A 57671-nucleotide genomic window follows, 5' to 3' on the forward strand; every position below is an offset into this window, starting at 1 on the left:
TTCCTGGCCTGGCTGCCGGTCTTCGCCGCGCTGGCGTTTTCGACTGTCCGGCATAAGTTTTGGCTCATCCCGATCGGGTTGGTGTGGCTTGCCTTCTTACCCAACGCACCGTATCTCGTCACCGACCTGGTGCACCTGATCGACGGCATCGCGTTCTGGCGTCATGTGCTGCAATACGGCGTCGCCGCCTGGACCGGAATCATCCTGGGCGTCGTGTCGCTGCGGTTGGTACACCGGCGAATTCAGCGCGACTTCGGCGTGGTCACCGGGTGGATCGTCGTGGTCATCTCCGTTGGCCTGTGCGCCGTGGGAGTGGTGATCGGACGCTTCCAGCGCTGGAACTCCTGGGACCTGATCCACCGGCCGGGCGCCGTCGCCGCGAGCACCCTGGAGTGGGTGAGCTCTCCGTTCTCCTTTGTGGCTCACACCGGTGTGGCAGCGGCCGTCGCCGCGTTCTTCGGGCTGGCATATCTGACCGTGTGGTCGCTATCGCCCCCCGATGATCGACTGTCGCGAGCAGACGTCAAGTACCAGCAAAACAACGCAATTCAGGGTATTTAGCGCACCCGCAACATCCCTACCGTGCCAGAGCGCCGACGCGTTCGGCCAGCTCGGCCACCGGAAGCCGGCCATCCAATTCCACCGTGGCACTCCGGCGCAGCAGCGGCTCCACTTCTTCGGTGTACCGCGCGATCGCGGCCCGCTCGGTGTCTGTCCGGCCGTACGGGTTGTTGGTGCGAGAACTCACGCGGGCGATGGCCACCTCCAACGGCACGCTGAGCAGCACCACGTGGCCAAACCTGTCGTAGAAGTCCACCTGGTTGTCCACCGTGCCGGACACGATGACCTCCGAACGCTGGTCTAACAGCTCCGCCATTCGGGCCGCATCCCAGCGGCCGTCCGCCAGCGTCCAGCCGTCGTAGTCGGTGTCGACGGTGGGATACCCACGACGCGCCAGCTCCTCGAGCAGCGTGGTCTTCCCTGTTCCCGACATGCCCGTCACCAGCACCCGCCCCACATCTGAACCATATGCGGTGGCGCGTCGTTGAAAGCAGGAGAAGAGTGAACCCCAACGGAGGTGACGATGGAGCAGGCAGCACGACGGATCATCGCGGGTCTTATCGCCGCGGCGGCCGCGCTGGCGGTCGGACAGCTGACTGCCGCCGCTGTCGCCCCGGATTCCGCGCCGTTCTACGCAGTCGGGAACACTGTCGTCGATCACACCCCGGCAACCGTGCGCGAATGGGTCATCGGGATTTTCGGCACCTCCGACAAGGCAGTGTTGTTCGCGTGCCTGTCCGCGATCATCGCCCTGCTCGCCGCGACAGCCGGTCTCGTCGAGCGCGAGCGGCGATACGGCTCGGTCCTGATCGCGGCGCTCGGTGTTGCCGGCGCACTGGCCGCCGCAACCCGGCCGACGGGAGAGTTCAGCTGGATCTGGCCCTCGGTGGTCGCCGCCGCGGCCGGAGTGCTGGTCCTACACGTGCTGGTCGGCCGCGCTGACAGCCGGGATTCCCCGGACCGGCGCAAATTCTTTGGAGCAGCAGCGGCTTTCGCGGCCGGATCGGCGGGCGCCTACTGGCTCGGCAGCCGCTGGAGCAAGGGCGCCGTCGTCGCCGAAGAACGTCGAGAGGCCACCCTGCCCGCACCCGTCGCACCCGCGCCGCCGCTGCCCGCGGGAATCGACGTCAAGGGAGCGGTGCCCTACATCACGAGCAATACGGGCTTCTACCGCATCGACACTGCCCTGCGCGTGCCCCAGCTGACCACTGCCGAATGGCAACTCAACATTCACGGCATGGTCGACCGACCCCGCACGATCACGTGGGCAGAGCTCACCGCGATGGCGGCCACCGAGCGTGCGGTGACCCTGACATGCGTCTCCAACGAGATCGGCGGGGACTTGATCGGCAACGCGATGTGGACTGGCTTTCCGATCAAACCGATACTGGAATCGGTTGGAGTCCATGGCGATGCGGACATGCTGTTGTCGAAGAGCGCCGACGGCTGGACGGCCGGGACACCGCTGGACGTGCTCACCGACGGCCGCGACTCGATTCTCGCCATCGCGATGAACGGGACACCTCTGCCCGTCGAGCACGGATATCCGGTGCGACAGGTGGTGCCCGGGTTGTACGGCTATGTGTCCGCGACCAAGTGGGTTGTCGACTGGGAGATCACTCGATTCGATACCGCCCGTGCCTACTGGACCGTCCGCGGTTGGTCGGCGCGCGGTCCCATCAAGACGGGCTGCCGCATCGATACGCCCCGAACCGGCGGTCGCCTGGGCACGGGCACTCAGATCGTGGCCGGGACGGCATGGGCCCAGCACCGGGGCATCACCAAGGTAGAAGTACAGATCGACGACGGGCCTTGGCGGCCCGCAACGCTCGCGCCCGAGTACTCGATCGACACCTGGCGGCAATGGTGGTTCGGCTGGCAAGCGACGCCGGGTGAGCACATCATCACGGCGCGGGCCACCGACGGCACCGGAGCGGTGCAGACCGATCAGATCGCGTCCCCGGTGCCCGATGGGGCGACGGGATATCCGAAACGACTCGTGACCGTCGGGGCCTGACTAACCGAACTCCACAATACTGCGAATATTCTTGCCCTGCTTCATGTCTCGATAACCTTGCGCGATGTCGTCCAGTGCATAGGTGCGCGTCACCATCTCGTCCGTCTTGAGTTCCCCGCTGGCATACAGCGCCACCATGGTGGGTACCGCCTCAAACGGGCTCCAGTTCCCGTAGATGACGCCCTTGATGGTCTTCTGCATCAGCGTCACCATGCTCAGGTCCAGTGATACTTCCTCGGGACGGAACGCGCCCATGCTGGTCATGGCCACCGTGCCGCCCTTACGGATGGAGGCCACGGCGTCCGTGAGATCGCCCGGCTCCATTCGGCCCACCGTGATCATGGTGGCATCCGCGCCCTGCCCGTTGGTGTAGGAGCGGGCCCGTTCGGCTGCCTCGTCCATCGTCGCGAATACCTCGGTGGCCCCGAATGTTTTTGCGGCCTCACGCTTGTACGCCACCGGGTCGACCAGCAGGACGTTCGCCGCTCCGGAATGCGCGGCGCCTTGAACCGCGGCGGCACCGACTCCGCCCAGACCCATGACGATCACCGTCTGCCCGGGCTTGACCGCGGCGGCATTGACGGCAGTACCCCACCCCGTGCCCATCGCACACCCCAACAGGCACAACCGATTCAACGGCAGCTCCTTGGGAACCTTGTACGCGGATTGCACCGAGACGGTGGTGTACTCGCTGAACGCCGAGAGTCCCAGCTGCTGACCGCAGGGCTGCCCGTCGAGGCGCAATCGGTAACTGGTGGGGTCGTCGAACCTGGATCCGGTGAGCGCATAGGCGCCGGCATCGCAGAGCTGCTGCATTCCGCGTGCACACCACAGGCAACGTCCGCAGGCCGGCAGGAACGTCAGCACCACATGGTCCCCGACGTCGAATTGTGTTGTGCCGTCGCCGACCTTCTCCACCACACCGGCGCCCTCGTGACCTCCACACATAGGCAGCATTGCCACCGGGAAATCGCCGGTGGCAATGTGGTCGTCAGAGTGACATAGACCGACCGCCGCCATCCGGACCATGATCTCGCCGGGCCGCGGGTCTTCCACCTCCACCACACAGGGCTCGAATTCCCCTGGCACGCTCCGGATCACCGAAGCGTGCGAACGTCGATAGGCCACCGTCAATTGCCCCTGCGGCTGCGACGCACAGCGGATGGCTCGCCCTTGTCATGCGCCGCGAAGTCGGTCAGCTCACGGCCGCGCATCCTGTTGATCACCCGCTGGTGCTCGCGGGCATGGTAGGCAAGCGGCGAATAGGTGACACGCTCCGGTAGCACCCGGTAAGCGGCGCGATACACCGCGAAGAATCTGCGGAGAAGACGCTCGTCGCGCTCGGACCATGCGACACCGAGAACGTCGCGCACCCGCTGATCCATGGCACCAAAGGTCAGGACGAAGAAGACGCGGGAAATCGGCGCCAATACCGGCTTCAACGCCGCGACCATGAGACCCAAGGGCACCCAGCGCGGGATCCGCCGGGCCAGCGGTGCGTCCTCGATACCACTCAAAGGGTCGACCAGCTTCCCCAAATTCTCCGCAACCGCAGGATGATTGATGAGAACCTGCTCGACCATGCGGTCGTAGTACTCCCAAAACTCCACGCGTGATGTGGGATATCCGCGCTCGGGGACCTGCGTGATGCGGGCCAGCAGGCGATTGTCCTGAAAGAGCCTCTCGTCTTCCTCGTCGGTCAGGTCCCGTCCCAGGAACCGCGGAGTCACGCGACGGCCTGCCACATACGACGTCGCGATCACCCACGCATACGCCTCCGGGTCGAGTGCGCTGATGTGCTTGTCCTGCCTACTGCCGGTCTCGCCCTGCATCTGCAACGGCTGATGCATCGTGCGCAGCCAGTAGCCCTGCTCAATTGCGGCCTTACCCCCGAAAATCCACTGCTGCACCGCGTCGAAGGAGCGGATCGCACGGCCCGCCGGATCCCGGTCTGCCACCGAGTACCGATCGGTCACATCACCAATCACCGGATGCATGCCCTGCATGATGAATGCCGCGCCCACTGCGGGCAGGTACAGCCACTGCCCCCCAAGGGTGGCGGTCAGGCCGAGCGGATCGAACAGCTCGGGCACCGGCTGAGCCCAATCACTCGATACCGAATCCTGCGTTGCCGGGGACTCCACCAGTGCAGTCACAACGAAACCTCCTTGTGTCGTTGCACGAAAAGCTAACGTGAACACCAGGTCGCATATAAGTCTCATCTGGGGGACGCCATGGCATCGAATAACCGCAGTTCACGGCTGCGCAAAGCGCCACAGCAACACCGATCCCGGGAATTGGTCGCAAAAATCGTGACGGCGACAGGCAAGCTGCTGCTCACCGACGGCCCCGAGGCGATCACCACCAACCGCATCGCTGCCATCACCGGGATCAGTAAGGGGTCGATCTATCAGTACTTCCATACCAAGGACGACATCATCATGGCGGCGATCCGGGATGCCGCCGAGCGACAACTTCCGGGGGTCCGCTCAGCGCTGGCGGCTAACGCACTCGCGCCGCCACACCAGATGATCGACTCCGCGATCGACATGTTGATCGCGTTCACCACGGACAACGCCCCCACCCTGCGCTATCTCAATGAGAATCCGGAGTTCGCCCGCGAGGTCGAGGCCAGCTCGAACATGCCGGTCCTGATGCAAACCATGATGACCCTGCATGTTCAGCAGTACCGCGATCAATACCACGCCGATCTCGAACCGGAGACCATCGCGTGGCTCTTCATCAACTCGGCGATCACCACCACGCTGATGTTCTTCCAAACCGACCGGAGTCCGATCGATCTCCAACAACTGCGGATGGGGCTGAAACGGATGGCGTACGGTCTGCTCACTTCGTAGCCGATCCCGTCATGGCGGGACCCAAGAAAGTAGGTGGCCTCGCGCCGCCGTCGGGTCGGGGGGTCGGACGGTGGCGCGAGGCTACCCATGTATCGACACCTACTCGGAGAGCGTTACACCCTCCCCGAAAAAACTTGAAACTTTTTTTGACGATGCCCCAGGAAAGCCAAAACCCCCGGTCACGGGCGGTGCCCATGACCGGGGGTCTCGAGTGGTTAAGCCACTCAGGCTTCGAGGATGGCCGTCACGCCCTGTCCGCCCGCGGCGCAGACCGAAATGAGTCCACGCACCGGCTTACCGGTCTCGGCCTTCTTCTCGGCGAGCTGCTTGGCCAGCTGGGCCACGATGCGGCCACCGGTGGCCGCGAACGGGTGCCCGGCCGCCAGCGAGGAGCCGTTGACGTTGAGCTTGGACCGGTCGATCGCACCCAGAGGCTTATCAAGGCCCAGGCGCTCCTTGCAGTAATCCGCCGACTCCCACGCTTGCAGCGTCGCGAGCACCACCGAGGCGAAGGCCTCGTGGATCTCGTAGAAGTCGAAGTCCTGCAGAGTCAGGCCGTTGCGGGCCAGCAGACGCGGCACCGCGTAGGTCGGAGCCATCAGCAGACCGTCGGGGCCGTTGATGTAATCCACCGCGGCGGTTTCGCCGTCGACGAAGTAGGCCAGCACGGGGATGCCGCGCTCGGCGGCCCACTCCTCGCTGGACAGCAGCGCCACCGAGGCACCGTCGGTCAACGGGGTGGAGTTACCCGCGGTCATGGTGGCGTCGCCGTGCTTCACGCCGAACACCGGCTTCAACGTCGCCAGCTTCTCCACGCTCGAGTTCGGGCGCAGGTTGTCGTCGCGGTACAGACCCAGGAACGGGCTGATCAGGTCGTCGAAGAAGCCGCGGTCGTACGCGGCGGCCATCTTCTGGTGGCTGGCCGCGGCCAGGGCGTCCTGGTCGGTGCGTTTGACGCCCACCTGCTTGGCGGTGATGGCGGCATGCTCACCCATGGACAGCCCCGTACGCGGCTCACCGTTCTGGGGGATGTCGACACCGAGGGCGGCGGGCAGCTTGCCCAGCAGCTTGAGCCGGGTCACGTTGTCCTTGGCGCGACGGATTGCCAGCAGGGTGTGGCGAAGATCATCACCGAAGTTGATGGGTGCATCGGAGGTGGTGTCCACGCCACCGGCCAGCACCGACTCGTAACGGCCGAGCGCGATGCCGTCGGCACCGACAATGGCCGCCTGCAGTCCCGTGCCGCAGGCCTGCTGAAGGTCGAAGGCCTGGGTGTACGGGGACAACGGGCTGCCGAGCACCGACTCGCGGGTGAGATTGAAATCACGGCTCAGCTTGAGCACCGCGCCGGCGATGACGGCGCCCAGGCGCTCGCCCTTGAGGTTGAAACGGTCGGACGCGCCGGTGATGGCGGCGGTCAACATGTCCTGGTTGGAGGCGTTCGCGTAGGCGCCGTCCGAACGTGCGAAGGGGATGCGGTTACCACCGAGAACCGCGACGCGGCGGCGACCTTGCGAAGCGTCTGACTTGCGTGCCGAGCTAGTTGCCACTTGTCTCTCCACTGTTGAGGGGGCAGGATTACCGAGCATTCTTACTCTGGAGTAAGTTCTTTGTCGAGTTCACCCTAGACCAATAGACCAACCACTTCGGACGACCACTCGCTCAACCACTAAGGAAACGGCACATGTCCCCCAAGCTCACCGACGACCTCTATGCGCTACTGGTCAACTCCGGGCCCGGCAACCTGCTCGCCGGGCGACTGGGTATCCCGCAGCCCGAGAATCTGCGCCGCTACAAGAAGGGCCAGCCCGCGCTGGCCGGGCCCGTGCTGATCGGTGGCGAGGGCCGCCTCGCCGAGCCATTGCGCGCCGCCCTGGCCGATGACTATGACCTGGTCTCCAACAACCTCGGCGGTCGCTGGGCCGACAAGTTCGGTGCCCTGGTCTTCGATGCCACCGGAATCACCACCCCGGTCGAGCTCAAGGGCCTGCACGAGTTCTTCACCCCGCTGCTGCGCAATGTCGGCAAGTCGGGCCGCCTGCTGGTCATCGGCACCACCCCGGACAAGGCCGCCACCACCGATGAGCGCATCGCCCAGCGCGCCCTCGAAGGTTTCACCCGCTCGCTGGCCAAGGAGTTCGGCAACGGCGCCACCGTGCAGCTGGTGTACGTGCACCCCGACGCCAAGACCGCCGCCACCGGCCTGGAGTCCACTGTCCGCTTCATCCTGTCGGCCAAGTCCACCTACGTGGACGGCCAGGTGTTCTACGTGGGCGCCGACGACTCCACCCCGCCCGCCGACTGGGACAAGCCGCTGGCCGGCAAGGTCGCCATCGTCACCGGTGCTGCCCGCGGTATCGGTGAGACCATCGCCGAGGTGTTCGCCCGTGACGGCGCCGCCGTCGTCGCGATCGACATGCCGTCGGACGATCTGACCGCTGTCGCACAGAAGGTTGGCGGAACGTCGTTGGCGCTGGACGTCACCGCGGCCGACGCCGTCGACCAGATCACCGCGCACCTCAAGGAGCACCACGGCGGCAAGGCGGACATCCTGGTCAACAACGCCGGCATCACCCGCGACAAGCTGCTGGCCAACATGGACGACGGCCGCTGGGACTCCGTCATCGCCGTGAACCTGCTTGCACCGCAGCGCCTTACCGAAGGGCTGATCGAGAACGGGACCATTGGAGACGGCGGACGCATCGTCGGTCTGGCCTCCATCGCCGGCATCGCCGGTAACCGCGGCCAGACCAACTACGGCGCCACCAAGGCCGGCATGATCGGTATCACCCAGGCGCTGGCCCCGTCGCTGGCGGAGAAGGGCATCACCATCAACGCCGTCGCGCCGGGCTTCATCGAGACCAAGATGACCGCGGCCATCCCGCTGGCCAACCGTGAGGTGGGCCGCCGCATCAACTCGCTGAACCAGGGTGGCGAGCCGGTGGACGTCGCCGAGACCATCGCCTACTTCGCCAGCCCGGCTTCGAATGCGGTGACCGGCAACGTGGTTCGGGTCTGCGGCCAGTCCTGGCTGGGGGCCTGACATGCCTCAGCCCTCCGGCCTTCGCAACATGGCCATGGCCGCGGTCGGTGCGCTGCCGTTCATCCCACGCCCGACCACCCTGCCCAGCAGGGTGGTCCGGACACACGGCGTGCGGATCGACCCTGCGCACGTCTCCGCCTACGCCAAGGTGACCGGCTTGAGTTTCACCGACAAGGTGCCGGTGACATATCCGTTCGCGCTGCAGTTTCCCTCGGTGATGGAGTTGGTGACGGGATTCGATTTCCCCTTCCCGGCCATCGGCACCGTGCACCTGGAGAACCACATCACCCAGCACCGCGCCATCACAGCGACCGACACCGTCGATATCGAGGTGCGCACGGAGAACCTGCGCGAGCATCGCAAGGGCCTGCTGGTGGATGTGCTGACCGACATCACCATCGGCACCGACACTGTCTGGCAGCAGACCATGACGTTCCTGCGTCAGCAGCGCACCAGCCTGTCCGACGGGGTCAAGCCGGAACCGCCGAAGGCCGTCAAGCTGCCGCCGCCGAACTCGACGCTGCGCATCAGCGGCGGGCAGATCCGTCGGTACGCATCGGTGGGCGGAGACCACAACCCGATCCACACCTCGTCGATCGGCGCCAAGGCGCTGGGCTTCCCGAAGGCCATTGCTCACGGAATGTTCACCGCCGCAGCAGTTCTCGGAAATATTCAGGGCGAGATCCCCGACGCCGTGCGCTACGACGTCAAGTTCGGCAAGCCGATCCTGCTGCCCGCCTCGGTGGGCGTGTGGATCGCGAAGGATGGCAACGGCTGGGATATCGCCGTCCGCAATCCGAAGAAGGGTGACCCGCACCTGAACGGGACCATCACCCCGCTCCGATAGGCACCGCGTAAGGGCCCGCGACCGGCATTCCGGTCGCGGGCCTGTGCATGTCCGGGCGGAAGGACACGGGTAAGTGCCCGGCTATGAGCGACAGACCGAACCCTGACGAATACATTTCGCTTCTATGAGGGCCCACCCGTGCAGTACGCTCACGACGGGTGGCACAGGCGGTTCCTATCAACTTCAGAGGACCTACCGCCCGCCGCCTTCCAAACCTTGGCGCTCGGGGGAGTAAACACGGTGCGATCGACGCTTCGGCTGTTTAAGGCATTCCCTGTCGCATCCCATGCCGGCGAACTCGACCCTGCCCTGGCCAGTCGGACAGTTCCGCGCGGATTTGTCATCGCCCCGGCGGTGTCCGCGGCGTGCAAAGACACTGCATGCCTCATCGCTGACATCGATGCGATGTATGGGCGCAACTCCGATCAACTGAACTCAACGTTTCACAAGTCGTTCGCAAAGGTGCGAGACGCGAACATTCAGCGGCTGATCTTCGAGCAGATCATTCACTACCTGACTACCTACGGCGCAGAAGCAATCGGCGCTTACGACCAAGAATCCGTGTTCATCCCTGCTGAACAGCTAAGTGCTCCCGAGTTGGCCGCAGGCGTCAGACTCGTCACCATCCGCGGAATGACCACGGAGGAGCTCAAGGACGCGCTGCTCCGACTCCTCGGCGCGGGTGTCGCATTATCCAAGGAAACCATCGCCGACGCCATCGACGTCGCCAGGTTCACCGGATTTTCTGCCAAAGACATTGCGGGTACAAGAAATAAGGAAGCTCGGGCAGCCCTGTACGACCAGTTGGGCATAGTTCCCGAGCACCCCGACGAGTTCGTCCGGTTCCTCATCTTTCAATCCACCGAATCCGCACTCGTGATCAAAAGCGCTGAGGTAATAGACGCACTCAGAGGCCGAAACAACGACGATCTAGTCTGCTACTTCGATGAGTACGACAGGGCGGTAGGTCTAGAGAAGCTCGCATCAGTCTTTTATCGTTTCAAGCCAATCTTCTTGGCCCTGCGTACCAATCCCGAGCTGAAGATCCGGGTCAATCGCCTCCGTCGGCTAGCAGTAACGCATCACAAGCCGCTGCCCGAGGACCTGCTCAACTCGGTGACCGCGCACCTTAAGAACGATCGCATGCCGAGTTCCGCGGCATTCTGCGCGGCACTGGACGCCGCAAGCGTGTTTCGAAACATCCGGCTTGCGTACGCCCTGAAGTTTCGCACCACCGATGCCGATTCCGTTTTGTATCGCGTCCGCAACGGGAAGAGCTATGCCACCGAATTCTCCTTCCCCAACAAGGAAGCTGCTCGGTCCGTATACGAACAGGTGCTGGCCAGCATTGTGGAAAGCATCCGACCGAACATCGCCGGCAGATCGTTCTTCATTCCAGAAGACATCAAGTACGGCCTGCCTGCCACCGAAAAACATTTCACCGGAACCATTCCCAGCGGCTCCTACGTAGAACTAGACACCGACATGGTGGCGGGCGTCCATTGGGAAAACCTGCCCGACTATCGCGTGGATTTGGACTTGTCGATCACCGACGCGACGGGCAAGTACGGCTGGGACGGCTCCTACCGTTCAGACGGCCACGATATTCAGTTCTCCGGTGACATCACCGATGCCCCGCCACCGATGGGAGCCACGGAAACTTTTCGCGTCGGGTCAGCCGCACGCGGGGCCTGGCTGATGAATCTGAACTTCTACAACTACGCGGACAGCCTCTCGGTGCCGTTCAAGATCGTCATCGGGCGAGCGGGAATCATCACTGACCACTACACTGTCGACCCTAATAAGGTTGTAGCACAGATCAATTCGAGTATCGACATAAGACAGAAGGCTCTGGGGTTGCTCGTCTGCGACGAGAAACGACGCCGGTTCTACTTCGCGGAGTCCGGATTCCAAAACCGCATCAGCGCGCGTAGCACCCAGGCGACGGAGTACGCGCGCAGATATCTCTTCAACTACTACACAGACTCCATCGTCCTGAACCATGTCCTAGCGGCCGCAGGGGCGCAGTTCGCATGCGTCCCTGAGGATGCGGACGTCGACCTGTCACCAGAACGGATCGACAAGTCCACATTCTTGACACTGCTAGCGACCTGACGTTGTCCGATGAGGGTGCAGCGTGGGTGCTCAGTCTTGAGCGACAAGCGCAGGTAGGCCAGGCGTTGTCGCTCAGAGGCGGGCACTAAGCACACGCCTTGGGAACGTTCCCACTCCACACGATGAGTTGTCGGATGCCGCGAGGTCTCTTCGTCAGAGAGGTAGAGACCCCCTCTGGATATAGGAGCCCATCATGACCGCAGTACTCAGCCCCCTGGAGACCGTCGCCAGCGCCCGCGCCGCCCTGCATGAGGTCGTCAGCCGCCTCACCGCGGCGGACAACGGCAAGCAGACACCCAACGCCAAGTTCACCATCGCCCTACTCACCGAACATCTGCAGAACTCCATCAAGCTGCTCGGCGACGCCGCAGGTGTCGACATCGACATCGCCACCGAGGGTTCCGTGGCCGACCGCATCCTGCCGCCGTCGCAGGCGGCCGTCGACGCCTGGCAACAGCGCGGAACGGACGGAATGGTGACCCTGCCGATCGGCGAGTTTCCCGCCGAGGTCGCCGTGCGCATTCTTGGCTCGGAGTTCCTGGTCCACGCCTGGGATTACGCCGTCTCCACCGGTCAGGAGTTCGACCCGAGGGAAGAACTCACCGACAGCGTGCTGGAATCGGCACGCATGATCATCCAGCCAGAGCGGCGCGACGGCGATTTCTTCGCCGACGAGGTGTCCGTCTCGGACGACGCCCCGAACCTGGTGAAGCTCATCGCCTTCACCGGACGTAATCCCGGATGGTCACCGGCAAGCTAACCGGAGTAATACTCACGCTGATCTCGACGGCTGTACTTCGCCGAATCGATCGTTACGATCGCACGTCACTTGCCTGCAGCAAATTCGAGGAGTACGTCGTGTCAGCGGACGAGGCCCACCAAGAAACACCGCCTGTCGAGTGGCGGGCGCTGCTGCGACAGCTCCCCCTGTTGAACATCCTCGGCGTGGTCGCCGTCCTCGTGGCGGCGACTCTGGTGGTGGTCAAGAATCTCCCCGACCACAGCACTGATCAGCTGCTCAACGTTTCCTACGACCCGACGCGTGAGCTCTACAACGTCCTCGACGGGACCTTCACCAAGCACTACAAGGACAAGACCGGCAAGACGATCGAGATCAAGCGCACCAACGGCGGATCGGGACGGCAGGCCCGCAGTGTCCTGGACGGCAGTCAGCGCGCCGACGTGGTGTCGCTGGCATCCGTCAGCGACGTGGACACGCTGAGCCTGCGCGGACTGATCGCCCCCAACTGGCGTCAACGGCTGCCCAACAACTCCATCCCGTACACCTCGACGATCGTGTTCGTCGTCCGCAAGGGCAACCCGCACGGCATCCACGACTGGCCCGACCTCGCCCAGGAGAACGTCGCCGTCATCACGCCGAACCCCCGCACCTCCGGGAACGGTCAGCTCTCCGTGCTCGCGGCATGGGGCTCGGTGGTGACGCGCGGCGGGACCGAGGCAGACGCGCGCGCCTATCTCGCGTCACTGTTCCGGAACGTCGCCGCGCTCGACAGCGGAGCACGCGGCGCCACCAACACGTTCTCGGTTCAACGACTCGGCGACGTGCATCTGACGTGGGAGAACGAGGCGATCAACGAGGTCGACGCCAACAAGGGTGAACTCGAGATCGTCTATCCGCCGGTGAGCATCCGCGCCGAACCCGCGGTCGCCTGGGTGGACGCCAACCTGAACGACCCCAAGCGGACCGCGATTGCCAAGGCGTACCTGGAGTACCTCTTCACCGACGAGGCGCAGGAAGTCGCCGCACAGCGCGGCTACCGTCCGATCAAGCCCGAAATCCTTGCCCGCCACAGCAATACACTGCCCGAAATCAACCTGTTCCCCATCACCGCGATCGCGTCCAGTTGGGACGACGCACGGCAGAAGTTCTTCTCGGACAACGGAATCTACGAGACCATCCCCCGCACCACCAACCGGGGCACCACCACCTTCGCCTCCGACAGACAAGGACGCTAGATGCCGTCGGCACTGCGAGTATTCGAGAATTACGACGCCATCAAAGCCCGTCGCGACATCATCGCCGGTCTGACGGTGGCGGCGATATCACTGCCCCAGGCCATGGCCTACGCGCTCATCGCCGGGGTCGATCCGAAATACGGTGTCTACTCCGCGATCGTCGTCGCGGCCATCGCATCGATCTTCGGGTCCTCATCGCATCTGATCAATGGACCCACCAGCGCCATCTCACTGCTGGTGTTCAGCTCGCTGGCATTCCTGGATCCGGAGAACCGAACCGGACTGTTCGAGGCACTGTTCCTGCTGGGCGTGCTGGTCGGTGCGATTCAGATCCTCATCGCCGTCTTCAAGCTCGGCGACCTCACCCGGTACATCTCCGAATCCGTCGTCATCGGATTCATGGCAAGCGCCGCACTCCTGCTGGCCATCGGCCAGCTGGCCAACGTTATCGGCGTGCGCGACAAGGGAGATGGGCATATGCAGGTGCTGCAACGCGCCTGGCTCACCCTGTTTCACGGCGATGCCGTGAACTACCGCGCAGTGATCTTGAGCGGCTCGGCGGTGGTGTTGGCCGTACTCCTGCGCCGGTTGGTCCAGCGCTATGGCCTGCCACAGATCGACATGCTGCTGGTGCTTATCGTCACGGCCGTCATCGCCTACGCGTACGGCTGGTCGGTACCGGATGGCACGGGACATACCGACGTGAAGATCTCGGGCAAGATCCCCGCCAGCCTTCCGGAGTTCCACATTCCCGAGGTCCAGGTGAGCACGCTGGGCGAGCTGTCGCACGGCGCGTTGGCCATTGCGTTCATCGGCCTGATCGAGGCGTTGTCGATAGCCAAGGCCATCGCTCATCACACCGGGCAGCAGATCGACTACAACCGCCAGATCCTCGCCGAGGGTCTGGCCAACCTGGCCGGCGGCTTCTTCCAGAGCCTGCCCGGCTCGGGTTCGTTGTCCCGGTCGGCGATCAACTACCAGTCCGGTGCGGCGACAAGGTTCTCCGGAATCGTCAGCGCCGCAACCGTAACCATCGCGCTCTTGCTATTCGCTCCACTACTCCGATACATCCCGCAGGCGGCGCTGGCGGGTCTGCTGCTGGTCACGGCGGTGCGACTGGTGGACTTCCGGCGGCTCGCGTACGCGGTGAAGGCGTCGAGGTATGACGCCGGGCTGGTCATCATCACGGCGGTGGTCGGTGTGGCCGTGGACCTGGATACCGCGGTGCTGGTGGGTGTGGTGCTCTCGATCCTGTTGTTCGTACCGCGTGCGGCCAAGCTCAAGGCCGCCGAGCTCATCGTCACCGACGAGGGTGTCATCCGCGAGCGGACCCCCCAGGACAGCTCAGACGACACCGGCAGTCCGGTCCGCAGGTCTTCCCCCGTCATCTACGACCTCGAAGGGGAGCTGTTCTTCGGTGCGGCACCCGAACTCGACCGCTACCTCGACGCGCTCCACGCGAGGATCCGCGACGAGAATCTGAAGGTCGTGATCCTGAGGCTGAAGCGGGTGCGTCACCCCGACGTGGTCTGCATCGAACGTCTCGAACACTTCATCAAGGAGCAGCAGGGGCTCGGCGTGACCGTCCTACTCGCCGGGGTGCGCCCGGATTCGCTTGCGCTGCTGCAGAACATCGGATTCACCCAATGGCTCCCGGCCGAGCAGGTGTTCCCGGAGGAGGACCGGGAATTCTCGGCGACGCTACGCGCTGTTCGGTACGCGCAGAACCGATTGGATGAAACACCGTCGGCCCCGACGACTCACCAGGACAAGCTCTACTACCTGGTGTGACGGCTAGGCGCGTTTGGCCACCGGCTCATCACGAGGACGGCCACGCAGACCACGCCAACCGAGGTTGAGCAGCGTGTCCTTCGCGCTCTCGACCTTGATATCGCCGGTCGCCACCCGGGACGCTACGGCCTCGCCACCGCCGACGAGAGCGACGGCCATGGCGTCGTAGTCGGTCTCGGGGTCGATCTCCGGCGAAGCAGCCTTGATCAGACGCGCCACCAGTTCGATGATCCGGTCACGCCCCTCGCGTACCTGTTTGGCGAACAGCTGCGTGCTGGTGGCCTGTCCGTAAATCACGATCCAGGACGCCCGGTGGGTGTCGACGTAGTTGAGAAACGATACGACGGTGGTGCTCAACACGTCTCGTGGCGATTTCGTCAGGTCGATATCGCCGCGCACCGCCTCGACGAACCTGCCGAGTTCGCGGCGAAGACACGCCACGAAGAGGTCTTCCTTGGAGCCGTAGTACAGATAGAGCATCGGCTTGGAAATCTTGGCCGCCGCGGCGATGGCGTCCATCGAGGTGTCCCGGAAGCCGTTGAGCGCGAACTCCTCCACAGCGGCATCCAGCATCTGCTGCTCCCGAACAGCACGGGGCAGCCGCTTGGTACCACCGGCCATGGCTGCCTCCGAGGTTGGGACGTCAACGCGAACTTACTCCAGAGTAAGCTACTGGTTGGTTCGACTATTGCATACCGTCCCGCTACCGCGCGCTGGGACCGCTGAAATGGAGTGTTTTTGTCTCCGCCTCCAGCCTAGCGCGCAAACGCCACCTTCCAGATACCCCCGCCCCGTACCATGCGCGGCGTGGACTTCACCCTTGCGCTGACCCCCGACCTGGTGGCCGTCTTCCTCACTCTGTTCGTGCTGGAAGTGGTGCTGGGCATCGATAACGTCATCTTCATCTCGATCCTCGCCAGCAAGCTGCCCAGCGCCCAGCAGGCCAGGGCACGCAATCTGGGGCTGACCCTCGCGATGGTCATGCGCGTCGGATTGGTGTTCTTGGCCGGCTGGATCATCACCCTCAAAGAGGAGGTTCTCGAACTTTTCGGCAATGGGTTCTCGATCAAGGACTTCATTCTGATCGCCGGTGGACTGTTCCTGGTCTACAAGGCGGTTCACGAGATACATCTCAAACTCGAAGGCACCGGAGAGGAAAGCGAATCATCCTCGGGCGTCACAACATTTAGGTCCGTGCTGGTGCAGATCCTGCTGCTGGATCTGGTGTTCTCGCTTGACTCGGTGATCACCGCCGTGGGCATGACGAGCAACATGCTCGTCATCGTCACCGTGGTCGTTCTTTCCTTCGCGATCATGCTCTTCGCATCCCGCTTCGTCTTCGCGTTCGTCAACCGGCATCCAACGGTCAAGATGCTCGCGCTGTCCTTCCTGCTGCTCATCGGGGTGTTCCTCATCGCCGACGGCTTCGGCATCAAGATCGACAAGGCGATGATCTATGGTCCGATGGCCTTCGCCATCCTCGTCGAGGCCCTCAACCTTGTGGCTGCGGCACGGAAGGCCAGGCAGGACAATACGGCTCATCTGCCCGTTGCCCTGCGGCCCACCTACCCCGGAGTCGACGAGTCGGTGGCGATCGCCGCGGCGACATCGACGAGCCCGGACGCCGGCTCGGTCGGCCTGTCCCGAAAGCCGGTGGACGGCAAGGGTGGCGATATCCGCGCCGGCCTCGGCTAGCGCGGCGCGAGCCGAACTCGAAGCTCCTCCAGACCGCGCAGTGAGCTGTTCGTGGTCCAGCGGGGTGTCCCGTCAATTTCGATCCGATCGACACGGGTGACCAGCTCACGCAAGACCGCCTGCCCCTCCATACGGGCCAACCCCGCACCGAGGCACAGGTGTATCCCCGATCCGAAGGCCACATGCTGACTGACCGGACGGGCAGCGAGGAACCGGTCCGGATCATCGAATGCGCGCGGATCGCGGTTGGCCGCGCCCCACAACAGCGCCACCCTCGCTCCAGCCGGAATCACCATGTCACCGACGACGTAATCCTGTGCGGCCGTGCGATAGAAGTTCTGGATCGGTGACGAATACCGCAACTGTTCCTCCACCGCTCCCGCGATAAGCTGCGGGTCGGATCTGATGAGCTCGAACTGATCCGGGTTTTCCGACATCGTCAAAAACATGGTGCTCAATAGGTTGGTGGTGGTCTCGTTGCCTGCCAGCAAGAGCAGTAGTGCGAAGTAGAACAGCTCGTCGTGGCTGATCTCCCCCTCGCCGGCATCCGCGACAAGCTTGCCCAGCACGGTGTCCGATCCCAACAGATTTCCCTCGCCCAGCTGGGTCAGGAAGTAGTCGTGCAGGTGCCGCACCCCATTGAGAGTCCCCGGAACCTGCCGCAGACCCTTGGCACTGAACTCCACGTTCGCGACGCGTATTGACTCGTTGGACCAGTGCCGAAAGAACGCCTCATCTTCCGGCGGAATGCCCAAGATGTGCGCGATCATCCGCATGGGCAGCGGAACCGCCAGGTGCTCAACGACATCCGCGCCCTGGCTCGCCAACATCCCCGTCAGCAGCTCGGACGTCAATTGACTCACCATCGGCGCCCATCCCTCCAGCGCGCCTCGGGTGAATCCGGGCAGCGCCTTGCGGCGCAGTTCGGTATGCCGGGGACGATCCATGTTCAACAGCACAGGAACGTCGAATCGGGCCCGCACCACACCATCCCGGTTGGACAGCAGCGCGTCGTTGCGCGCTGCTGAGCGCACGTCCTCGTATTGGCACAGGATGAAAATGTTGCGCTTGCGGTTGTAGTGCACCCGGCTACCTGCCAGCAGCTCACGGTATCCCGGGTACGGATCGGCCGCTGTCGACGGATCCATCGGGTCGAAGTCGGTCTCCTGCACTTCTGCGAACCGGCGGCCGGACACCTTTGCCCGAAGCTCGGTCCCCGCATTGGTAAGCAGGGAACGCACCACGGGTTTGGTGGTCGTATAGACCAGCCGGGCATCGTGTTTGAGTGTCATGACGCGCTACTTCAGGTGCCCGACGAGTTCACCCTCGGCACCGAACAACCGGTCCTGCCACTGCGTCATCAGTGCGGTGGTATCGATGTCGTCGGGATGAAATCCCTTGCGCTTGTATGGTTTCATCGCGGAATAGAAACCGCGGAATAGCGGTCCCCTCACCATTCGCGCCGTCTCGCGGAGCACACGAATCGGCCGGCGCCGGGCCGCCTCGTCGGTTGTCGCAATGGACACCCAGCTGCCCAGCACGATGAACGGCAGCGCGATATTGGACAGCAGGTGCATCATGCCGATGCGCATACGCTCGGAGCCTCCGACGGCCTGGTACACATCGAACGCCACTGATTTGTGTTCAAGCTCCTCGATCGCATGCCAGTTCAGCAGGTTCTTGATCTCCGGGTCCGACATCATGATCTGCAGCTCGGGACGGCCCAGCACATGCTCGGCAAGCACTGCGGTGAAGTGTTCGGCACCGGCGGTAAAAGCCAGTAAGAGATGCCGCACCAGCCGCAGCCGATCGGGGTCCGGAAACTGCGTATCGAGGAAGTCCTCCGTGCGCTCGGTGCTGTCCAGTAAGAAGTCGAACCAGGCTGTGGGATAACCCATCTCGGAAAGCTGCTCGTTGAGCTCGCGGTGGTGCAGTCCGTGCGTCATCTCCTGGCCGATGAAGCCCGCCACCCGCTTCTTGAGGTCCGGATCGGTGATCTTGTCGCGGTACCGGCGCACCGACCGCACGAAGATGTCCTCACCCGGAGGGAACACGGCCGACAGGAAGGCCACGGCATGGCTGAACACCATGTCATCGTTCGCGAAGTACCGCTTCGCGGACTCCGACTCATCGAACCGGAAGGCAATCCGCCGGGTCTTCGGGTAGCTCGTCTGGGCAGTGACGGTCATGGGAATCCTCTCCGTTGACGTTCCAGACTTAAACGTAACGGACATTTCCGTAACGGACAATGGGGTAATCTTTAACCCTGATGGACCTGACGATCGACCAACTGGCACAGCGGGTGGCCATGACCGCGCGCAACATCCGTGAGTGGCAGACGCTTGGGCTGGTGCCCCCGCCGGAAAGACGCGGCCGCGTCGGCATCTACTCCGATGACCACATAGCGATCATCAACCACGTCAAAAATCTTAAATCCCAGGGCTTTCCACTGGACGTCATCCGTCGGGTCATCGATTCCGGCGGCGGTTCGGAGGACAGCGTCCGCAAGATGGTTACCGAGGCCCTCAGCCCCTTCGCGACGGGCGAGCCGGTGATCCTCCCCCGCGCCGAGCTGGTCCAGCGTCTCGGCGAGGCAGCCGACACCGCACTTGCCGAGGCGGGACTGCTCACCGACGTCGATACCCAGACGGTCTCGGTGCGAGACGCCGAGACCCTCGATGCGATCCAGCTCCTGGTGACCGCCGGCATGTCCCTGACTCGCATATCGGAGACTCTCCGCGAGGTCGATCGGCTCCAGCACCAGATCGCCCAATTACTCCTGGGCGCCTACGTGGCGGACGTGTGGCAACCGTTCGCGGAATCCGGCTATACCTCCACCGATTGGGCAACCATCGCCGACAATGCCTCGCGGGCAAAGCAATTGACTGTCACGCTGGCCTCCCGGCTGCTGGCCCGCGCCCTGGACGACACCGTCGATCCCATTCTCTTGCAGCAGGCGGACGAAGCCGAAGCGGTGCTAAGGAGTACCCGCCCGGCCTCGTCGGCCTGATCTCAGTCGACCTCGCCGCAGCCCCGGTCCAGACCACGTACCTCGATGGGACACCACACCGCGCGGGACACCTCTGCGGCCCACTGCTGGGCCTCGGCCAGAGTTGGCACGTCGATGATGCTGAAGCCGCCGAGCTGTTCCTTGGTCTCGGTGTAGGGACCGTCGGTGGCGGTATGCCCGGAGGCGTTGGCGGTCACCATGGTCGCGGTATCTGCGGGCCGCAGTCCGGCCGCGAACAGCCACACCCCCGCCTCCTGCATGCGCCGGGTGACTGCCTGCACGTCGGCGCCGATGGTTTCCAGCGCGGCGTCGTCCGGCCGCACCGCCTCAGGCGGGTAGACGATCGAGAGCAGATAGCGGCTCATCTCACGCCTCCTCATCCTGGAAGGGGCGCACCTCGACGGGCTCCTCGCACGCCGCCGACCCCTCGGCCGCCCACCTCAGCGCCGCGTCGAGGTCGGGCGCGTTGATGATCCAGAAGCCGCCGAGGTGTTCCTTGGTTTCCAGGTAGGGGCCGTCGGTGGTGGTGACCTTGCCCTCCACACTGCGGACCACCGTCGCATCCGATGGTTCGGTCAGCCCATTGGCGAAGACCCAGACACCGGCCTCCTTCATCTTCTCGTTGAGCACGCCGGTCTGCGCGTAGAGCCGCTGCACATCCTCGTCACTCCAATCGGCCGCGTTCTCCGCGTAACTGTGAACCGAGAGTAAGTACTGCTTCATGGCCGTCTCTTCCTATCCGTGTGTGGCGATCGGGCGCCCGTCCGGCTTCCCTTCAACCACACCACGAATAGACCTCCCCCGAATCGACACCTCATCGAAAAATCGGCAAGAAATCGCGAGAGATCGTGCTTCGAGCCCCCGCCCTAGGAGGTGCGCGTTCCGAGTTTGTTGTCGAGGTACTCCTGGCGGCAGGCCCGGCGCGCGATCTTTCCGCTGCTGGTGCGTGGGACCGCGCCGGCCTGAACCAGTTGCACGTCGGTGACCGGCAGTGTGTGCCGGCGGGAGACCGCGGCCCGGATCGCATCGACGATGGGGCCAGGTTCAGCCCGTCCGGCTCCAGGGGCCCGTTCGGCGACGATGACCAATCTCTCGCCGGTGCCATCACCCGCATCGATGCCCACGGGCAGTTCGTTGGCGGGCACCGAGAACGCAGCCACGAAGCCACGTCGCACCCCCGACGAAGACTCTTCGACGGTGGCCTCGATGTCGTGCGGGTAGTGATTGCGGCCGTCCACGATCACCAGATCTTTGACCCGCCCGGTGATGTACAGCTCACCATCGACATAGACGCCAAGATCCCCGGTGCGGAACCAGAGGGTGTCCGGTTCGGTACCGGCGGCGTGGCTGCCCTCATCCAGGCGTGCCTGCAACGTGTTACGGAACGAGTGGCTGGTCTCCTCGGGCCGGCCCCAGTACCCACGACCGATGTTGTTGCCGTGTAACCAGATCTCACCGACCTGCCCGTCGGGCAGTTCCGCCTCGGCGCCGGGGTTGACGACGACCGCCCACTGGCTGCGGGCGATCTGCCCACAGGACACCTGTGGCACCGCGTTCTCATGAGTGGCATCCACCCGGGTCGCGTGCCCGGCGCCCAGCTGCTCACGATCCATGTAGATGACAGAAGGCTCTGCCTCCGGGGCGATGGAGGAGACGAACAGCGTCGCCTCGGCCATGCCGTAGGAGGGCTTGATTGCGTTGGACGGCAGACCATACGGACCGAAGGCCGCGTTGAACTTCCGGATCGAGGCGATGCTGACCGGCTCGGAACCATTGATCAGCCCCGCCACCTTGCTCAGGTCCAGAGCTTCGCCGTCCTTCGGCAGGCCGCGCTCGGCGGCGAGCTCGAAGGCGAAGTTGGGGGCTGCACCAAAGGTGCGACCCACGTGAGATGCGGCCGCGAGTTCTTTGATCCAGCGGCCGGGCCGACGCACGAACGACATCGGGGACATCAGCGTCATCCGGCCTCCGCAGAGCGGGAACATGAGCATGAGCAGACCCATGTCGTGATAGAGCGGCAGCCAACTCGCTCCCCGGACATCGACATCCAGGCCCACCGAGATGACCATCTGCAGCACGTTGGTCATCACCGCCCGATGGGTGATCTCCACACCGGCAGGCACTCGCGTCGAACCCGATGTGTACTGCAAGTAAGCGATGTCATCGGTACTCGGAGTCACCCTGGCATAGGTCGCGCCCACTGAATTCGGCACACCGTCCACGGCAAGTACCCGAGGGCGACGCTCGCGCGGCAGTTTCCGGACGAAGCTGCTGACGGATTCGGCGGCCGCTTCGTTGGTCAGTACGACAGTCGGTTGGGCGTCGGCAAGCACCGCGTCGAGCCGTTCGGCGTGTCCGGGAAGTTCCGGGGCGAAGAGGGGCACCGCGATGTTTCCGGCCTCGATGGCGGCGAAGAAGCCGATGACGTAGTCAAGACCCTGGGGCGCCAGGATCGCGACCCGATCTCCCGGCGTGGTCACCTGCTGAAGCCGCGCCGCGACGGCGCGGGAACGCGCACGAAGCTGTGGCCAGTTCAGATCGGACGGTTCGCCGTCCGGGTCGCTGCTGAAGTCCACATAGCGATAGGCAAATGTGTCGTGCTCGCCGTCGACAGCGTTCTCGAGATAATGGTTAACGGTGTAGCCATCCGGTAACGAGATGGCGCCCGTCTCGTCCAGGTACTCCTCGACACGCAACCCTGTCACCAGCGCACTCATCCCAACCTCCGCGTAGCCGTAACCACGACGGCCGGACGACGAGTAGCGATGAATAACCCATCACGCTTTGCTACGGTCCCGACCGAACGTAGATGGTACGTGACGTACCAGTAGCAAACGGTACTCGAAGTCCCACTAGGACGCCGTGTCTAAAAAGACCTGAGAGCTCATTGTTCACTGTGTGCTTTGACACCCCAGTGTAGCGATGTGACGGGTACGACCGACGCAGGGCGGGCCTGGCCTGTCGCCCGCTCTCGAACCCGTGAGAATCCCGAAATTTTTCGGCATTCCCTTCCCGCCGGGCCGCTATTAGACTCGTGACAAATAGCATCCAGCGTTGGAGGCAGATATGCGGGCCAGAAATCGGGTCAAGTACTGGTCGCGGTGGGTGACGATGCACGGCATCAGCCGCGTTGGGCTGCTCACGCAGGTCCGCAAGATGCCCTTGGCGGCACTGTTCCTCAGCCCGGACCGGGCCGACAATCACTACCGGTACATCGAACAGATCCGCTCGGTCGGCCCGATCGCTCCGGCGCGCGCCACCGGCCTGGTCTTCACCGGCCTGGCGCAGACACGCGAAATCTTGCGGGACCACCGATTCATCACGTTGGCGCCCAACAACATTCCCTCGCCCGTTCTCCCCCAGGCGCTCAGCCGGTGGATCTTCGAGAAGACCGAGCCCGGTCTGCCCAACCCGGTGGAGCCCCCCGCCATGCTGGCCGTCGATCCGCCCGAACACACCCGGTTCCGCAAGCTGGTATCCAAGGCGTTCACGCCCCGCGCGGTGAGCAAGTTGGAAGACCGCGTCCGCGAGGTGACACTCGAGCTGCTCGAGAACCTGGAACGCAAAGAGCGCGCCGATCTGCTCGACGACTACGCGTCCCAACTACCGGTGGCGATCATCGCCGAGATGCTCGGCGTGCCGCGCGCCGACGCTCCCTTCCTTCTTCAATGGGGCAATCACGGAGCGGCGCTCTTGGACATCGGCATGACCTGGTCGGCGTACCGAGACGCCACCCAGGCACTCATGGAGATCGACCGCTACTTCGACGCACACCTGATCCGGTTGCGCAGCGAGCTCGCGCAGGACCCCACCCTGGACGGCATCCTGGCCAGCATCGTGCGCGACGGCGATCTGGACGACCGCGAGCTCAAGGCCACCATGGCTCTGCTACTCGGCGCCGGATTCGAGACCACGGTCAACCTCATCGGGAACGGCATCGTGGCACTGCTGCGTCACTCCGAGCAGCTGGACTATCTGCGAGAGAATCCGGAAGGGTGGTCGAACGCCGTCGAGGAGGTCCTACGTTACGACTCCCCCGTGCAGGTCACCGGCCGAGTAGCCACCGAAACCGTCGAATTCGAAGGACACACACTGCCTGCCGGCTCCATGGCGGTACTACTCCTCGGTGGCGCCAACCGCGACCCGGCCGTTTTCGATGAGCCCGATGTTTTCGACGTGAGCCGCGCCAACGCACGCGAGCACGTGGCGTTCGGCAGCGGAATCCATGTCTGCCTGGGTGCGAGCCTGGCCCGGATGGAGGGAGTGGTGGCGTTGCAGTCGCTCTTCGAACGCTTCCCCGAGCTCGCCCTGTCCGCCGATCCCACCCCCGGCAAGCATGTCAACCTGCATGGCTTCGGAAGCCTGCCGGTGAACCTCGGCCGTGCCCGGGTGCGGGCCAGCAGTTAATCTCGAGGCTGCTTGGTGTCCGCTTGGCATCGAGCGGGCCGACACGGGGATCGGACGGATGCACGACCGGATCAAACAACGCACCCATTGGGCCGTGACGCACGGGATAGCCCGTGCGTACTTGAAAGTGCTTGCCCGCCGGGGTGAACCCGTCGCGCAGTTGGGAATCGACACCGCCCAGGCCGCTGGCATCTACGGCATCATCGACACAATCCGTGGCCGCGGAAGGATGTCGCAGTCCGGAGGTGGCTGGATCACCGCGGACGCGCAGATCGTCCGAACAATCTTCCGCGACAACCGGTTCGTCACCTTCAAGCCCGAGCACCGGTCCGCATCGCCCATCATCAAGCGCCTGACCGCATGGAGCGACCCACAACTGCTCAATCCCGCCGAGCCACCATCCATCCTGATCACCGATCCACCGGATCACGGGCGGCTGCGACGTCTTGTCGCCGCCCCGTTCACTCCGCGCGCCATCGAATCTCTCCGCGGACGCATCCAGGAGGTGACCAACGGCCACCTGGATGAGCTGGAACAGCGTCCTCACCCGGATCTGATCGCCGATTTCACCGCGAAAATCCCCATCGCCGTGATCGGTGAGATGATCGCCGTCCCTGCGCAGGACTACTCGCTCCTGTACGTGGCAATGAATCGCGCGATCCAACTGATCGCCACCACTGCACCGTCTTGGCGCCAATACCAGGACGGCACAACGGCTTTACGGGAGATAGATGAGTACCTCGAGAAGCATGTCGCCCGGCTTCGCCGTGAGGGAACCACAAGCGAACTAGCCACAGGCCTTCTCGAGAGTGACCTGAGCCATGTCGAGCTCAAGATGTTCTTCGCGGTGTTCCTGGGCGCGGGATTCGTCACCACCACGCACCTGATGGGTAAGGCGATCGTCACACTGCTGCGCCACCCGGCGCAGCTGGCGGCGCTACACGCCGATCCGAGTCTGTGGCCCAATGCCGTCGAGGAACTCATGCGCTACGACACCTCGAACCAGTGGTCGGCTCGCGTTGCCACCGAGACGGTCGAGATCGAGGGGCACACCATCGAGGCGGGCCAGTCGGCGCTGCTGCTACTCGGCGGGGCGAACCGCGACCCTGCCGCGTTCGAGAATCCGGACATCTTTGACATCACCCGTCCCAATGCACGCGAGAACATGACGCTGGGCACCGGAATTCATGTGTGCCTGGGCCAGGTGCTGGCACGCGTCGAGCTGCACATCGCCTTGCAATCGCTCTTCGAACGCTTCCCGCGGTTGGCGCTGGCCGGCGAACCGGAGTACTTCGACGGGATGGGTATTCACGGGCTGCGCACCCTGCCCGTGACGCTGGGGCATTAGCCGCAGGCGCGAACGCCCTTGAACGCCAGCACCCGGCGCACCGAGGCATTGATCGCGTCACCGTTCAATTCACCTGCGTTGTAGGCCGATTCGAGGCGGTCGAGAACAGAGCCAACCTTTTCGGTGCTCACCCAGAGCGCCCAGTCGATACCCGCCCTGATCGACTTGAGCACCGCCTCCTCGATCGGGAAGCGGTCGGTGATGGCAGCCATCGAGGACAAGTCATCGGTGAAGATCACGCCGTCATAGGCCGGCGCTCCGTAACCGGTTCCCTTGCGCAGCAAGTCGACTGCGGCAGGGCTCAGGCTGGCCGGGTCGTCGCCGGTGAGTCCGGGCACCTGCATGTGGCCGATCATCACGGCGGCACCGCTGGTCACCAGCGTGCGGTACGGCACCAAATCGTTGTCCTGCAGCTGCTCCAGCGGCGGGGTCACCACACCGTTGGTGTGCGAATCGCCCGAGGCGTGGCCATGACCCGGGAAGTGCTTGACCACGGCACCCACGCCGCCGGCCTGATATCCCCGCACGGCGGCCTCGGCGTACTCGGCGACCTTTTGCGGATCGCCGCTGTACGAACGGTCTCCGATGGCGCCATCGGGGTCGCCATCGGTCACATCGGCATCGGGGGCGAAGTCGATGGTGATGCCGAGATCCTTCATCTTCTGAGCGCGTTCCTGGCTGAGCGCCTGCACCTGTTCGGGAGTCTGGGTGGCGGACAGCTCCCGGGCGGACGGAGCCGGACCGATGAGGTCCTTCAGACGCGACACCCGGCCGCCCTCCTCGTCGACGCTCACCGCGGCCGGGATCGGACCGGCGGTGACCACGTCGTGCAGGGAGCCGTCGGTCAGCATCTCTTTCTTGGTCCAGCTGCCGACGAAAATGCCACCGACGTGGTGATCACGCACCAGCGCACGGGCGTCGTCGGAGTCCTTGACGCCCACCATGAGTAGCTGTGCCAACCTGTCGCGGGTGCTCAGACAGGCCAGATCGCCCGCGGGCGCCGCGGTGACGGGCGTCTTCGGTGCGGGCGTAGCGGACTCCTTCGCGGGCTCCGACGCGTTGCCGCCACAGGCAGACAGCGCCACCACAACGAGACCGGTCAGTACTACCCCTGCACGCATTCTCATGAGGCCATGGTGTCATGCGCCGGTATTCACACTCTCCGCCAGCTCATCTGAGGATTCTCGGTGGAGTCACCAGCCTTCACGTAAGTTGTACATACATGCGTATCCAGAATCATGCGTGACTCACCTACAGAAAAGCCCCCGAGAGGCCTTCCATGAGCACAGCGAGAACACCCGTCGTCTTTGTCCACGGCCTGTGGCTGCACTCGACGAGCTGGGAGCTCTGGGCCGATCGTTTCAGTGCGGCGGGATTCGATCCGATACTCGCCGAATGGCCCGGGGTCCCAGCCACTCTCACCGCCGCCCGACAGCAGCCGGAAGCGCAAGCGGGCGTCGGCCTAGCGGAGATATCGGCACATCACGCGGCCCTGATCAAGACTCTGCCGGTCAAACCCATCCTCGTCGGTCACTCAGTGGGCGGTTTCATCGTTCAGCACCTACTCGGCCAGGACCTCGGATCCGCGGCAGTCGCCATCTGCCCAGGGCAAATCAAAGGCGTGAAAGCAATCGGACCGGCACAGGCCCGATCGACCATCGCCTTCCTGAGTGACCCGCGAAACCTGCATCGCGCGGTGTCACTGGACCAGAAACAGTTCCGGTACGCGTTCGCCAATGCGGTATCTCAGGAAGAGTCGGACTCACTGTTCGAGCGTTGGGCGATTCCGAGCCCGGCGCGGCCACTGTTCCAGCTCGCGCTCGGCAACTTCACGCCGAATTCCGCTGCAGCCGTCAACACACGGAACAACCAGCGCGGGCCGCTGCTGCTGATGTCCGGGAAGCTGGACCATACGGTCCCCGATGTCCTGACACGCTCCACGTTCAAGCAGTACCGGAAATCGAGCGCCGATACCGAGTACCTCCCGTACACCGATCGCGGGCATTCACTCATCGTGGACAGCGGAGCAGCACAGCTCATCGATGACTCACTTGCCTGGCTGGACCGTAAGGACATCGCCTAATCCAGCCGGGCCAGGCGGTCACCGAGGTACCCGCGGAACACCTCGTTGTCCGTGAGTGCCAACGCTTTTCGGTAGGCGTCCGCGGCTTCCCGATTTCGACTGAGTCTGGTGAGCAGATCGGCGCGCGCGGCATGCAGCGGGTAGTAGGCATCAAGATCCTGCCGCAGCGGCTCGATGGCATCCAGCCCGGCCTGCGCGCCGTCGCGTTCACCAACGGCCACTCCACGATTGAGGGCGACGACGGCGTGGGGGGTGAACACCGCCAGCTGGTCATACAGCGCGACGATCTGACCCCAATCGGTAAGCGCTGCCGAGGGTGCGTCGTCATGGACGGCATTGATGGCGGCCTGGATCTGATACGGGCCCGGGGCGTTGCGCCGCAGACAGCGTCGCACCAATTGATGTCCCTCGTCGATCATCGCGTGGTTCCACCGAGTGCGGTCCTGATCGGCGAGCAGCACGAGCGCACCGCCGGTATCGGTACGGGCGGGCCGTCGGGCCTCGGTAAGCAGCACCAATGCCAACAGTCCCACTGCCTCGGGTTCATCGGGCATGAGATCGGCGAGCACGCGCGCCAGCCTGATCGCCTCGGTGGACAAATCCGTGCGCGTGAGTGTGGCGCCTGAGGAGGCCGCGTAACCCTCGTTGTAGACGAGGTAGAGCGCGGCCAGCACCGACGACAGCCGATCCGGCAGATCGTGATCCCCGGGCACTCGGTACGGAATGCCCGCCGACGCGATCTTCTTCTTGGCGCGCGTGATGCGCGCGGCCATGGTCGATTCGGAGACCAAATACGCGTTGGCGATCTCGGGCGTGGTGAGTCCGCCGAGCAACCGCAGCGTCAGTGCGACCTGCGCCTCGGGGGACAGCGCCGGGTGGCAGCAGGTGAAGATGAGCCGCAGGCGATCGTCCTGCACCGGACCCACCTCCTGCGGTTCCGGCTGTTCCTCTTCGAGAGCCGTTGCCTCCTGGGACAGTTCGTCGCGCCGCCGGTCGCGCCGCAATTTGTCGATGCCGCGGTTGCGTGCCGTGGTGGTGATCCACGCACCGGGATTGGGCGGTATGCCATCCTGCGGCCATTTCGCGATGGCGACCTCGAAGGCCTCCTGCACGGCCTCCTCGGCGAGATCGATGCTGCCGAAGTAGCGGATCAAAGTCGCCACGGTGCGGCCGTACTCCTCGCGGAAGATCGTGCGTATCTCGTCGTGCGCCACGGGTCAATGGTGCCGCAGCTGCGGTCACCGCACTGTTCCGGTGGCTACGCCGCCGGTGTGGCGTGGGTAGGGGCTAGGCAGTAGATCCAGCTGGGCTGGGGGTAGTCGATGTATTTTTTGACCTCCGGTGGGCATTGGGCTGCGTCGGTGCTGTTCTCGAGGCGCTGGGCGACTTTGTAGCCCGCCGGGTCGGTGCATTCGGTGGTTTCGATGAAGCTGTGTGCGTCGATGGGCAGCCGGTAGCAGTGCCCGGTTACAAGATTGCTTGCCAGGCATAGTTTTTCGGTGGTGCTGTCGTGAAGTGTCCAGGTGTACTCGCTATAGGAGGTGCCGGGGCAGGCCTGGCCTGGCGCGGGTTTGGCGCCGACGGTGTAGCTGATGTCCTTAGCGCAGTCAGTGTGGCTGATGTCGAATTTTTCGCCCTTGGTAGGCCCGAAGGTGACGCAGTCCCCGACGGCGTAGGTGGCGACTTCATGACGGGCATCCGCATCGGCCCGGTGTTCTTGGCGTTTCTCGGCGGTCGCAAGTTTTCCGACGATGAGCAGGATCGCGCCCGCTACCACGATGGCGGTTCGCACTTTCGGGTTGCGCCACCATTTCGGCTTAGGGGCCGTTGTTGGCACCACCGGCGCCGGGGGCGTGCCAGCGGCAGCGGTCGGGGCCGTGTTCTGTTCCTCAGACATCCGGACAAGCCTTTCTAGGGTGGCGAGTTACGAGGTTTCCTTGAACGGGGCGCAGCGATGGCAACCTTTGGCGCGACCCACCGGCATCGCCGGAGAACCATTGATCGTGCGATCTTGAGTCTGCCAACGACGGCATGACCACACATTTATGAGCTTGCCACGATTACCATTAGAAGCAAGATCATCGGGTTCCATCGCGGGCATAGCAAGCAAGGTACACCCTGTCGTTCACATGTGAAAGACGAGTTCACATGGATAATTTGAACTCGACACCAGACACATCAGGGAATATTTCTACTTTGATATAGCGACCTTCTACAACTTCGCTCTGATTAGTCCAGCTCAGATGCGATTGCCGCTAGCGGCGACCACCATGGGGAAACCCTCACGTAACCCGTAAGCAAACACAGACCAGATCGAAAAGACGTGTCGGACGGGTCCGAATCAGACCGTCATCACCGCCGGATGGGTCCAGAACAGGCCTAGCAGGACCACGATCAGCAGGTATCTCCATCGACAGCGCGGGACAATTGCCCCATGGCCTATGACGAGGACCTCGTGGAGCGCATCCGTGAAGTGATCGCGACAAGCAGGGGTGTCACCGAGAAACGGATGTTCGGTGGCCTCGCGTTTCTGGTCGATGGGCACATGACGGTCGCCGCGAAACGCGAGGGCGGGCTGCTGGCCCGCTGCGATCCCCACGACACCGACACCTTGATCGCCAAGAACCATGTGAGCCGGATGGTGATGGGTGGGCGTGAGATGGATGGCTGGTTGAGTATCGATGCCGAGGGTGTGCGCACCAAGCGACAGCTGGAGCCGTGGGTGAAACGGGCCCTGGCCTACGCCGGCTCGCTTCCACCCAAGTAGCCCACGCCAACTAGCTATCCGCCGCGCAGCACCATCAGTTTCTGCATATCGGCAAGGCCCTGCTCCTGCGCCTGGCCCAGGAATGTCGGCAACGGTGCCTGCACCTCGGGCAGCACCTCGTTGTCGATGAGGGCTTGCAGCTCGGCTTCCTTACCGCCCCGACCCGCCTGGTTCTCGATCTCTTGCTGACCGGAAGGTGTTGAATAGTCATAGAATTCGCGATCAGACGGCCGTGCACGGTCGATCTGCATGCCGCCTGACTTCCAGTACGAGTAGGTGGCCAGCTTCGCCTCGGCGGTACGGACAGCGACGATATGACTGGGCGCCGAAGTGGGTATCTCGGTGGGCGCGTTCTCACCCATCACCGCGCGGATCCGCGGATCCTTGAGCAGGGTGGCCATCTCCTCCACCGACATGTCATCGGTGACGTGTGCGATCCATGTGCGGCCTGCCGCGTTGTTTTTGGCGATGCCGGCGATATCAGCGCGCGCGGCCAGGTACGAGAAACGCGGATCAGAGCGCCACCCGTTGCCGCCCGCACCGATGGTCAGCAGCAGGGGCGCAAGGTCGACGCTGGAGGTCAGCTGGGTGCGCGTGTCCCCCGGCTTCGGGGTCAGCACACCGTGCGGATCGCGGATGTAGAGCGGAACCCGGATAGCTTCCTCATACGCCGTGGCTCCCTTGCCGCGTAACCCATGTGAGCCCGCGTACTCACCATGATCGGAGGTGAACACGACGACCGTGTTGCGATCCACCTCCGGGCGCGATGCCAGCTTGTCCAGCACCCGCCCGATCTGAGCATCCACCTGCTGTTGCAGCCACAGGTACATGTCCAGGCAGCGGGCCCATTGCCGGGCCATATCCGGCCCCGAGTAGGTCACCGCACCCGTCATGATCGGCGACATGAAATTGGCGTAGTCGATCTGCAGCTGCGGCTTGCCATGCTGACGCAGCTCATCGGGCGTCTGGAAGTTGACCGGCACAGCATCAAACCAGTGCGGAACTTCCTCCGGGAGAGGATTTTTGGGCCACCAACAGATGTCATGCGGATTCACCAGGGAGACGGTGGTGCACCACGGACCCTTGCCTGCCTCTGCGTCGAACCACCCCGCGTACTGGTCGACGATCCCCGGGTCCTTCTGCAGCCCCTGGTTGGGCGCACCATTGGGCGAGGGGAACGTTCCACCCGAGAAACCATGTGCGTCAAGCCCTTCAGGATTGTTATCACTCCAGTCCCCAAGGTGCCATTTGCCCCACCACCAGGTGCGATAACCCTGCTGCCGCAGCATGGTCCCCCAGGTCGGGAACTGCGGTGCCAGGCTCGATTCACTGGGCCCCTCGCCGGTGAACAGGCAGCCGGTCTGATGCGAGTACAGCCCGGTCGTCATGGCCCCCCGCGACGGGGTGCACATGTTCGATGCGGTGTAGTGCGATGCGAAGGTGACACTGTCCCTTTGCAATCGACTCAGACTTGGTAAGAGGTTGGTGAGTTTCTGGATATCGGGGAACCACTGCGGGGCTCGCATCTGATCCACAATGATCACCAAGATATTCGGCTTGTTCCCGTCGGCCGCCGATGAATCACTGCGCCCGGGCTTGCGGAGCAGTTCATATCCTCCGAAACCAACAGCGGCGGCACCCGCCGCGACTGCCCCAGTAGTCAGTACGGTTCTGCGGTTGAGGTCGGCCATGCGTCCAACGTAACCGCAATTTCTGGCAATGAACCCCGAAGAACCCGGACGGTTTTGAGTACGACGCGCTACGGCTGTGCGGGCGCGCCGGGTGCGGGCGCCGATGCTGGTCCCTCGCCCGCTGGGGGCTGCGTGCCCATGATCTCGATCTCACTCACCGACACCAGACCGTTGAACGCGTCCTGCCGCTGACCGTTCTTGTTCACGATCGACACACCGGGTTCGGTGGCCTCGATGACCATGGTCACCGAATCGGTCACCACATTCACCTTGACGCTTGCCAGCGCACGGCTCACCGGAACCTGCTGCTTGACCGAGCTCCCGTCGCTGAATTCCCAACGCACCCTGGTGATCTTGCGGTTCTGAGCAAAGCGGTCGGATCCGTCGATATCGGTCTTGGCGTATCCGGGCACCAAACCGACGGAGGTGACGAGTGTCGGATGGTCGAACTTGGCCGTGATCGACTGGCCGTCTTGTTCCTTCCACTGGCATCGCCACGCGGTAAGCGGGTCGTTGTCGAATGCCTTGGCGGGGTCGTAGACGTACTTCACCGCATTGCTGTCGGTGCCGTCCTCGGCCTGAACGCAATTGGTGCTCAAGTCCACCGGTTTAATGGGGCTCGACGGCACGGGAGGCAGCGCGGTAGTGGTCGCCGCGGCACTGCTCGTCGCCTTCGGGTCATTCGGCGGCAGCATCCCGTGCGTCTGCTGCTGGGTGGATCCATCGCCGTGCACCGCCATGTATCCGACGTAGCCGAGTCCGACGACCACGAGCAGGCCGGCGAGCATCGCAAAGGCCATGATGACCCCGCGATGCGATCGCGCATTGGGATCGCGCCACGGATCGGAGAACTTCACCTGTGCGGCCAGGTTCGGCGGGCACGCAGGCAGCTGCGCCAGAGCCTCACGCAGATCCGGACGCGTGTGCCACAGTCGCAGCAGTTGATCCTGCGGGAGCGCCGGGTTGTGCGCGGCGGCGAGCTCCGCGTCGTAATCCGGCGCCGGTCCGTAGTTGTATGGACCGGTCATGGGCGGCCATTATTCCGCACGAACAGGCGCCGGTGGCCCCATGTGGCCACCCGCCATGCCGGTCTATTCACGGTTCAACGTGTTCCTCGCCCGCGCCAAGCTCGCCCGAGCCGAGTATCCGCAGGCCCGCAGAGTGCACATCTGCCTGCCCCTCAACCTCGCCAGTGATACCCAGCTAATCGTCGCAGTATCACGACCGGTTGTCCGTCCGGAATTGGTACCAATAGCGGACGTGCTAGTTTGGCCGCTGGTATCTGCATGACCCAGAGGAGCTCCGATGACCAGATTTGTGGTGCCGGCCGCCGCAAGCGTGCTGATCGGCCTGCTGCTGGGCGCCGCCGCCGTATTCGGTGTCACGCTCTCGGTCGAGCAGGACAAGAAGCCGGTTGTGACGGGAATCGATCCGTCGACCGCAATCCTCAATCGTCCCGATTACGGCAACCGGAGCTGACATCTCGCGGCTCCCGACAGCGCCGCGCAGCATTTCCTGAGCCGTGACGCACCGCCTTGACTCTTCTCCGCTGAGCCGACGGTGGCTCGCGGTCGCCTCGGCGTTCGCCCTACTGCTCACCTTCGCCCAATCGCCCGGACAGATCTCCCCGGACACCAAGCTGGATCTGGCGATCAACCCGCTGCGGTTCGCCGCACGGGCCCTGAACCTGTGGAGCAGTGACCTGCCGTTCGGGCAGGCGCAGAACCAGGCATACGGGTACCTCTTCCCGCACGGCGCCTTCTTCTCACTGGGGCATCTCTTGGGGGTGCCGGCCTGGGTGACACAGCGACTGTGGTGGGCCCTGCTGGTGGTGGCCGGGTTCTGGGGCGTCATCCGGGTTGCCGAGGCGCTGGGTATCGGCACCCGCGGCTCCCGGATCATCGCGGCGGTCGCCTTCGCACTGTCCCCTCGGGTGCTGACGACCCTGGGCGCCATCTCCTCCGAAACGCTGCCGATGATGCTGGCCCCGTGGGTGCTGTTGCCGGTCATCCTGACGTTCCAGGGCCGGATATCCCCGCGCCGGGCGGCGGCGTTGTCGGCGGTCGCGGTCGCGTTGATGGGTGCGGTCAATGCCGTCGCCACCGCCCTCGCCTGCGGGGTCGCCGTTATCTGGTGGTTGGCCCACACACCGAACCGGACATGGTGGCGATTCACGGCCTGGTGGATTCCCTGTCTGGCGCTGGCCACCTCATGGTGGATCGCCGCCCTGCTCATCTTCGGCAAGATCAGCCCGCGGTTCCTCGACTTCATTGAATCTTCCGGCGTCACCACGCAATGGACCTCTCTCACCGAGGTGCTGCGCGGGACCGACAGTTGGACGCCGTTCGTTGCCCCGACCGCGACGGCGGGTTCCTCGCTGGTCGAACAGTCGGCCATGGTCATCGCGACCGCGATGATCGCCGCCGCCGGTATGGCAGGGCTGGCGATGCGGGGCATGCCGGCACGCGGACGGCTGGTCGCGGTACTTCTGGTCGGCCTGGTGCTGCTGACAGCCGGATACACCGGCGCACTCGGATCGCCGGTGGGCCAGCAGATTCAATTCTTCTTGGACGACAGCGGCACGCCGCTGCGCAATGTGCACAAGCTCGAGCCGTTGATTCGCCTGCCGCTGATTCTTGGCCTGGCGCATGCGTTGTCCCGCGTACCGCTGCCCGCCAGTGTGACCGTGCGGCAGTGGCTCTCGGCCCTGGCACGCCCGGAACGCAATCGGGCGGTTGCCCTCGGGATCGCACTGCTGGTGGCACTCGCCGCGAGTACATCACTGGCCTGGACGGGCCGACTGGTCCCCCGCGGCGGCTTCGACGCAATCCCCGAATACTGGAGCGATACGGCGCACTGGCTGGCCAACCATGATGACGGCGGGCGCGCACTCGTAGTGCCGGGAGCCCCGTTCGCCATCCAGACCTGGGGCCTCACCCGCGACGAACCGTTGCAGGTGCTGGGCCGAACACCATGGGGAGTGCGCGATTCCATCCCATTGACGCCTCCCGAGACCATCCGCGCCATCGACTCGGTACAGCAACTTTTCGCCGCCGGCCGACCCTCGGACGGGCTGGCCGATACCCTGAAGCAGCAGGGCATCTCGTATCTGGTGGTGCGCAACGACCTCGACCCCGACACCTCCCGTTCCGCGCGGCCGATCCTGGTGCACCACACCATCGAAGGGTCCCCCGGGCTGACCAAGGTCGCCCAGTTCGGCGACCCCGTCGGGGCCGGAACGGTGGAGGGCTTTGTCGCCGACAGCGATCTTCGACCCCAGTACCCGGCGGTCGAGATCTATTCTGTGGGCCAGGAAAAAGGTTATGGGGAAGCGTATTTCGCGGATATCGACAGCATGCCCCGGGTGGCGGGCGGACCCGAGGCCCTGCTGCGGTTGGGTGAGCGCCGACGCCAGCTGAACCAGCCACCGCTGGGCCCGTCCCTCTTGGCCACCGACGCCGCACAGGCGGGTCTGCGTCCCGGACCCGCGATAGTCACCGACAGTCCGCTGGCCCGTGAGACCGACTACGGGCGCGTCGACGATCATTCCTCGGCCATCCGCGCACCCGGTGACAAACGCCGGACCTTCAATCGAGTGCCCGACTACCCGGCCACCGGTGTTCCCCTCGTGAACGGAAGTTGGACGGGCGGAACCATCACCGCGTCCAGCTCCGCCTCCGATTCCACGGCGCTGCCCAACGTGGCACCGGGCACCAGCACGGCCGCGGCCATCGACCGCGATAACGCCACAAGCTGGGTCAGTAGTTCACTGGAAGCTGCTCTTGGGCAATGGATTCGGGTGGACCTGGATCGCCCGATCACCAACGCGATCCTCACCGTGACGCCGAGCGCCACCGCACTGGGAGCTCAGGTGCGGCGGCTGGAGATCGAGACCGACAACGGCACCACGGCGGTCCGATTCGATGAGCCGGGCACGCCTCTGGATGTGGCGCTACGGCCGGGGGAAACCAACTGGGTCAAGGTCACCGCCACCGGCACCGAGGACGGCACCTCCGGCGTGCAGTTCGGCATCACGGAGCTATCCCTCACCCAATACGACGCCGCCGGATACGCCCATTCCGTCGATCTCCGCCATAGCGCAACCCTGCCCGCGCCTCCCGCAGGAGCCGCGGTGCTCGGCTGGGACTTGGGATCTCCGCTGGAGGGTCGGCCCGGCTGCATGCCGTCGCCTGAAAGGCTGCGTTGCGCGGGCACACTCTCGCTCTCCCCCGAGGAACCCGGCACCTTCATCCGGACGCTGACTGTGCCCCGGCCTCTTTCGCTCACACCAACGCTCTGGGTGCGGGCCCGCTCCGGCCCGCAACTGCGCGATCTGATCACGCAGCCCGGAACCACCGCGGCCTCAGGAGGTGCCGACCTCATCGATCTGCGGGGCTCCTCCTATGCGGCCACCGACGGCGATCCGGGCACCGCCTGGACGGCACCCCAGGAGTCGGTACTGCGCCAGCACCTGCCCTCTCTGGTGATCAAACTCCCCAAACCCGTCGCCGTCGGCGGTATCCGGCTCCAGCCCAGCAAGACCGAGGTGCCTACACACCCCAAGCAGGTAGCCATCAACCTGGGCGACGGTCCCCAGGTAAGAGACATCGACCCGAAGTCTCCCGAGACGACACTGGCAGTGCATCCGGCTGTCACCGACACCATCACCGTCACGGTGATGGACTGGACCGACATCATCGACCGCACCGCACTGGGAACCGATCAGAACAAGCCGCCCGGCATCGCCGAGCTCGTCGCGCTGGACACCCAGGGCCGGCCGATCGCCCCCGCCGATGCACGGGCCAACGACAACCGCGTGATCAAGATCGGATGCGCTGACGGCCCAGTGCTCGCGCTTGCCGGACGCTTCATCCCGATGTCCATCACCACCACGGTGCGGGATCTACTGGACGGCAATGCCATCCAGGCGACGCCGTGCGATACCGCGCCCATCGCCACGGGCGCGGGGCCTCAGGACGTCACCGTCAACCCACGCCAGCAGTTCATCGTCGACGGTGTCCAGCTCACCACGCCCGACGCGACGCCGGCCGCCGCCACCGCGACCGCGGCGCCCACGGGCAGATGGGACGCGGCCCGGCGTGAGGTCACCGCGGATCCCGCACCGCGCGACCGGGTGCTGGCGGTGCCGGAAAGCATCAACCCCGGATGGGTGGCCCGCGATGCGCAAGGGCACACGCTCACCCCGGTACGGGTGAACGGATGGCAGCAGGGGTGGGTGCTCCCGGCCGGCACCGGCGGGCCGATCACCCTCACCTTCGGCCTCGACACCTGGTACCGGGCGGGGCTGTTCGGCGGACTGGCGCTGCTTCCCGTCCTCGCACTGTTGGCTCTCATTCCCGTACGCCGGAAAACCACGGTCCCTCAGGTGATCCCATGGCGCTCCGGCCCCGCGACGGGTATCGCGGTGCTGGCGGCGCTCACCGCGATCAGCGGCATCACCGGAGCCATGGTGGGTCTGGCCGCATTGGCGTTCAAGGTGTGGACACGCTGGCCCGTGCGCACGCTCACCGCAGCGGGGGCCTATGTTTCCGGCGGCTCTCTGCTGCTGGCCGGGGCGGCCCTCTCACGGCATCCCTGGCGGTCGGCGAGTGGGTACACCGGGCATTCGTGGTGGATTCAGCTGTTGGCGCTGACCTCCGTGGCCGCCGTCGCCTTGGCCGCGGTACGGCTCCCGTCCCGCGTACCAGCGCGCCGCTTCTGGAAGCGCCGCAACGCCTCCCGTGACGGAGATTCCACCAGCGCATAACTGACAGCGGCCATCGCGAAGCCAAAGATCAACGTCAGAATCAATACCAGCGGGAAGTGACCACTGAACGGGAAGCGCCCGATGACGGTAAAGACCATGTTCAAAGCCGCCAGATGCCAGATGAACAGGCCGTAGGACCAGCGCCCCAGCGTCACCATCAGCGGGCTGCCCAGAATGCGGTGCGGCGTGCCAGGGGCATCCAATGTCAACGGCATCAACAGCGCCCACGCCAGCGCGGCACCCATCGCGATCTTGACGGCGTACTGATGCGGCGGCGCCTGCGTCAGGCCCTCCGGTCCGGCCAGCGGGGAGGCCGCCACCCCGAAGGCGATGAGAGCCACCACGGCAAGCAGCACGCGGCGACGCGCCAGGCGCAGGGTCCAGGCAGGTGGCGCAGAGCTCCATTCGGCCAGCAGCATGCCCGCGACGAACCACGAGAAGAACGCGGGCGGCCACGTCAGCGGATTGACGCCCACGGCCGCGTGAAAGGGGATGAACGACCATCCGAGACTGAGGACACCGAGAGACATGAGCACCGGTGCGCGCCATCGTCCGGGCACCCGCCGCATGCCGACCGCGATCACCGGCAGCGCCACATAGAACGCCACCTCGACCGCCAGGCTCCACATCTGCGTCAGACCCGCCGTCAGAGTTAGCGGGATGTACAGCTGTGTGAGCGTCAGGTTGGCCGCCCAGACCACCCAGCTGGCCCCCATCGCATCCGGCAACAGCAACAGGATGACGAAGACGGCGGCCAGGTAGGCCGGGACGATGCGGACGAACCGCGACGCGAAGTAGCGCCCGGTGGACGCGGGCGCGGGCCCGCCGTGTGCTGCCGCGGCATGTGGCCGCCACAGCAGAAATCCAGATAGCGCGAAAAAAACGGCCACCGCCAGGTCGAAGCGGCCCAGGATGCGTCCGTCGATGCCGCCGTTGTGCCCCGTCTGAAACGCGGTGTGAGTGACCACGACACCCATCGCCGCGCAGGCGCGCATGCCCTCCAATGCAGGTACAAAGCCCCGCGCATGGACAGCCGGAGCCGATGGCCGCACTATCGTCACCCCGCCGAGGGTACGGTTCTAAGTCGATCCGGCGGCATTTGACCAGAACCAGGACCTGGGAATCCGTACGATCGCCGAATGACCACCTGGCGGCCGTGGCTGTTAGGGTCAGACAGATTTGCCCTGGGCATGCCATGTCGTCAAGCACAGGGTTACCGCACGTTAAGGAGGGTTCGGCCACAGTGAACCGCGGGGTCATGATGCGTATCGCAGCGTGCGGGCTGCTGGGGCTCGGTTCGGCGCTCATCATCGCCGCACTGTTGCTCAGCACGTACACCAGCAACCGGCTTGCGAAGATTCCGCTCGACTGGGACGCCACATTGGTGAGCGAGGGCAAGGGCCGTGCCCTGGACCCGGCGTCGTTGTCCGGCCAGAAGTTCGTGGCGGATCCCGACAAGCCAGTGGTGCTGCAGGAGCAGATCACCACCGTCAGCCCGGCCGACGCGACAAAGGTCGGCCTGCAGGCCGGTATCACTGTCAAACGGACCGACAAGCAAGGCGAGGCCGGATTGGTTCTGGCCACCGTCGACACCGTCACCGTGGACCGTCACTCTGCCGAGGCGATCTCCAGCGATGACAACCCGGGTGGCAGTGTGCAGAAGCCGCGCGCCATCGAGGACGAGACACCGCCGACGACGATCGCGCTCAAGCACGAGGGGTTGAGCTACCGGTTCCCCTTCGACACCGAGAAAAAGACCTACCAGTACTTCGATGTGGTCGCCCAGCGCGCCTTCGACGCCAACTACACCGGCGAAGAGGATGTCAACGGCCTCACCGCGTACCACTTCACCCAGAACGTGGGCTACGACGCCAACGGCAAGCTGGTGGAGCCGGTCGCGTATCCCTCGCTGTACGACAAGGACGAAGACTCCAAGGTGACGGCCCGCGCCCAGCAGTGGGGTGTGGAAGCCGAGCGCGAGGACGAAGAGATCACCATGACCCGCTACTACGCGGCACAGCGCGAGTTCTGGGTGGATCCTGTCAGCGGCATCATCGTCAAGAGCAAGCAGCATGCGCTGCACTACTACTCGCGTGACGCCCTCAAGCCCGAGGTCCCGATGGTCGACTACACCGTGCAGTCGAACGACGAGACGGTCGAGAAGCAGGTGAAGGCCGCACGCGATACCCGCGACAGCCTGTCCATCTGGTCGAACATCCTGCCGATCACCTTCGCCGCACTGGGCGTCGTGGCGCTGGTCGGTGGCGGCCTGTTGGGCTCGTTCAGCTTGCGCGCCGAGTCGGCGCTCATCGATCCCGGCCTCGACACGGTCGATCACGGATTCTTCGGCCGCCGCGGTCCAGAGAAACCGCCCGCCAGCGAGGCCGATACCGACAAGTTCCCGTCGCCTCGAAACCACCTCTAGCCGGGACGTCTTGCGCCGCACGCGCGTCATCGCGGCGCCGCTCTACGCTTTGGGCTTGGCGGTGGCCATTGCCGCGCCGCTTGCCGCGCCCGGCTATCTGCTGATCCGCGACGCCGTATCGACCCCGCGGTCCTACCTGACCGACGCGGCACTCGGGGTCGGCGAAGCGGCACCGCGCGCCGTCCCGCAGGACTTCTTTATCGCCGTCGCGACAACGGTTGTCGACGGCGGAATCCTGGTCAAGATCCTTCTGGCGCTGGGCTTGTGGCTCGCCGGGTGGGGGGCGGCGCGCCTGGCCGCCCACCTGGTCCCGGACGCCGGAGTTCCCGGTGAGCTGCTGGCCGCCACCATTGCGATCTGGAATCCCTATGTGGCTGAACGACTTTTGCAGGGACATTGGAGTCTGCTGGTCGGTTACGGCTGCCTACCGTGGGTGGCGCTGACGGCGATTCGGCTGCGCACGGCGACCGGTATCGGCACCTGGTGCACGCTCGCGTTCTGGATCGCCGTGGCCGGATTGACGCCCACCGGAACGGTGCTCGCATTGATCGTGGGGCTTGCCGTGGCATCAGATCTGCGGTCAAGACTTGGCGTACTGACGATCTCGCTGCTGGCCGCAATGCCGTGGCTCGTGGCCTCGGGGTTGGGCACGGCCATACCGGCCGGAGACCAGGCCGGAGTCCACGCCTTCGCGGCCCGGGCCGAGCCGGGGCTGGGCACGCTCGGCAGTCTGGCCTCACTCGGCGGTATGTGGAATGCCTCCGCGGTGCCGGCGTCACGGACGACATTGTTCGCATTGGCCTTCTCGGCGGTCCTGCTCGTGGTGCTGGCGGTGGGCGTGGTGGTGTTGTGGCGCACCCGAACAGCGCCCGGACTACTCGGCATTGCCATTGCGGCCGTGATCATTCCGGCGCTGCTGGCGACGGGCCCGGGGCTGTCGCTGACCACCTGGCTCATCACCGAAGTGCCCGGATTGGGCATTCTGCGCGACGGCCAGAAATGGGTGGCGTTGGCAGTACCGGGGTACGCCGTGGCCGGTGCCGCTGCCGTCACCGCGATACGCGAACGTTCCTCACAGCTAGTGGCAGCCGCAGTGGCCTGCGCGGCACTGATATTGACGCTGCCTGATCTGGCATGGGGAGTCGGCGGCCGAGTCGAGCCGGTCATCTACCCGGCCGGATGGACCACCGTCGCCGCCAGTATCAACGCGCAACCGCATCCGGTGGCCCTGCTACCGCCAGAGACCTTGCGGCAATACCCGTGGGGTCCTTCGTCGATCCAGGTACTAGATCCGTTCCCGCGCTGGATCCGCGGAGACACGGTGAGTAGCGGCGATCTACGCGTCGACGGGCAGGTCGTACAGGGTGACGGCATCCGGGGGCGCCTCGTCGAGGAGCTGTTACGCACCGGGGCTGCACCGCGCGAGCTCGCGGCTCAGGGCATCGGCTGGGTGGTCCTGCAGTCCAAAACTCCTGGTGATCAGGAGTTTCCGTCGACGACGCTGGCACAGCTCGAACCGGTCTACCGTGACGGGGACATCACGCTGTACCGGGTACCCGGGCCGTGGGAACCCATCGGAGCGTCACCGAGTCGTCGCGCCACCGTCATCGCGGCACACGTGATCTGGGTTGCGCTCCTGACGGCCGGCGCGGTAGCCGCAGGTCTGCGACTGACCCGCCGGCGCCGCGACTAGCCGCACGTACCGTCATCGGGTCGCGGGAGCCACCGCACTCGCCGTGAAGCTGTAGTCGTCGAGCTCGACCTCCTGGAGCTGCCCGGCGAACTGAGTGGCGAAACCCGGGAACATGGTGGTGTTCTTGCCGTCCTCGGTCAGGTACCAGCTCTGACACCCGGAGTTCCACGTGGTCTTCTCCAGCCGCTGTTGGATGTCGTCGTTGAAGCTGTCCTGCCGGTCCTTGCGCACATCGAGGGTCAGTAGGCCCCGGCTGCGGATGATGCCGATCGCCCGCACAATGTAGTCGATCTGCGACTCCATGTAGACGAGCGCGGAGTTGTGCCCCGGGCCCGAGTTAGGACCGAAGGTGAAGAAAAGGTTCGGGTAACCCGAAACATTCACGCTCTTGTATGCGTATGCACCGCTTGACCATTCGTCGGCAAGCTTCCTGCCGTCGCGACCGGCGATCGGGAACGGGGTGCCGGCCTTGCACACGTCGAATCCGGTCGCGAAGACGATGCAATCCACATCGTGCTCGATGCCGTCCGCGGTGCGGACACCGTTCGGAGCCAGGGTCGCGATGGGCCAGGTGATCAGCTTGCAGTTGTCCTTCTCGAGGGCTGCGTAGTAGTCGCTGGTCATCAACATGCGTTTGCACCCTGCCCGGAAATCGGGAGTCAGCTGGCGACGAGTCCAGGGGTCCTTGATCTGCCGGCGCAGGTTCGCCTTGGCGATCCATTGGATGACGGAAGTCATCGGGGTGTCCCACACCATCCCCAGCGCTGCCGCCTCATGCGTCCAGTACCACGCCTGCCGAGCAGCACTCTGCAGCGCCGGGGTGCTATCGAAAAGCCTTTGCGCCCATGACGGATGCTCAAAGTTCAACCGCGGCAAGACCCAACCGGGCGTCCGCTGGAACACCTTGACCCGGGCAGCCGTCTTGACCAGTTCCGGGATGATCTGCACGGCACTGGCTCCCGTACCGATCACCGCGACATGCTTACCCGTCATGTCATAGTCATGGTCCCAGCGCGCGCTGTGGATCTTATGACCCGTATAGCTGTCGAGCCCACGGATATCGGGCCAGCTGACATTGGCCAGCGGGCCCGCTGCCATGACGGCGCTGCGGGCGGTGAAGGTGTCGCCCGCCGTCGTGTCGGCGGTCCAGAGTGCGGTGTCCTCGTCGAATGTCAGCGAGGTGACCTCGACACCGAATCTGATGAAGCGCCGCAACTGGTGTTTGTCGACCATGCCCTCGATATAGCGGAGTATCTCGGGACCACCCGAATACGCCGAGGACCATTGCGGGTTCTGTTCGAAGGAATACGAATACAGCAGCGACGGAATATCGCATGCCGCACCGGGATAGGTGTTGTCCCGCCAGGTGCCACCCACGCCGTCACTTCGCTCGAGGATGGTGAAATCCTCGATTCCCTGCTCCAACAGGCGGATCGCGGTACCCAGACCTGCGAATCCCGCACCGATGATCAGTACTTCGCTCATCGCGACACCGGTTCATAGGTGAGTTCCGCCGACCAGGTGGGCGTCTTGCCCAGTACGCGAATCGGGAACAGATCGATTGCCTTGCCCATGGATTCGGAGAGGAACTGGAACGGCTGCGTCTGGTTGATCGCGATGCGCGCATGGTGCTTGATGAGGTGATAGCTGGGCAGTCGGCGGGTGTTCTCGCTGCGCTCACCCACGGTTTCGTATCGCTTGATCGCGTTGTAGAGCTTCTCCTCGGAGAGTCCCATCGCCGAGATGTTGGTGATCATCCGAGTCAGCAGCGGCGAGTAGATCAGTAGCCCAAGGAGCACAGACGGCTTCACGAAGGTACCCACCGTCTCGACCACGAGCTGGCGCATGGAGTTGGCACCCAGCATGTCCAGTACCTGGAAGCCCACGGCAAGGTGCCGGGACTCATCGCTATTTATATGCCGGAAGACCTCATGGCACAGCGGGTCTTCCACTTCGTCCAGCAGGAACTTGACCAGGGCGCCGTCGAGTGCGGTCTCCAGCGAGGGGATAACCGTGCCCAGTGACGCCAGCGACAGGCTGTCGCTGTACCGGTCCAACCATTCGATGACGAGACGGATGTTCTTGTTGGGCACGGGCATTTCGCCCTCTTCGATCATTCCCCAGCGGCGCATGAGGGCCAGCTCGGCATTGGCGTGCCGCTGTTCCTCTGCGTGGAAGTAGGTGTAGATCTGCTTGAGAACCTCGTTCGGCGCCTTCTGCGCCAGGGCCGCGAAGCCGCGCGCCCCCACGTTCTCGATCCAGACCAGGTCCGACATGAAGTCCTTGAGCGAGGGGCGCTGCTCATCGGTGATCCTGTCCGCACCCGGTGCGTCCCAGTCGATATCGGCCAACGCCCACTGCTTGTCCTTGATGGTCGCCAATACGTTGTCGAGTGCGATTGCCACCTTTGTTTCCTTTCTCGTCAGTTCTCGCGCTGGCGGGAGATTCGTTCGGTAAGGCCCAGCGCCTTGGTGTAGGTGTCGGGAGCCAAGCGCTTGGCCTGCCACATGAATCGGGCATCGAGCTGAGGCAGGACGTACAACTGACCCCGGTCGTGCGCATCGAGACAGCCGCGAGCCACTGAATCCGCAGAGACGCCGGTCCATTTCATGGCGGTGGCGGCAAGGCGGGCGGCCGAGTCCTCGATGATTCCGCTCGCGACGATGTTCGTCTTGACGAAGGTCGGGCACAGCACCGTGACGGCAACGCCGGTACCGCTCAGTTCGGCGGCAAGTGTCTCCGAGAGAGCCAGCACCCCGGCCTTGCTGACGTTGTAGGCACCCATGCGCGGTGCGGCCGCGAAGCTCGCCGCCGAGGCGACGTTGATGATGCCTCCGCGCCCCAGCTCCCGCAGACGGGGTGCGAACACGTGGCAGCCGTGGATAACCCCCCACAGGTTCACCCCAAGGGTCTTGTGCCAATCGGGGAGAGGGGCGGCACCGACAACCTGACCACCGGCACCGATGCCCGCGTTGTTGATCACCAGATCAGCCGGGCCCCCGAACCATTCCTCGGCGGTATCAGCCAGCGCTTCGACCTCATCAAACACCGAGACATCACAAGCAGCCTCGACCGCGCGGTCCCCGATCAGGGCCGCGGTTTCCTTGGCTCCCGGCAGGTCGACATCAGCACACACGACCCGGCCTCCGCGCCGCGCCAGTTCGAGAGCGAACGCCCGGCCGATACCACTGGCCGCGCCTGTCACCACCGCATCGACCTTGCGCGTGCGGCGCTCACCACGACCGAAGCCCAAAAAGCTCACCACGAGCAGGCCACAGCACACTCTGGTGGCGTCCGCCATAACTGACTGCACATGCCACCACTTTGACCTACGGTGCGTGCGGCTGTCAACATGGGGCGATGGCGGCATCAGCAGGTCTGTGGGGCGGGCGTACCGCGGCGGAGCGTCGCGCGGAACGTCGGGAACGACTGGTCGCGGCCGCCCAGGAAATCTGGGCCGAGCAGGGGTGGGCCGCGGTCACCATGCGCGGCGTCTGCTCACGAACCTCGTTGAACGACAGGTACTTCTACGACGATTTCGCTGATCGTGACGATCTGCTGGCCGCGGTCTGGGACGGCATGCGCGACGAACTCATTGCGCGGATCTCCGACATCGTCGGGGAGAATCCGGACCGCCCCCCGCTGGACACCCTGCGCAAGACGATCGCCCTTGTCATCGAACGTGTTTCTACCGATCCCGGCTGGGCGCAGATCATATTTGTCCGGCATGCCGGCAGCACGGTGCTCGAAGAGCGACGCACCGATCTTTTGCACCAAGCGACGGCCGTCCTCATGGCCGCGGCCGAGCCCTACCTTGTGAAGAACGTTGATCGGACCGGATTCCGGATGGATACCCTGGTCGGTATCGGAGGATTCAGCGAGCTGGTCAATGCTTGGCGCTCGGGCCTTTTGGACGTGAGCACCGATGAGGTCATCGAACACAGCACCCGCATCGGGGCCACCCTCGCAGCCCGCTATCTCACCGCGGACTGATCCCTAGGTCAGGCGGGAACCTCGACCGGCGGAGCCACGACGGGTTCGTCACCGACAACTCCCGACACCGGGATGCCCAGCACCGCCGCCTTCAGTACGGCCCACACACCGGACGCGCTGCGCTGCCACGACAGGTCGGCACAGCGAGCCCGCGCCGCCTCGCCCATCCGGTAACGAAGATTGTTGTCCGCCAACAGTGTCGCGGTATGCCGGACAAACTCATCCTGGTCGCACGCCAGCAGACCGGTGATGCCGTCGGTGACCGAATCGGTAAGCCCACCGGAAGAGCGGTAACCGATCGTGGGCACGCCATGCTGCGCGGCCTCGGTGACCGCCAGGCCCCAGCCCTCCTTGCGTGACGGCATCAGGTGCACCCAGGCGCGTTGCAGCACCCGGTGCTTGGCTTCCTCACCGAGGTACCCGTGGAATGTCACCGACTCGGAAATGCCTAGCCGTGCAGCATGTCCCACCAGCGGATCCATCCACCAGCCATCTCCGACGACATCAAGATGCACGTCGGGCACATGGTCACGCAGCAGTGCAAGCGTGGTCAGTGCGTGCTCAATCTGCTTATGCGGCACCAAGCGCGAGAGGACGACGGCGCGCGGCGTCTCGCTGCGCGCACCGTCCCGAGTCGTTGCCACCGACAGGGCCGGTATCTGATCGATACCATTGCGCACCACAGCAATCCGCCCGGGCGCCACACCAAGCTCCACCAAGTCGGATGCGGACGGCTGCGAGACCGTCAAGTACTGATTGCGCCGATGCATCCGCGGAGACAGCCGCGACTCCAGCCACCAGCCCAGCCTGCCGATGAGTTGTCCTGCCACCGGCCACTGCTCTCGGTGGCAGTGGTGCACCAGCAGCACCACGGGCGCCGTCACCACGGTGCTGGCAAAAAAGGGAATGCCGTTCTGGGTATCGATGACGACATCGGGCCGCACATCGCGCAGCGCCCCCAGCCCTACGCGACCGGCCAGGAGCGACAGCAGTGCGCGCGGGTACACCGTGAACCGCCCACCCCCCCGCGAGATACGTACCCCGTTCACCACCTCATGGCGGGGCGCGCCCGGATAGGCGGCACATCGCAGCGTCACCTTTACGCCGGATGCGGCCAGCTCGGCGCCGATGCGCTGCAGGTACGTCTCGCTACCGCCGCCCTGCGGATGGTCGGTATCACGCCAGCACAACATGAGGACCTCCCTCGGGAGGTCCGGCTGATCTGACACTTCACTTAACACCGCTAAGCACCCTAGGCCGTTAGGGTGGGCCTCCAGAAATTTCGTGTTCCGTAAAAGAAGACCGAGCAGAACGAGAACCCGTGCCGGATATCACCGATCTGTTTGCGCGACGAGCCACGCTTCGGCGTTCTACCAGCTTGTTATCGTCTTTCCGCTTCGAGCAGAGTGCGCCGGAAAGGTTCTACGGAACGGTGGCGCAGGACACAGTTCACCTGGTCACCGACTTGTGGCTACAGGCAACCGGCACCGGATTGCCGGGCCGCACGGTGCTGGATGTCGGGGGCGGGCCGGGCTACTTCGCCTCGGCCTTCGCCGACGCCGGAGCACAGTACGTCGGGGTTGAACCCGACCCCAGGGAGATGCACGCGGCCGCCGAAGGAACCCAGGGCATCCACGATCCACGTGCCGCATATCTGCGCGCATCCGGAATGGCCTTGCCGTTCGCCGACAACAGCGTCGACATCTGCCTGTCCTCCAACGTCGCCGAGCACGTACCCGAGCCCTGGCGGCTCGGTGACGAAATGCTGAGGGTCACCCGGCCGGGCGGACTGACGGTCTTGTCGTACACCGTGTGGCTCGGCCCATTCGGTGGCCACGAAATGGGTCTGACGCACTACTTCGGCGGTGCCCGCGCCGCCCGGTGGTACACCCGCAAGCATGGCCATCCGCCCAAGAACAACTACGGGTCGTCACTTTTTCCGGTATCGGTGCGCGAGGGACTCCAGTGGGCCCACAGCACGGGTGCCTTGGTGGCCGCATTTCCCCGCTACCACCCAAAATGGGCATGGTGGATCACCAGAGTTCCCGCTGTGCGGGAGGTTCTGGTGAGCAATTTGGTGCTTGTCCTGCGCCCCCACTGAATCCAGAATTGCAACAGGTTCCACTTCCCCTGACTGCCCGGTAGTGTTGCGTACGTCACGCAACGAGGCGGACATGAAACGGAAGTCACGACACTTGACTGAGCAGACAGCGACGCATGAGGACGTTGCACGCCCCGCGGAATCACAACGGGACCCGGAAACCTTGCGCGGCGCACTCACCGAGTGGATCTCCGCCCAGCTGCCGGCCGATGCCGCGCTGAGCGTGGACCACGCGGAGCTGCCCAGCGCCAACGGTATGTCCAGCGAGACAATCCTGGCCGATGCGCAGTGGACCGAGAACGGCGAGCGCGCCGCCCATCGACTGGTGATCAGGACGGCACCTCAGCCCGACTCGAGCCCGGTGTTTTCGACCTATGACATGCGCCGCCAGTTCGACGTGATGGACAAGCTCGGTCGGCACACCAGCGCGGTGGTGCCCCCGGTGCTCTGGTACTGCGATGACCCCTCTGTGCTCGGCGGCGAATTCTTCGTCATGAAGCGTGTCGACGGGGAGGTCCCGCCTGACCGGATGCCCTACACCTTCGGGTCCTGGGTGAGCGAGGCCTCCGATGCCGACCGCCGCAAGATGCAGCGGCTCACCGTCGACCAGATCGCCCGGGTGCACTCGGCGCCCGTGGAGGAGTTCGCGTTCCTCGACGATGCCCAGGAGGGCGAAACGGGTCTGGACGCCCATGTGCGCCGCACCCACGACTTCTATGAGTGGGTACGCGGTGACGGCCCAACCATCCCGTTGATCGACCGCGGCTTTGCGTGGTTGCGCGAGAACTGGCCGACCGAATCGTTACGTACGAAAGATGCTGTCAGCTGGGGTGACTCCCGCCCGGGAAACGTTATTTACCAGGATTTCGAGCCGGTGGCACTGCTCGACTGGGAGATGGCCACCGTGGGGCCCCGCGAGCTCGACCTCGGATGGATCATCTTTCTGCACCGATTCTTCCAGGATCTCGCCGAGACCGCCGGCCTCGCTGGGCTGCCCAGCTTCTGCCGGCGCGAGGATATCGCCGCCGAGTACGCAGCCCTCACCGGGCACCACGCGAGCGATCTGGACTTCTACACCGCTTATGCCGCATTGCAGCACGCCGTGATCATGGTGCGAATTCAGATGCGTGCCATGGCGTTTGGTATGGCGAAAATGCCGAATGACCCCGATGACCTGATCCTGCACAGGGCCACGCTGGAGAAGATGCTGGACGGAAAGTACTGGTCGCAGCTCGGAGAGGAGACCGGCGCGTGAGCCTGTCCCCCTTCGACGATTACCCGATCCATCAGATCGCCGATGTGGTCCGCCATGTCGGCACCTCGGACCGGAACTTCTATGACCGCTACTACTTTGGCTGCCACGGTGGGCGCGCTGACCTGCCGTATCTGATCACCGGACTGGGCGTTTATCCGAATCTGGGTGTCACCGATGCATTCGCGTCGGTGCGCGTCGGCGAGGACATCGTCGTGTTCCGGGCCTCACGCGCACTGGGCGACGACCGCGCCGATCTCACGGTGGGGCCGTACCGCATTGAGGTCCTTGAAGGTCTCAAGAAGGTGCGGCTGATCCTGGAACCCGGCTCCGAATATGGCGCGGACTACGACCTCGCCTTCGACATCACCTACACCGGCGAGATACCGGCCTCCCTCGAGCCCGGCCATTACCAGCGTCAGCTCGGCCGCGTCATGTTCGATACCTCTCGGTTCGCCCAAACTGGCACCTGGACAGGACAATTGACAGTCGGCGGCACTACCCACGAGCTGGATGGGGTCAACTGGTCGGGTAACCGAGATCGATCCTGGGGCATCCGCCCCGTCGGTGAGGGCGAGCCCGCCGGACGGCGTGCCACGTTGGCCGGGGGCTTCTTCTGGCTCTACAACGTGATCTCGTTCCCCGAGTATTCGATCGTGTTCATCAACCAGGAAGACGAGCACGGCAACAAGGTCGTCAGCGGCGCGCGCCGGGTATGGCGCGACCCGGCAAAGGGGATCGACGAGCTCGGACCCATTACACACGACATCACCCTGGTTCCCGGTACCCGCGAAGCGAGTTCGGCGGTCATTACGTTGGGTGACATCACCATCAAGGCGGACATCGTGCTGCCGCACTACTTCGGCTTCGGGACCGGGTACGGCCTGGACGCGGACTGGCGTCACGGCATGTGGCAGGGCGACCTCGTTGTGCAGGGCAAGCGGTACAAGACCGCGGAGTTGGACGCCACGCTCAAACTGTTGTGCCCTGTAGACAATCTCGCCACCTTCACCGCCACCGAAAACGGCGTCGAGACCCACGGCAGTGGACTGTTCGAATTCGGCCCCATCGGCCCCCATAAACCCTCCGGTTTTACCGGGTTCGTTGATACGTATCAAGGAGATTCATGACCAACGGGAACAACTTTGACAAGCTCTTCATCGGTGGCGTCTGGACCGAGCCGGCCACCGACCAGGTGATCGAGGTCATCTCGCCCGCTACCGGCCAGAAGGTGGGCCAGTGTCCGCTGGCCTCCCCCGCTGACGTCGAAGCCGCGGTCAGCGCTGCCCGCAGCGCCTTCGACGACGGCCCCTGGCCCAAGCTGACTCCGCACGAACGGCAGGCGATACTGCAGAAGGCCGTTGCCGGGCTGGAGGCTCGCAAGGACGAGATCTGCAAGGCCATCGCCGACGAGACCGGCGCTCCCCCCATGGTCATCGAAACGCTGCAGTGGCTGGGCGGCTTCGGCGCCATCCAGTACTACGCCAACGCGGCGGACGCGGTGAAGTGGAAGGAACTGCGCAACGGCGCCTACGGCCAGACCGTGGTAACCCGGGAGCCCGCCGGTGTGGTGGCCGCCATCGCGGCCTGGAACGTGCCGCTGTTTCTGGCGCTCAACAAGATCGGCCCGGCGTTCCTCGCGGGCTGCACGGTGGTGCTCAAGCCCGCCGCCGAGACTCCCCTGTCCAGCTTCATCCTGGCCGAGGTGTTCGCCGAGGCGGGCGTGCCCGAGGGTGTGCTGTCCGTGGTGCCCGGTGGAGCCGAAACCGGCCGCGCGCTGACCAATAACCCCGGCATCGATGTGTTCAGCTTCACCGGCAGCACCGTCGTCGGCAAGGAGATCGCCGAGATCGCCGCCGGGAACCTGAAGAAGGTCACGCTCGAGCTGGGCGGTAAGTCGGCGGCCATCGTGCTGGAGGACGCCGACCTGGCGGCGACGTTGCCGATGCTCGTGTTCGCGGGCCTGATGAATGCGGGCCAGGGCTGCGTCAACCAGACCCGGGTGCTGGCACCGCGTTCTCGGTACGACGAGGTAGTTGACGGAATCGTCGGCATGGTCTCGCTGATGGGAGTGGGCCTGCCCGACGATCCGGCCACCCAGGTCGGGCCGCTGATCACCGAGAAGCAGCGTGCCCGGGTCGAGGGCTACATCGCCAAGGGCATCGAGGAGGGTGCGCGGCTGGCGTTCGGCGGTAAGCGCCCCGAGGGACTGGACAGCGGATACTTCGTACAGCCAACGATTTTCGCGGATGTCGACAACTCCATGACCATCGCGCAGGAGGAGATCTTCGGCCCCGTGCTGTCGATCATCGCCTACGACTCGGTGGATGAGGCCATCAAGATCGCCAACGACTCCCATTACGGGCTGGCGGGCAGTGTGTGGACCACCGATGTGCCCAAGGGCCTGGAAATCGCGGCGCAGATCCGCACCGGCACCTATGGCATCAACTGGTACGCCTTCGACCCCAGCTGCCCATTCGGCGGCTACAAGCAGTCCGGCATCGGCCGTGAGAACGGCCCCGAGGGCATCGAGGAGTACTGCGAGCTCAAGAGCGTGCTGCTGCCGATGGGCTACACCCTCGACTCGATCTAGCCATCGAGTGCGAGCCTCACGCGGAAATCTTGCCCGAAATCCGCGTGAGGCTCGCGCTCGACGTTAGGGTTCGGCTGTGTCCACCACCGCCGAGGCCGACGCTGCTCCAACGGGTCTCCGCAAGGTGGTGGCCGCGTCGATGGCGGGCACCGTCGTCGAGTGGTACGAGTTCTTCCTCTACGCCACCGCCGCCACCCTCGTCTTCAACAAAGTCTTCTTTCCCGCTGTGCAGGCCGGGGGAAACGATCTCGACAACATCATCAAGGCCTTCCTCACCTACGCGGTCGGGTTCGTCGCCCGGCCCATCGGCGGAATCGTGTTCGGGCACTTCGGGGATCGCTACGGACGCAAGCACCTCCTGCAGATCGCGATCGTGCTGGTGGGCGTGGCCACCTTCCTCATGGGCTGCCTGCCGACCTTCGCGCAGATTGGCTACGGCGCACCGATCCTGCTGGTAGTGCTGCGATTCCTGCAGGGTTTCGCGGTGGGCGGTGAATGGGGCGGCGCCGTGCTGCTGGTGGCCGAGCATTCCCCCGACTCCCACCGTGGGTTCTGGTCCAGCTGGCCGCAGGCGGCCGTACCACTGGGCAACCTGCTGGCCACTCTGGTGCTGCTCACGTTGTCGTGGACGCTCTCCGATGCCGCGTTCCTGGCCTGGGGCTGGCGCGTCGGCTTCTGGCTGTCGGTCATCATCGTCGCGATCGGCTACTACATCCGCACCCGGATATCCGATGCGCCGATCTTCCAGGAGGCTCGCAAGGAGATCGAAGAGAACAAGGCCAGCTCCTACGGCGTTGTCGAGGTGTTCCGCCGGTATCCGCGTGGGGTGTTCACGGCCATGGGACTGCGCGTGGCAGAAAACATCCTCTACTACATGGTGGTCACCTTCTCGATCACCTATCTCAAGATCGAGTTGCATATGGATACCAAGCGAATTCTCTTGCTGCTCTTGATCGCTCACACAGTCCAGGCGATTGCGCTGCCGATCGTGGGACGGTACACAGACATCGTCGGGCGGCGCGGGCCCTACGCATTGGGAGCCCTGCTGGCCGCGGGGTGGGGCTTCATCGCGTTCCCGATGTTCAACACCCGAGACGAAGGGGTGATCCTGGCGGCCATCGTGATCGGCCTGCTGGTGCACTCACTGATGTTCGCCGGGCAGCCGGCGATCATGGCAGAGATGTTCCCTACCCGGATGCGCTACTCCGGGGTGTCGTTGGGCTACCAGGTGACCTCGATCTTCGCCGGGTCGCTGGCTCCGGTCATCGGCACCGCGCTGCTGAGCAAGTACCACAGCTGGGTGCCCGTGGCGATCTATCTGGCGGCCGTTGCTCCCATCACGCTGATCGCCGTGTGGGCGCTGCCGGAGACCAAGGGCAGCTCGCTACATGAGCTGGATGCCGCCGACAGGGCGCGCGCCTAGCGCTAGGTTGGTCCCATGGCAACCTATGGCTGGATCGGTTTGGGGAACATGGGCGGCCCAATGGCTGCCAATCTGGTGGCGGCCGGGCACACGGTACGCGGTTTCGACCTCTCGGGTGACGCACTGGCCGCGGCGGAAGCGCGCGGCGTCACTGCGGTGGAGGAAATCGCCCAGGTGCTGGCGGGCGCCGAGGTCGTGTTCACCATGCTGCCCAAGGGAGAGCATGTCCGCTCGGTGTTCGAGGGTCCCTACGGAATCTGGGAAAATGCCTCGCCATCAACGCTTCTGGTCGACAGCTCGACCGTCGATATCGAGACCTCCCGGTACTGTCACGCCGAATCGTCACGCCGGGGATTCCGGTTCGTCGACGCTCCGGTGTCCGGCGGGATCAGCGGTGCACAGGCCGGCACGCTGTGCTTCATGCTCGGCGGCGACCTGGAAAATTCCGGTGCGGCAACCGATTACATCAAGCCGATGGCCGGACGTGTGATCCACGCGGGTGATGGTGGCGCCGGGGTGGCCGCGAAGATCTGCAACAACATGATGCTGTTCATCGACATGATGGCCAATTCGGAAGGCTCGCAGCTGGCCGAGCGACTCGGCTTGGATCCGAAGGTGTTCTGGGAGATCTGCACCGTGTCTTCGGCGCGGTCCTGGGCGCAGCAGACCTGGTACCCGGTGCCGGATATCATCGAATCCGCCGCCGCCAATCGCAATTTCGATGCCACCTTCACCGTTGACCTGGCGCACAAGGACGCCCGCCTGGCGCTGGCCGCCGGGGAAGCCACCGGCGTCAAGCTGCCCGCCGCGACCATGGTCACCGAGCAGTTTCAGCAGCTCATCGATGAAGGACTGGGTGGCAAGGACTGCTCACTGATCGTCAAGTACGCCACACCCGACGGGTCGGCACGCGGTTACGCGCCCTGACCCGGCCGCTCTTCATGCAATTGCCGCAAAAACCGGTTGTACGAAGCCAATTCGTCCTCTTGGCGGGCGTCATCGGACTCGCGCGCATCGGTTTCGACCTGTTCCTCTCGCCGCCATCGGATGGCGAAGATCAAGGTGGTCGCGAGCGCGATCGGCTCGCCTAGGACCAGGCCAGCGCGCCGGCCAACGCCTGGTCCTTCACCGGGTCGACGGCCCACCCGGTGGGCGGGTTGGCGAAGATGCCGATCAGCGGCCTCGGCGCCATCATGAGGATGACGCCGATGAATACGTGCAGCGGCATTTCCACGAAGATGTCGAACATCCGACCAAGATTGGTCTGCCGGATGGGCATCGGATCGGTGGACAGGATCGGGATGACGAAGAGCAGACCGCTGACCAAGAAGAAAATCTCTAACCCGCTGTGCCCCAACCATGTAGCAGCGATGGTGTCGAACAGCTGGGATAAGTACAGCCCGTAATAGCTGAACAAGAACAGCGGAATGGTGACGGCGGGATGCAACAACAGTGCGGCGGTGCGACTGCGCAATCCTGCCAGGGCAGCGACCAACACCCACCTGCCGAGCCCGTGGTGCGGCGTCGACCGCAAGAGCAGCCGCCCCGGTGCGCCCAGCACCAACAGGGGAGGCACCAGGATCGACAGCGTCAGCTGCTGGAACATGAACGCGCTGAACAACCGAAATCCGTAGCGCTCTATTGACAGTCCCATCACTGCACCCAGGATCAGGCATCCCGACAGGAAGCTCACCGCCGACCACCACGGCCAGCCGCGGCCCATCCGGTGCAGTCGGACCACGCTCACCACGTACCAGCTCGCCAACAGGACCGCGACAACGGGGAGCACCGGGATGGTCGGCGGGTCCCACCCCAGCAGCGACCACACCGTCGGCGGTTCGGCTGGGATGGTGGTCAGCCCGGTGAGCCACCTCGCCTCGTTCATTGATTACATTATGCGCATATTTGAATGTTCTGGCCATCCGGGGTACCGATCCTGGCGTTCACCCGCAATTCGGATCGCCGCCAGCCAAACAGCGTTGGTTCACAGCTTCGGTAACTAGGGTGCGCGACGGGGCCGGGGAAACACAGCAAGAAAGGTACGAACGATGGCTGTATCCGTGAATCTCGAGAAGGCACTCGACAAGGCCTATGAGAACAAGGACCTCAAGGACATCCTCGACGCACCGCCGTCGGCTCTCGCGGGTCTCACCGAGAAGCATGACGCGGCATTGAAGGAAGCCCTCAACATCTCGACCGTCCGCGAGCTGGGTACCAACAAGTACATCGCGGTCGCTGCGGCGCTGGCCGCACTGGAGAGCAAGACCGGCTAAACCGTTGGCCCAGAATGCATCTACGTAGGTAGATTGTGAGTGAACAACTACGTAGGTGCACTCTGGCCATTAGGAGCGCCGGAGCTGGGCGAGCGGCTCCTTGGGTTAGGACAATTCCAGTGCGCGAGTACGCGGATCTGATCACCGAGGCCAGCACGGTTGACGTGAGCGGTTGGGACTTTTCCTGGTTCACAGGACGGGCCTCAGAAGCACGGCCGGGGTGGGGATACCAAAGGCTGATGGCCGAGCGTCTCGCCATGGCATCCGCATCTCTGGACATCCAGACGGGCGGCGGTGAGGTGCTGGCCGGCGCATCACGCTATCCGCCCACGGCAGTCGCCACAGAAGCCTGGCCGCCCAACGTTATTAAGGCGACACAGCTATTGCATCCGCGTGGGGTCGCCGTTGTCGCGGCAGCCGAGCAACCGCCCTGGCCTTTCGCCGACAGCGCCTTCGACCTCATCACCAGCAGGCATCCCGCGACTGTCTGGTGGGATGAAATCGCCCGGGTACTGCGGCCTGGTGGCATCTACTTCGCCCAACACGTGGGCGCCGAGAGCATGTTCGAGCTGGCCATGCACTTCGTTGAGATTCGCCCGGAGCACCGCCGTGCACGGCGGGCCGACATCGAGGCAGAGCGAGCCCGGGCCGCGGGTCTGCAGATCCTCAGTGTGCACAGCGCGCGCACACGCGTCGAGTTCTACGACATCGCAGCCGTTGTGGTGTTCCTGCGAAAAGTTGTATGGACAGTGCCGGGGTTTGACATCGTCACCCACGACGCTGCGCTACGCACCCTCGATGCTCAGATAAGACGGGACGGGGTGTTCGTCGCCCACTCCACCCGCACCCTCATCGAGGCCCGCCGAACAGGCTGATATCAGCCGCGAAGCGCCTGCGCCAGCGGCTCCAGCACGACCGGGTCATAGGGCGGGGGCAGGTAGATAATGGCCAGATCGAGACCCTCCGCACCCAGCGCGGCAGCCTCGTCGACAACCCTCGCGTAATCGCGATCCGCACCGAGCCGGATATGAGCCGAGAGCGTGATCTCGCGTGGATCCCGTCCGATGTCGGCGCAATGCGCGGCCAGCACGTCGCGCTTACGCGCAAACTCCTCGGGCGGTCCGCCCACGAAGTTCCAGTGCTGCGCGTACTTGGCGGTGATCCGCAACGTCCGCTTCTCGCCGCTACCACCTATACAGATGGGCGGGTGCGGCTTCTGCGGCCCCTTGGGCTCGTTGCGGGCGTCCTTGAGCTGGTAAAACTTGCCGTCAAAGCTCGTCGTCTCCTGGCTCAGCAGACCGGTGAGCACCTCGCAGGCCTCTTCGAACCGATCGAAACGCTCCTTGATGCTGCCCAGCTCGATGCCGTAGGCGCCGGATTCTTCCTCGTTCCAGCCGGCCCCGATACCGAGTTCCAGACGACCACCGGACACGATGTCCAGCGCCGAGGCCATGTTGGCCAGCACGGCCGGATGCCGATAGTGGATACCCGTCACCAGCACCCCGACACGCAGCCGTCGGGTGGCCTGCGCAAGCGCGGTGAGGGTTACCCAGCCTTCCAGGCATGGCCCGGTGGAGTCCGAGAAGATCGGATAGAAGTGGTCAAAGGTCCAGCCGGACTCGAAGACCTCGATCTCGTCGGCCACCTTCCAGATGGCCAGCATGTCGTCCCAGGTGGTGTTCTGCGGAGATGTCTTGAATGCGAAGCGCATTCCACAACCCTATGCAGGATTCACCTGGAGTGTCGACCAGGTACGAACTTATCCCAGCCGCTGTTTGAGGGCGTCGAACTCATCCTTGACGCCCGTGGGCAGCTTGTCGCCGATGAACTCGAACCACTCCTCGATGAGCGGCAGTTCGGCCTGCCACTCCTCGTTGTTCACGGCGAGTGCCTCGGCCACATCGGCCTCCTCGACATCCAGACCGGACAGGTCCAGATCCT

The 57671-nt window shown here is 64.5% G+C and carries 48 protein-coding genes and 3 pseudogenes (2 of these 51 cut by a window edge); 28 read left to right on the plus strand and 23 right to left on the minus strand.

Annotation, left to right across the window (positions count from 1 at the left end):
- Window positions 1-561, plus strand: the 3' portion of a protein-coding gene (locus tag DSM43276_RS21505) for a DUF1361 domain-containing protein (protein ID WP_078328340.1). The gene continues 129 nt to the left of window position 1, outside the view; only the last 561 of its 690 coding nucleotides appear in the window; its start codon lies beyond the left edge, outside the window; it ends in the stop codon at window positions 559-561.
- Between the two features lie 16 nt (window positions 562-577).
- On the opposite strand, the gene DSM43276_RS21510 is transcribed toward DSM43276_RS21505, so the two are convergent.
- On the minus strand, window positions 578-1018 hold the full coding sequence (locus DSM43276_RS21510; protein ID WP_078328341.1) for an AAA family ATPase: 441 nt from the start codon (window positions 1016-1018) through the stop codon (window positions 578-580).
- Window positions 1019-1084: 66 nt separating this feature from the next.
- Here DSM43276_RS21510 and DSM43276_RS21515 point away from each other — a divergent pair, with 66 nt between their 5' ends.
- Entirely contained in the window at window positions 1085-2578 is a 1494-nt protein-coding gene (locus DSM43276_RS21515) for a molybdopterin-dependent oxidoreductase (protein ID WP_078328342.1), read from the plus strand.
- Here the strand turns inward: DSM43276_RS21515 and DSM43276_RS21520 are convergent, their stop codons facing one another.
- On the minus strand, window positions 2579-3706 hold the full coding sequence (locus DSM43276_RS21520) for an NDMA-dependent alcohol dehydrogenase (RefSeq protein WP_109555917.1): 1128 nt from the start codon (window positions 3704-3706) through the stop codon (window positions 2579-2581).
- Between the two features lie 2 nt (window positions 3707-3708).
- Window positions 3709-4734, minus strand: coding sequence for an oxygenase MpaB family protein (locus DSM43276_RS21525; RefSeq protein ID WP_234802954.1), 1026 nt, complete (start codon window positions 4732-4734; stop codon window positions 3709-3711).
- A 78-nt stretch (window positions 4735-4812) separates the two neighbouring features.
- Here DSM43276_RS21525 and DSM43276_RS21530 point away from each other — a divergent pair, with 78 nt between their 5' ends.
- Window positions 4813-5436: a TetR/AcrR family transcriptional regulator gene (locus DSM43276_RS21530; protein WP_234802955.1), complete on the plus strand. Its 624-nt coding sequence runs from the start codon at window positions 4813-4815 to the stop codon at window positions 5434-5436.
- 224 nt (window positions 5437-5660) lie between these two features.
- Here the strand turns inward: DSM43276_RS21530 and DSM43276_RS21535 are convergent, their stop codons facing one another.
- On the minus strand, window positions 5661-6986 hold the full coding sequence (locus DSM43276_RS21535; RefSeq protein ID WP_136629144.1) for an acetyl-CoA C-acetyltransferase: 1326 nt from the start codon (window positions 6984-6986) through the stop codon (window positions 5661-5663).
- Between the two features lie 134 nt (window positions 6987-7120).
- Here DSM43276_RS21535 and DSM43276_RS21540 point away from each other — a divergent pair, with 134 nt between their 5' ends.
- From DSM43276_RS21540 to DSM43276_RS21565, 6 genes are all read left to right on the plus strand, one after another.
- Window positions 7121-8479 carry a 3-oxoacyl-ACP reductase gene (locus DSM43276_RS21540; protein WP_078328358.1) on the plus strand — a complete coding sequence of 453 codons (1359 nt, stop codon included), beginning with the start codon at window positions 7121-7123 and terminating at the stop codon, window positions 8477-8479.
- Window position 8480: 1 nt separating this feature from the next.
- Window positions 8481-9326: a MaoC/PaaZ C-terminal domain-containing protein gene (locus DSM43276_RS21545; RefSeq protein ID WP_078328359.1), complete on the plus strand. Its 846-nt coding sequence runs from the start codon at window positions 8481-8483 to the stop codon at window positions 9324-9326.
- Between the two features lie 240 nt (window positions 9327-9566).
- Entirely contained in the window at window positions 9567-11441 is a 1875-nt protein-coding gene (locus tag DSM43276_RS21550) for a hypothetical protein (protein WP_078328360.1), read from the plus strand.
- A 193-nt stretch (window positions 11442-11634) separates the two neighbouring features.
- Window positions 11635-12201: a TIGR03086 family metal-binding protein gene (locus tag DSM43276_RS21555; protein WP_078328361.1), complete on the plus strand. Its 567-nt coding sequence runs from the start codon at window positions 11635-11637 to the stop codon at window positions 12199-12201.
- Window positions 12202-12299: 98 nt separating this feature from the next.
- The gene (locus DSM43276_RS21560; protein WP_078328576.1) at window positions 12300-13418 is read left to right on the plus strand and encodes a sulfate ABC transporter substrate-binding protein; all 1119 of its coding nucleotides are present in this window, start codon (window positions 12300-12302) and stop codon (window positions 13416-13418) included.
- Entirely contained in the window at window positions 13419-15209 is a 1791-nt protein-coding gene (locus DSM43276_RS21565; protein WP_078328362.1) for a SulP family inorganic anion transporter, read from the plus strand. It begins immediately after the preceding gene.
- 3 nt (window positions 15210-15212) lie between these two features.
- Here the strand turns inward: DSM43276_RS21565 and DSM43276_RS21570 are convergent, their stop codons facing one another.
- Window positions 15213-15830: a TetR/AcrR family transcriptional regulator gene (locus DSM43276_RS21570; protein WP_078328363.1), complete on the minus strand. Its 618-nt coding sequence runs from the start codon at window positions 15828-15830 to the stop codon at window positions 15213-15215.
- A gap of 186 nt (window positions 15831-16016) precedes the next feature.
- Here DSM43276_RS21570 and DSM43276_RS21575 point away from each other — a divergent pair, with 186 nt between their 5' ends.
- Window positions 16017-16904 (plus strand): TerC family protein, encoded by an 888-nt coding sequence (locus tag DSM43276_RS21575; RefSeq protein ID WP_078328577.1) that lies wholly within the window; start codon window positions 16017-16019, stop codon window positions 16902-16904.
- Here DSM43276_RS21575 and DSM43276_RS21580 read toward each other — a convergent pair.
- Both DSM43276_RS21580 and DSM43276_RS21585 read right to left on the minus strand, forming a co-directional pair.
- Window positions 16901-18196: a cytochrome P450 gene (locus DSM43276_RS21580; protein ID WP_234802960.1), complete on the minus strand. Its 1296-nt coding sequence runs from the start codon at window positions 18194-18196 to the stop codon at window positions 16901-16903. The two genes, DSM43276_RS21575 and DSM43276_RS21580, sit on opposite strands and share 4 nt — an antisense overlap.
- 6 nt (window positions 18197-18202) lie before the next feature.
- On the minus strand, window positions 18203-19093 hold the full coding sequence (locus DSM43276_RS21585) for a metal-dependent hydrolase (protein WP_078328364.1): 891 nt from the start codon (window positions 19091-19093) through the stop codon (window positions 18203-18205).
- 80 nt (window positions 19094-19173) lie between these two features.
- On the opposite strand from DSM43276_RS21585, the gene DSM43276_RS21590 reads away from it, so the two are divergent.
- Window positions 19174-19914, plus strand: a complete 741-nt coding sequence (locus DSM43276_RS21590) for a MerR family transcriptional regulator (protein WP_078328365.1) — start codon at window positions 19174-19176, stop codon at window positions 19912-19914.
- A 2-nt stretch (window positions 19915-19916) separates the two neighbouring features.
- Here the strand turns inward: DSM43276_RS21590 and DSM43276_RS21595 are convergent, their stop codons facing one another.
- The 3 genes from DSM43276_RS21595 to DSM43276_RS21605 form a co-directional block, all read right to left on the minus strand.
- Window positions 19917-20279 (minus strand): YciI family protein, encoded by a 363-nt coding sequence (locus tag DSM43276_RS21595; protein ID WP_078328366.1) that lies wholly within the window; start codon window positions 20277-20279, stop codon window positions 19917-19919.
- Between the two features lies 1 nt (window position 20280).
- Window positions 20281-20637 carry a YciI family protein gene (locus tag DSM43276_RS21600; protein WP_078328367.1) on the minus strand — a complete coding sequence of 119 codons (357 nt, stop codon included), beginning with the start codon at window positions 20635-20637 and terminating at the stop codon, window positions 20281-20283.
- Between the two features lie 143 nt (window positions 20638-20780).
- Window positions 20781-22631 (minus strand): fatty acyl-AMP ligase, encoded by a 1851-nt coding sequence (locus DSM43276_RS21605; RefSeq protein WP_078328368.1) that lies wholly within the window; start codon window positions 22629-22631, stop codon window positions 20781-20783.
- Window positions 22632-22980: 349 nt separating this feature from the next.
- On the opposite strand from DSM43276_RS21605, the gene DSM43276_RS21610 reads away from it, so the two are divergent.
- Window positions 22981-24321, plus strand: coding sequence for a cytochrome P450 (locus DSM43276_RS21610; RefSeq protein ID WP_078328369.1), 1341 nt, complete (start codon window positions 22981-22983; stop codon window positions 24319-24321).
- A gap of 58 nt (window positions 24322-24379) precedes the next feature.
- Window positions 24380-25669, plus strand: coding sequence for a cytochrome P450 (locus DSM43276_RS21615; RefSeq protein WP_078328370.1), 1290 nt, complete (start codon window positions 24380-24382; stop codon window positions 25667-25669).
- Here DSM43276_RS21615 and DSM43276_RS21620 read toward each other — a convergent pair.
- A complete protein-coding gene (locus DSM43276_RS21620) occupies window positions 25666-26790 on the minus strand; it encodes a glycoside hydrolase family 3 N-terminal domain-containing protein (protein ID WP_078328371.1) in 1125 nt (374 codons plus the stop codon). The genes DSM43276_RS21615 and DSM43276_RS21620 overlap by 4 nt on opposite strands.
- A 158-nt stretch (window positions 26791-26948) precedes the next feature.
- Between DSM43276_RS21620 and DSM43276_RS21625 the strand changes: the two genes are divergently transcribed.
- Window positions 26949-27752, plus strand: coding sequence for an alpha/beta hydrolase (locus tag DSM43276_RS21625; RefSeq protein WP_078328372.1), 804 nt, complete (start codon window positions 26949-26951; stop codon window positions 27750-27752).
- Here the strand turns inward: DSM43276_RS21625 and DSM43276_RS21630 are convergent.
- Both DSM43276_RS21630 and DSM43276_RS21635 read right to left on the minus strand, forming a co-directional pair.
- Window positions 27749-28966, minus strand: a complete 1218-nt coding sequence (locus DSM43276_RS21630) for an RNA polymerase sigma factor (protein WP_078328373.1) — start codon at window positions 28964-28966, stop codon at window positions 27749-27751. The two genes, DSM43276_RS21625 and DSM43276_RS21630, sit on opposite strands and share 4 nt — an antisense overlap.
- A 44-nt stretch (window positions 28967-29010) precedes the next feature.
- Window positions 29011-29649 (minus strand): LppU/SCO3897 family protein, encoded by a 639-nt coding sequence (locus tag DSM43276_RS21635; protein WP_136629145.1) that lies wholly within the window; start codon window positions 29647-29649, stop codon window positions 29011-29013.
- A gap of 537 nt (window positions 29650-30186) precedes the next feature.
- On the opposite strand from DSM43276_RS21635, the gene DSM43276_RS21640 reads away from it, so the two are divergent.
- Entirely contained in the window at window positions 30187-30519 is a 333-nt protein-coding gene (locus DSM43276_RS21640; RefSeq protein WP_078328375.1) for a TfoX/Sxy family protein, read from the plus strand.
- A gap of 14 nt (window positions 30520-30533) precedes the next feature.
- Here the strand turns inward: DSM43276_RS21640 and DSM43276_RS21645 are convergent, their stop codons facing one another.
- The gene (locus DSM43276_RS21645) at window positions 30534-32210 is read right to left on the minus strand and encodes a sulfatase-like hydrolase/transferase (RefSeq protein ID WP_078328376.1); all 1677 of its coding nucleotides are present in this window, start codon (window positions 32208-32210) and stop codon (window positions 30534-30536) included.
- Between the two features lie 80 nt (window positions 32211-32290).
- Window positions 32291-33238: pseudogene (locus DSM43276_RS21650) on the minus strand (discoidin domain-containing protein); the annotation flags it as partial.
- Between the two features lie 277 nt (window positions 33239-33515).
- Here DSM43276_RS21650 and DSM43276_RS21655 point away from each other — a divergent pair.
- Together DSM43276_RS21655 and DSM43276_RS21660 are read left to right on the plus strand one after the other, a co-directional pair.
- On the plus strand, window positions 33516-33689 hold the full coding sequence (locus tag DSM43276_RS21655; RefSeq protein ID WP_078293036.1) for a DUF2613 domain-containing protein: 174 nt from the start codon (window positions 33516-33518) through the stop codon (window positions 33687-33689).
- A 43-nt stretch (window positions 33690-33732) separates the two neighbouring features.
- Window positions 33733-37977, plus strand: coding sequence for an alpha-(1->3)-arabinofuranosyltransferase domain-containing protein (locus DSM43276_RS21660; RefSeq protein WP_078328377.1), 4245 nt, complete (start codon window positions 33733-33735; stop codon window positions 37975-37977).
- Here the strand turns inward: DSM43276_RS21660 and DSM43276_RS21665 are convergent.
- A pseudogene (locus tag DSM43276_RS21665) lies at window positions 37923-39032 on the minus strand (acyltransferase family protein); the annotation flags it as partial. The gene DSM43276_RS21660 and the pseudogene DSM43276_RS21665 sit on opposite strands and share 55 nt — an antisense overlap.
- A gap of 188 nt (window positions 39033-39220) precedes the next feature.
- Here DSM43276_RS21665 and pgfA point away from each other — a divergent pair.
- Both pgfA and DSM43276_RS21675 read left to right on the plus strand, forming a co-directional pair.
- A complete protein-coding gene (gene pgfA / locus DSM43276_RS21670) occupies window positions 39221-40402 on the plus strand; it encodes a cell envelope lipid trafficking protein PgfA (protein WP_078328378.1) in 1182 nt (393 codons plus the stop codon).
- Between the two features lie 10 nt (window positions 40403-40412).
- Complete coding sequence (locus DSM43276_RS21675) at window positions 40413-42095, plus strand: MmpA family trehalose lipid delivery protein (protein WP_109555925.1); 1683 nt, start codon at window positions 40413-40415, stop codon at window positions 42093-42095.
- A gap of 12 nt (window positions 42096-42107) precedes the next feature.
- Here DSM43276_RS21675 and DSM43276_RS21680 read toward each other — a convergent pair whose 3' ends face one another.
- From DSM43276_RS21680 to DSM43276_RS21690, 3 genes are read right to left on the minus strand one after another with little or no spacing between them, the layout of a single operon-like run.
- Entirely contained in the window at window positions 42108-43580 is a 1473-nt protein-coding gene (locus tag DSM43276_RS21680) for a flavin-containing monooxygenase (protein ID WP_078328379.1), read from the minus strand.
- Window positions 43577-44500 (minus strand): reductase, encoded by a 924-nt coding sequence (locus tag DSM43276_RS21685; RefSeq protein ID WP_078328380.1) that lies wholly within the window; start codon window positions 44498-44500, stop codon window positions 43577-43579. Before DSM43276_RS21685 ends, DSM43276_RS21680 begins: the two co-directional genes overlap by 4 nt.
- A gap of 17 nt (window positions 44501-44517) precedes the next feature.
- A complete protein-coding gene (locus DSM43276_RS21690; RefSeq protein ID WP_169053127.1) occupies window positions 44518-45357 on the minus strand; it encodes an SDR family NAD(P)-dependent oxidoreductase in 840 nt (279 codons plus the stop codon).
- 98 nt (window positions 45358-45455) lie between these two features.
- On the opposite strand from DSM43276_RS21690, the gene DSM43276_RS21695 reads away from it, so the two are divergent.
- Window positions 45456-46088 carry a TetR/AcrR family transcriptional regulator gene (locus DSM43276_RS21695; protein WP_078328382.1) on the plus strand — a complete coding sequence of 211 codons (633 nt, stop codon included), beginning with the start codon at window positions 45456-45458 and terminating at the stop codon, window positions 46086-46088.
- 8 nt (window positions 46089-46096) lie between these two features.
- On the opposite strand, the gene DSM43276_RS21700 is transcribed toward DSM43276_RS21695, so the two are convergent.
- Window positions 46097-47281, minus strand: a complete 1185-nt coding sequence (locus DSM43276_RS21700) for a glycosyltransferase family 4 protein (protein ID WP_078328383.1) — start codon at window positions 47279-47281, stop codon at window positions 46097-46099.
- A gap of 128 nt (window positions 47282-47409) precedes the next feature.
- Here DSM43276_RS21700 and DSM43276_RS21705 point away from each other — a divergent pair, with 128 nt between their 5' ends.
- The 6 genes from DSM43276_RS21705 (at window position 47410) to mmsB (ending at window position 54384) form a co-directional block, all read left to right on the plus strand.
- A complete protein-coding gene (locus tag DSM43276_RS21705) occupies window positions 47410-48189 on the plus strand; it encodes a class I SAM-dependent methyltransferase (protein ID WP_078328384.1) in 780 nt (259 codons plus the stop codon).
- A gap of 43 nt (window positions 48190-48232) precedes the next feature.
- On the plus strand, window positions 48233-49444 hold the full coding sequence (locus tag DSM43276_RS21710; RefSeq protein WP_078328385.1) for a phosphotransferase family protein: 1212 nt from the start codon (window positions 48233-48235) through the stop codon (window positions 49442-49444).
- Complete coding sequence (locus tag DSM43276_RS21715; RefSeq protein WP_078328386.1) at window positions 49441-50571, plus strand: Rv3169 family protein; 1131 nt, start codon at window positions 49441-49443, stop codon at window positions 50569-50571. The genes DSM43276_RS21710 and DSM43276_RS21715 overlap by 4 nt, the downstream gene beginning before the upstream one ends.
- Window positions 50568-52034: an aldehyde dehydrogenase gene (locus DSM43276_RS21720; protein WP_078328387.1), complete on the plus strand. Its 1467-nt coding sequence runs from the start codon at window positions 50568-50570 to the stop codon at window positions 52032-52034. The genes DSM43276_RS21715 and DSM43276_RS21720 overlap by 4 nt, the downstream gene beginning before the upstream one ends.
- Before the next feature lie 76 nt (window positions 52035-52110).
- On the plus strand, window positions 52111-53457 hold the full coding sequence (locus tag DSM43276_RS21725) for an MFS transporter (protein ID WP_078328388.1): 1347 nt from the start codon (window positions 52111-52113) through the stop codon (window positions 53455-53457).
- Between the two features lie 15 nt (window positions 53458-53472).
- Window positions 53473-54384 carry a 3-hydroxyisobutyrate dehydrogenase gene (gene mmsB / locus DSM43276_RS21730; protein WP_078328389.1) on the plus strand — a complete coding sequence of 304 codons (912 nt, stop codon included), beginning with the start codon at window positions 53473-53475 and terminating at the stop codon, window positions 54382-54384.
- Here mmsB and DSM43276_RS21735 read toward each other — a convergent pair.
- Window positions 54372-55342: pseudogene (locus tag DSM43276_RS21735) on the minus strand (cytochrome c oxidase assembly protein). The gene mmsB and the pseudogene DSM43276_RS21735 sit on opposite strands and share 13 nt — an antisense overlap.
- 163 nt (window positions 55343-55505) lie before the next feature.
- Between DSM43276_RS21735 and DSM43276_RS21740 the strand changes: the two are divergent.
- Together DSM43276_RS21740 and DSM43276_RS21745 are read left to right on the plus strand one after the other, a co-directional pair.
- The gene (locus DSM43276_RS21740) at window positions 55506-55730 is read left to right on the plus strand and encodes a hypothetical protein (protein WP_078328390.1); all 225 of its coding nucleotides are present in this window, start codon (window positions 55506-55508) and stop codon (window positions 55728-55730) included.
- Between the two features lie 239 nt (window positions 55731-55969).
- The gene (locus DSM43276_RS21745; protein WP_109555956.1) at window positions 55970-56605 is read left to right on the plus strand and encodes a class I SAM-dependent methyltransferase; all 636 of its coding nucleotides are present in this window, start codon (window positions 55970-55972) and stop codon (window positions 56603-56605) included.
- Between the two features lie 2 nt (window positions 56606-56607).
- Here the strand turns inward: DSM43276_RS21745 and DSM43276_RS21750 are convergent, their stop codons facing one another.
- Both DSM43276_RS21750 and DSM43276_RS21755 read right to left on the minus strand, forming a co-directional pair.
- Window positions 56608-57441 (minus strand): LLM class F420-dependent oxidoreductase, encoded by an 834-nt coding sequence (locus DSM43276_RS21750; protein WP_078328391.1) that lies wholly within the window; start codon window positions 57439-57441, stop codon window positions 56608-56610.
- A gap of 48 nt (window positions 57442-57489) precedes the next feature.
- Window positions 57490-57671: the 3' end of a phosphoenolpyruvate carboxykinase (GTP) gene (locus DSM43276_RS21755; protein ID WP_078328584.1), read on the minus strand. 1639 nt of this gene lie beyond the right edge of the window; the window shows 182 of its 1821 coding nt (coding positions 1640-1821); its start codon lies beyond the right edge, outside the window; it ends in the stop codon at window positions 57490-57492.

The sequence above is a fragment of the Mycobacteroides salmoniphilum genome (assembly GCF_004924335.1).
GTDB classification, from domain to species: domain Bacteria; phylum Actinomycetota; class Actinomycetes; order Mycobacteriales; family Mycobacteriaceae; genus Mycobacterium; species Mycobacterium salmoniphilum.

Bases quoted from the DNA above. Each gene is read 5' to 3' on its own strand.
- DSM43276_RS21515 (WP_078328342.1), top strand. From the start codon at position 1,085: ATGGAGCAGGCAGCACGACGGATCATCGCGGGTCTTATCGCCGCGGCG.
- DSM43276_RS21530 (WP_234802955.1), top strand. From the start codon at position 4,813: ATGGCATCGAATAACCGCAGTTCACGGCTGCGCAAAGCGCCACAGCAA.
- DSM43276_RS21540 (WP_078328358.1), top strand. From the start codon at position 7,121: ATGTCCCCCAAGCTCACCGACGACCTCTATGCGCTACTGGTCAACTCC.
- DSM43276_RS21545 (WP_078328359.1), top strand. From the start codon at position 8,481: ATGCCTCAGCCCTCCGGCCTTCGCAACATGGCCATGGCCGCGGTCGGT.
- DSM43276_RS21555 (WP_078328361.1), top strand. From the start codon at position 11,635: ATGACCGCAGTACTCAGCCCCCTGGAGACCGTCGCCAGCGCCCGCGCC.
- DSM43276_RS21565 (WP_078328362.1), top strand. From the start codon at position 13,419: ATGCCGTCGGCACTGCGAGTATTCGAGAATTACGACGCCATCAAAGCC.
- DSM43276_RS21570 (WP_078328363.1), bottom strand. From the start codon at position 15,830: ATGGCCGGTGGTACCAAGCGGCTGCCCCGTGCTGTTCGGGAGCAGCAG.
- DSM43276_RS21580 (WP_234802960.1), bottom strand. From the start codon at position 18,196: ATGACACTCAAACACGATGCCCGGCTGGTCTATACGACCACCAAACCC.
- DSM43276_RS21585 (WP_078328364.1), bottom strand. From the start codon at position 19,093: ATGACCGTCACTGCCCAGACGAGCTACCCGAAGACCCGGCGGATTGCC.
- DSM43276_RS21590 (WP_078328365.1), top strand. From the start codon at position 19,174: ATGGACCTGACGATCGACCAACTGGCACAGCGGGTGGCCATGACCGCG.
- DSM43276_RS21595 (WP_078328366.1), bottom strand. From the start codon at position 20,279: ATGAGCCGCTATCTGCTCTCGATCGTCTACCCGCCTGAGGCGGTGCGG.
- DSM43276_RS21600 (WP_078328367.1), bottom strand. From the start codon at position 20,637: ATGAAGCAGTACTTACTCTCGGTTCACAGTTACGCGGAGAACGCGGCC.
- DSM43276_RS21605 (WP_078328368.1), bottom strand. From the start codon at position 22,631: ATGAGTGCGCTGGTGACAGGGTTGCGTGTCGAGGAGTACCTGGACGAG.
- DSM43276_RS21610 (WP_078328369.1), top strand. From the start codon at position 22,981: ATGCGGGCCAGAAATCGGGTCAAGTACTGGTCGCGGTGGGTGACGATG.
- DSM43276_RS21615 (WP_078328370.1), top strand. From the start codon at position 24,380: ATGCACGACCGGATCAAACAACGCACCCATTGGGCCGTGACGCACGGG.
- DSM43276_RS21620 (WP_078328371.1), bottom strand. From the start codon at position 26,790: ATGCGTGCAGGGGTAGTACTGACCGGTCTCGTTGTGGTGGCGCTGTCT.
- DSM43276_RS21625 (WP_078328372.1), top strand. From the start codon at position 26,949: ATGAGCACAGCGAGAACACCCGTCGTCTTTGTCCACGGCCTGTGGCTG.
- DSM43276_RS21635 (WP_136629145.1), bottom strand. From the start codon at position 29,649: ATGTCTGAGGAACAGAACACGGCCCCGACCGCTGCCGCTGGCACGCCC.
- DSM43276_RS21640 (WP_078328375.1), top strand. From the start codon at position 30,187: ATGGCCTATGACGAGGACCTCGTGGAGCGCATCCGTGAAGTGATCGCG.
- DSM43276_RS21645 (WP_078328376.1), bottom strand. From the start codon at position 32,210: ATGGCCGACCTCAACCGCAGAACCGTACTGACTACTGGGGCAGTCGCG.
- DSM43276_RS21655 (WP_078293036.1), top strand. From the start codon at position 33,516: ATGACCAGATTTGTGGTGCCGGCCGCCGCAAGCGTGCTGATCGGCCTG.
- DSM43276_RS21680 (WP_078328379.1), bottom strand. From the start codon at position 43,580: ATGAGCGAAGTACTGATCATCGGTGCGGGATTCGCAGGTCTGGGTACC.
- DSM43276_RS21695 (WP_078328382.1), top strand. From the start codon at position 45,456: ATGGCGGCATCAGCAGGTCTGTGGGGCGGGCGTACCGCGGCGGAGCGT.
- DSM43276_RS21700 (WP_078328383.1), bottom strand. From the start codon at position 47,281: ATGTTGTGCTGGCGTGATACCGACCATCCGCAGGGCGGCGGTAGCGAG.
- DSM43276_RS21720 (WP_078328387.1), top strand. From the start codon at position 50,568: ATGACCAACGGGAACAACTTTGACAAGCTCTTCATCGGTGGCGTCTGG.
- mmsB (WP_078328389.1), top strand. From the start codon at position 53,473: ATGGCAACCTATGGCTGGATCGGTTTGGGGAACATGGGCGGCCCAATG.
- DSM43276_RS21740 (WP_078328390.1), top strand. From the start codon at position 55,506: ATGGCTGTATCCGTGAATCTCGAGAAGGCACTCGACAAGGCCTATGAG.
- DSM43276_RS21745 (WP_109555956.1), top strand. From the start codon at position 55,970: ATGGCCGAGCGTCTCGCCATGGCATCCGCATCTCTGGACATCCAGACG.
- DSM43276_RS21750 (WP_078328391.1), bottom strand. From the start codon at position 57,441: ATGCGCTTCGCATTCAAGACATCTCCGCAGAACACCACCTGGGACGAC.